We start from the raw sequence: 55,676 nt of genomic DNA, 5'->3' as shown, positions 1-55,676 counted from the left end.
GCAATGCGCCAGCACTTTGGCGAAATCGCCGGGCCGATCAACGCTGTCTTTGTTGGCGCCCAGATTCAGGCCGATCACAGCGTCTTTGGGGCGATGGGCCAGACGCTCTGCCATCACCTCCATGCCGTCGTTGTTAAAGCCAAAACGGTTGATCGCAGCCTTGTCTTCGGTCAGGCGAAACAGCCGGGGCTTGGGGTTGCCGGGCTGCGGTCGTGGCGTAACAGCACCCACTTCGATAAACCCAAAACCTGCGCGGGACAGAGGGGTCAGAACCTCGCCGTTCTTGTCAAACCCGGCGGCCAGACCAACAGGGTTCGGCAGATCCAGACCCGTAAGCTGCGTGCGCAGACGCGGCGATGTTATGGGGCCGGGTGCAGGTGCAAGCCCTGCCTTCAGCGCCTTGATTGACAACCCATGGGCGGTTTCGGGATCAAGCTTGTGCAGGGCAGCCAGTCCCAGTTTTTCGGTCAGTTTCATCCAAAGGCCTCACTGCCTTGTGCCGGCGCACAGCGGATCAGGCGCGAGGTCTCGACCGCAGCCTGCCGATGCACCACCGCTTTTTGGTATACAGGGTCGGTAACCATTTCCATGAATGCATGCGCCGTTGGATAATGCGCGACAAAGACCGCATCCCATGCCTCATCTTCGGGGCCGATCAGCATGGTCTCAAACCGGCCGCGCCAGAGTATGGATGCACCAAGCCGGGCGATGATCGGGGCGGTCTCGGACCCGTAATTGTGATAGGCTTGGGCACCTGTCAGACCGGTAGCCGCCAGTTCGTGCCCATCGGGGTAGGCCGCCTGGGCACGGAATTTGACCAGATTGAGCATCTCGATCGGATGGTCCCGGTCCAGTGCTTTTAACGCCTCAAACTGGGTGCGATCGGGATCGACATAAGCGGTCATGTCATCTCCTCGGGGAAGTGGTGAGACTGGCCGTCAAACGGCAAGGGGCGCGACCACGCCACATCCGACAGGCGGAATTGGCGATAAAGATGCGGGAACAAGGCCCCACCGCGCGAGACCTCCCATTTCAGGTCATCACCCATGGCTTCGGCATCGCAGGCCAAAAGGGTCAACCCTTCGATCCCGGCGAAATGTTTGGCCGCAGTTTCAGCGGCCTGTTTGGCGGTTGAGAAATGGACAAAGCCATCTGCCACATCAATCGGTGCGCCGGCCGACGCGCCCTGTGTCTGCAAAGTTGCCCACTCTTCAGCTCGGAAAATCTTGTAAATCAGCATGACGTGGTGATGCCTCGCGCGACGGGTAGAATCAAGCTGGATTTCCCCCTTTGACTCTTCCAGCCGTGCGGCGCACCATCGCGACAAATAACAACAGGGAGTTTGAATATGTTGACCCGTTTCCTGGCTTCAGCCGCGATACTTGGCCTGACCGCAGGGATGGCCGCGGCCGATTACAAGCTGACGATTCTGCACACCAACGATTTCCACGCGCGCTTTGAACCGATCAATAAATATGACAGCGGTTGCGACGCCGAAGACAACGCCGAGGGCAAGTGCTTTGGCGGGTCTGCGCGTCTGGTCACCGCCGTGAACGACGCGCGGGGACGGGCCGAAAACTCGATCCTCGTGGATGGGGGTGATCAGTTTCAGGGCTCGTTGTTTTATACCTATTACAAAGGCAAAGTCGCGGCCGAGTTCATGAACAAGCTGGGCTACAATGCGATGACCGTAGGAAACCACGAGTTTGACGACGGCCCCGAAGTGTTGCGCGGCTTTGTCGACACGGTGGATTTCCCGGTTCTGATGTCAAACGCGGATATCCGCGACGAAGAACTGTTGACCGACAAGATCAAGAAATCAACGATCATCGAAGTTGGCGGAGAAATGATCGGCCTGATCGGGCTGACACCGGAAGACACCCACGATCTGGCCTCACCCGGCCCGAACATCACCTTCTCGGACCCGGTTCCTGCAGTTCAGGCCGAGGTCGACAGGCTGACCGGCGAGGGCGTGAACAAGATCATCGTGCTGAGCCACTCGGGCTACGGGGTCGACCAGCGCGTGGCGCAGGAAACCACCGGCGTAGATGTCATCGTGGGCGGCCACTCGAACACTTATCTGTCGAACGTGTCCGACAAGGCGGCTGGGCCCTATCCAACCGTGGTTAACGGTGTTCAGATTGTTCAGGCCTATGCCTATGGCAAGTTCCTGGGTGAGCTGAACGTGACCTTTGACGATGACGGCAACGTGGTTGAGGCAGCGGGTGAGCCGCTGATCATGGACAACTCAGTGACCGAGGATCAGGCCGCGCTGGACCGTATCGCCGAACTGGCTGTGCCGCTGGACGAAATCCGCAACAAGGTGGTTGCCGACTCTGCTGATGCGATTGAAGGCGACCGCGCGGTCTGCCGCGTGCAGGAATGCCAGATGGGCAATCTGGTCGCCGATGCCATGCTGGCGCGGGTCGCCGATCAGGGCGTTCAGATCGCGATTGCGAACTCGGGCGGTCTGCGCGCCTCAATCGATCCGGGTGAGGTGACAATGGGCGAAGTTCTGACGGTGCTGCCGTTCCAGAACACCTTATCGACCTTTGAGATCAGCGGTCAGGGTGTCATCGACGCGCTGGAAAACGGTGTGAGCCAGGTCGAAGAGGTCAAAGGCCGCTTTCCCCAGGTCGCAGGCATGACCTTTGCCTGGGACGCGTCCGTTGCACCGAATGAGGGGCGCGTGTCCGACGTCATGGTCGCAAGCGGTGAAGGGTTCGTGCCGATTGATCCCGCGGCGACGTACCTGGTGGTCACGAACAACTATGTCCGAAATGGCGGAGATGGCTACAACATGTTCGAAGGCGATGACAAAAACGCCTATGACTTTGGTCCAGATCTGGCGGATGTGACGGCAGAGTATCTGGCGGAAAACGCCCCGTATCAGCCATACTTGGACGGCCGTATCAAGCAGAAGTAAACCTTTGGAAAAACGACTAAGGCCGCATCATTGGATGCGGCCTTTTTTGTGGCTTACATAGTCAATTCGTATTCCGGCCAAAGCGCTGGATCGAGACCATCCAGCAAAGGCCGAAGGTCGTCCGACACGCTTTGCCATCCACCGATGGACTTGGTTGAAATTTTGTTGCGCACCTGGTCGATACTGGCTGTTCGCACCTGTTTGGTGTTCTTCTCAGGGTGCATCATCGTTTCCGTCCACTCAATGTCGCAGAACGAGGCGACTTGCCGACTGTATGTCTCAGGGTCAGCCACCAGCCTTTCGTAAGGCACGGTTAGGATTTTGTCCCCAAACACGGCATCCCAATGTGCCATATAGCGACGGTACATATTCGCCGAATGGGCTATCGCCTGTAGGTTCGAGGCATAGCGCATCCCACCGGCCGGGAACCGCCTGATCCATTTGGACAACCCGACATCGCGCGGGTCACGCAGCATGTGGATGATTTTGGCATTTGGGAAGGCCGACAGCAGGAAGCCAACACGTTGATAGTTATGCGGCATCTTGTCGACAAACGCCTCACATCCTTCTGGGATAGGGGGCATCAGCTTGCGGAACTCTTGCGCGTATTCAACGGCTTCGGTTGTACCAAAAGCCTTGGAGCCTTTCTCAAACTCACGTGACAGATCAGCGCCCAGTGTAAGCTCACCGCACCCGGCGATATCGGGCACTGAACTCAGCATCATTTCCATCAGCGTCGTGCCGGATCGCGGCTGTCCGATCACGAAGATCGGAATCGGTGCCTCGCGTAGTTCTGAATTCGGGGGGGCTATTCCAATCGGGAACAGGCCGGTGATCTGATCCTGTTTTGATTCTTCCTCGGCAAAGTCGTAGGGGTTGCCTTCGTGCTGCACAGTGTTGGCGCGTGCAAACTGTGGCATGGATGCAGCCAACCCGTCCGTTTTCGAAATCAGATGAGCCTTGGCAAACTCAAGCTCTAGCCGGTCGTGTTCGCTGTTGGCGATTGCGGATTCGACGGCCTCCATCAGGTTTGGGATTTCTTCTGCGCTGGCCATTGTCGACATCTGCAGGAGGGCTGAAATGTGTTCAGGATAGGATTCAATTAACCCCTTTATGATGGCTTTGGATCCTGCCTTGTCACCGCTTTGATGCAGGCTGATGGCCTTCTGATAGGCGATCTTTTCATTTTCGGGTTCTAATGCATAAGCCCGGTCAATATCGCGCGCGTTGTCATCCACAAAACCAATACGTCCGTAAGCTTTTGCGCGTGTGGACAGAAGGTCGGCATTATCCGGGTCACCTTGAAGCTTTTTGGTTGTGTGTTCAACGATCGCACGCCAGTTGCTGCCCTTCAGATGGATTTCGTCCAGGACGCGGTTCAGTTCCTGGTTGTTGGGGAACTGTTCCAGCTTCTGTTCGGTGTATTCCAACGCTTTTGTGATCTGGTTGGTCTGCATAAGGGCATTCGCCAGATTCTCAACGAATTGCGGATCGTCCGGTTTCATCCGGGACGCTTCAACGAAATGCGGGATGGATTTCTTGTATTGCTTCATCTCGGTCAGAACAAAGCCCGAGATGGCATGGAAATCGGAATCCTTGGGATACTTCTTGGCTCCCAACTGGGCTTTTTTCAGCGCCTGATTAAGCTTGCCTGCTTCCAGTGCCGCCACCGCCTTGCTTTTTAGGGTTTTCGCTGTTTGATTTTGCATATGACCCGGGGACGTCCTGTGTCTGTATGAAACGATTACTTATGGTTCTTTACCCATGTGCGGACGGTTTGCAATAACCCTTCCCAATGACGCGATGGCGCAGCTGTTTTCTGCACGTCCGGCTAACACGCTGCCTTCGGTGCCAAATTTCAATGTTTGCCCGACCAATCAGGTTCATGTGGTGCGTGCCGGGGAATCCGGGCGTCAGCTGGATCCCTTGCGCTGGGGGTTTCTGCCGCATTGGTACAAAACTGAAAACGCAGGACCACTCTTGATCAATGCGCGGGCCGAAACCCTGGCGGAAAAGCCAGCCTTCCGTGCGGCTTGTCGCGCGCGGCGCTGCCTGATCGCAGCGACTGGGTTCTATGAATGGACCAAGACGGAAAAGGGCGACCGCTTGCCATGGTACATCCACCGCAAGGACGGCGCGCCGATTGCCTTTGCCGGGGTTTGGCAGGATTGGGGCACCGAGGATGCACGGCAAGGGACCTGTGCCATCGTGACGACCCCGGCCAATACTTACCTAAGCGCGATCCACCACCGCATGCCTCTGATCCTGGAGCCGGACGATTGGCCGCTCTGGCTAGGCGAGGTGGGCAAAGGGGCCGCAACCCTGATGCGGCCCGGTGTTGACGGTGTGCTGGACTATTACCGGGTTGATCCAGCAGTGAATTCGAACCGGGCCAGCGGGCCGGACCTGATCGAGCCAGCACTGACCTGACAGCGCGTCTTTTCATTCCCAACTGCGCGAGATAGACCATTGCCATGGTTCTGAAATTCACTGACCTGCCCAGCCTTTATGCGCATGATTACGACACGGTAATCGACGTGCGCAGCCCGGCGGAATATGCCGAAGATCATCTGCCCGGTGCCATCAACCTGCCGGTGCTCGACGACCAAGAGCGCGCTCGCGTGGGAACAATCTATGTTCAGCAAAGCCCGTTTCTGGCGCGAAAATTGGGTGCGGCGCTGGTGTTTCGCAACGCGGCCAATCACATCGAACAAAGCCTGTCGCATCACGAGGGCGGCTGGAAGCCAATGGTCTATTGCTGGCGCGGCGGTCAGAGATCGGGGTCTTTTACATGGATGCTGCAGCAGATCGGTTGGCGGGCAGAGGTGGTAGAGGGCGGCTATCGCACTTATCGTCGCCTGGTCAGCCAACATCTTTACCAAGACCCATTGCGCCACCGGTTGGTCGCGCTGGATGGCTATACTGGGACTGCCAAGACAGAGCTTTTGGTCCACCTGAAAACACGCGGCGTGCAGGTTCTTGACCTTGAAGGGCTGGCCAATCACCGTGGGTCGTTGCTGGGCGAGATGCCCGGCGGGCAACCCAGTCAAAAAGCGTTTGAATCCGCGCTGGCCGCTGCTCTGTGCAGGTGTGACACGGCGCGCCCCGTGGTGGTCGAGGCAGAGTCCTCGAAAATCGGCGGGTTGATTTTGCCGCCATCCGTGTGGGCGGCATTGCGCAGCGCGCCGCGTATTCAGATCAATGCTTCGGCCGACGCGCGAACAGCCTATCTGGTGACCGCCTACAACGACATCCTGTCAGACGCAGACCGTTTGCAAAACTGCCTGTCGCCGCTGCGGTCTCATCGGGGACATGAGGTGGTTGATGGTTGGCTTGAACTGATCGACGCCGGTGACAAACATGCGCTGACGCGGGCCTTGATGGAGCAGCACTATGACCCGGCCTATGCCAAGTCCAGCCGCGTGCGGCCGTCAAAGGTCCTTGCCCGGATTGATGCCTGTGCATTGGATAAGGCGGGGCTAAACGCTACCGCTGCACGTATCGAACGGGTTTTGGATCAGCTTTGAAGGCGCAGCCCCGGCACATCCGTCAGGCGACCAATCACCACCGCCGGATATCCCGCGTGTCGCAGGTCTTCGCATAGCCGCTGAGCTGTATCTCTGGCCACGGCTGCCAATAACCCTCCGGCGGTTTGAGGGTCGAACAGCAGATCAACCTTGTCACCCGATGGCAGGTCAGGGGCGATGGTGCGGTTGTCGTTGAATATTGTTGACCGGGTGCCTTTCGCACTCAGCTCTAACGCGCCTTGCATCAGCGGAATGGCACCCAGGTCCAGCTCGGCCCCGCAATCGGAAGCCTCGCATATGCCCAAAAGATGTCCTGCCAGACCAAAGCCGGTCACGTCGGTCATCGCATGGGCCCCAGCCAAAATGCCCGAGGCCACGCTCTGTGGGTGTACCATCTGGCGGAAAGCCTCGGCCACCCAGGCTCCGTTGGCCAGCCCCGCCATTTCTGCCGCCATCAGCACGCCGCTGCCCAGCGGTTTGGTCAGGATCAAAGCATCACCGACCCGGCCACCAGACAGGGCAATCGGGTCGTTCTCGCATAGGCCGGTCAGGGTGAAACCGATGGTCATCTCATCCCCCATCGAGCTGTGACCGCCGACGATTTCAGCCCCGGCCATGCGGATAACGTCGCTTGCGGTGGCCATAATCTCGGCCATGGTGCGGTGTTGTAGAGACGGTGACATACGCGGCAGAATAATTGTTGCAGTTGCCGCCTGCGGTTTGGCACCCATCGCCCAGATATCCCCAAGCGCATGAACCGCTGCAATACGCGTCATCAGGGCGGGATCATCAGTGAAGCTGCGCAAATGGTCCGAGGTCATCACCTGCCGCGCACCGCCGGTCATCAGCAGGGCGGCGTCGTCTCCGGGTAGGGGGGTAATGTCGGCGCGATCCGGCGCGGGCAGGCCTTGCAGTACAGATCGCAGCGCACCGCGCCCGACCTTGGCCCCACAGCCGCCGCACATGGGTTTGTCGCCCACCGCCTCGTGCAGGCCTGCGGCATGGTGGCGAGGCAAAGCCAGGCGCCCCATCTGCAGCAGGTCGCGGAACTTGTTCATAAAGCTCTGGTCGATATGGTTTTTCCAAGCCCACATCATACGCCCGCTGAACGAGGTGCCCAGCCGTTCAGCCAGCGCAGATTTGCCACCCAGTGAGATCAGCTTTAGGTAATCCTTCTGCGGCACATAGCGCCGCATCTTTCCGGCCCCCAGCGCGGCACGAAGGTTGTCGAACAGAACAGGGGCTTCGCGCACTGCATACACCCCGGCCTTTGGGCGTGGATTGTCGGACAAATGGGCGCAATCGCCAGCCGCAAAGATTGCCGGGTCACTGGACTGCAGAAACCCGTTCACCCGGATGTACCCGTCGTGCAGGTCCAATCCCGACCGAGCCATCCATTCATAGGGGCGAGCCCCTGCGGCTCCGGTGACAAAAGCGGCTGGGATGTCGCGGCCATCCTGCAGGGTGACGTGATCCGCAGCAATGTGCGCGATCTGGGCCTGTTCGATCAGTTCGACACCCAGGTCGGCCATGGCCTGACGGATGGTTGCGCCTGCCTTTTCGCTGGTTGCTGTCAGGGCCTGAGTGTTGTCGATCAGTGTCACCTGACCCGCTCGCTCCTTGGTGCGCAGGGCGTGGGCCATAGCCATGACCAGTTCCACCCCCGCAACACCCCCGCCGATCACCACAACCGAGGCAGCTTCGCTGCCGGCAAGGTATTCGGCCCATCGCGACGCGAACGTCCCCAGCGGTTTGGCAGGGACCGCATGATCCGCAAACCCCGGCATCGCGGGCATGTCCGAGGTGATCCCGACGTTGATCGAGGCCACATCGAAACCCACCGGCGGTCGGCCCGGTACATGAACCTCATGCTGGTCAGGATCGATCCCTTCCACCTTGCCAAGAATGACACGCGCACCGGCAAACCGGGCCAGCCGAACCAGATCGATGTCCAGCTCTGCCCTGTCATAGTGCCCCGCGACAAAGCCGGGCAACATGCCCGAATAAGGCGCGGTGGGGCCTGGGTTGATCACCGTAACCCGTGCGCCGGGCAGGGGGTCCATGCCCCATTTGCGCAGCATCAACGCGTGCGTGTGGCCGCCGCCAATCAGAACCAGATCACGGGTCAGGGGAAGCGGAGGCATATGCATGGGTTCTAGTTCGCTGTGTGGTCCGGGACGTCTTCGACCTGTTCGACCGCGTGAGTCGCCCAAAGCTCATCTTCGCCCGCATCCGGCAGATCGCTGGGTTTTTCATGGCGATGAATGTGCCATTTGGCAATGAACAGAGCTGTGATCGGCGCGGTCAGGAACAGGAACAGGGTGATTAGCAATTCGTGCAGCGACAGCTTACCCTCTAGCAGAACCGAATGGCAGATCGAGGCCAGCAAGACGCCGCCCACGCCCAGTGTTGTCGCCTTGGTGGGCGCGTGCAGGCGTGACATCGGATCTTTCAGTTTGATCATTCCATAAGATCCGACAAAGCCGAAAATACCCGAGACGATCAGAAAGAACGCAATCAGCAGTTCAACCAGAAATGTCATGCTGTCCCCTCACTCGATAATGTTGCCGCGCAGCATAAAGCGCGCATAGGCCACGGTTGAAACAAAGCCCAGCATGGCGATGATCATGGCGACCTCGAAAAAGATTTCAGTGCCCAGAGCAAGGCCATACAGGATCATCAATGCAATGGTGTTGATGACCATGGTGTCCAGCGCCAGAACGCGTGTACCTACACCGTCAGCGGTGATGATCCGCCACAGGCACATCATGATCGCAGCACCGAAACAGGCGAAGGCAAACCAGATCGCATAGTCGATCATTCGAAAATCTCCTTCAGGCGGCGTTCATAGCGGTTTTTTATCTCATCGCGCACTGCGTCGGGATCGGGTGCGTCCAGGCAATGGACCAGAAGATTGTGCCCTTGCGCCGACAGATCGCAGCTGACAGTGCCAGGGGTCATGGTGATGGTCCCGGCCAGAACCGTGATTGCTTCGGGCGTGCGCAGTTCGAGAGGAATGCTGATCCAGTTGGGCTGTCGGTCGGCATCGCGTTTGAACAGGATGATCCTGGCAACCGTGATGTTGGCCATCACGATATCCCACAGGACCACCAGCATGTATTCCACAATCATCGGCCAGTTGCGCAGTTTGGGGCGGTCGGGCCAATAGGGTTGGGTGATGAACGGGATGATGATGCCCAGGAAAAGGCCAAACACCAACGAATTCAAAGACGGCTTGTTTGCCATCAGCAGCCAGACGATTGTCAGCAGAAACGTCAGGTGGGGGTGCGGGAATATCCGGTGCAGCAGTCTCCTCATTCTTCGCCTCCCAAAACGGCAGAGATATAGTCCTCAGGTGTGAACAACTGCTCAGCCGTCAGGCTTGTATATTCCAGAGCCGGACCTGCAAACAAGGTTAGCATCACAAGGCCCAGAACCGCACCGAACACGGCCGTAAAGGCCAACCCGGGTTGCGGTTCCGGCGCAGGCAGGACCGCACCTTCCTCATCTTCACCAGAGATGTCTTCGGCGGCGAGCAAAGCGTCATGGCTTTTCCAGAAGATCAGCGACCCGGCGCGGGCCAACCCGACGATCGTGACGAATGACCCGATCAGAACCACAGCCCAGATCGCATTTGCATCCGGCGCGTCACGCGATGCATCCAGCACCAGCAGCTTGCCAATGAACCCCGACAGCGGTGGCATACCAGCCAGCGCAATGGCACCGACGAAGAACAGGGCCGAGATCAGCCCGCTTTGCGGCATTGGCGCTTTTGGCGCTATTGCACCGCCGCGCCGCTCCATCACCAGATCCGTGACCAGGAACATCAGAGCCGTAGCGAGGGTTGAGTGATAGATGTAGTACAATGCAGCGGATGTGGCTGTTTCCGTGAACAGCGATACCGCAACCAACAGCGTCCCCATCGAGGCGATAGCGCAAAAGGCCACCATGCGCGCGATATGCTTCGTACCCAGAATACCGATTGCCCCGATGGCCAGGGTCACGAGCGCGGCGGGTTGCAGCCATGTGCCAACAAGGCCCTGAGTGGCCTCGACCTCGGGGCCGAAGGTCAGTGTGTACATCCGCAGGATCGAATAGGCCCCTACCTTGGTCATGATGGCAAACAGCGCGGCCACAGGCAAAGGTGCATTGGCATAGCTGGCCGGCAGCCAGAAATGCAGAGGCAACACGGCAGCTTTGATGCAGAACACCAACAGCAACAGAACCGCGCCGACACGCAACAGGGCGGTGTCTTCGGCCGGCAGTTCCGCCACGCGCAGCGCCATGTCAGCCATGTTCAGCGTTCCGGTCACCGCATAGAGCGTGCCCAAAGCAAACAGAAACAGGGTCGAGCCCAGCAGGTTATAGGCCACGTACTGAACGCCTGCCTTCAGGCGCACAGACCCGCCCCCGTGGGTCATCAGACCGTAAGAGGCGATCAGCAGCACTTCGAAGAACACAAACAGGTTAAATGCGTCCCCGGTCAGAAAAGCGCCGCAGACCCCCATAAGCTGGAAATGAAACAGGGCGTGGAAATGCTTGCCCCGGTCATCCCAGCCGGACGCAATCGCATAAAGAACGATGGGCAAAGCCAGTAACGCGGTCAACAGCACCATCATCGCTGACAACCGATCCAGCACCAATACGATGCCAAAAGGTGCAGGCCAGTTGCCCAACTCATAAACCTGAATGTCACCGCCCGCGGCCTGCGCGGTGATGGTCAGCGCAATACCCAGCAGACTGATGACACCAGCGACCGAGAAGATGCGCTGTAGGTCCAGATGGTATCGCAGGACCATGATGATGAAAGGGGCCAGGATCGCGGGCAGGACGATCGGCGCAACGATCCAGTGGTTCATGCGTCTTCTCCTGTCGCGTCCACACTGTCGTGGGCTGACATGTCGATATGGTCATCTTTTGACGACAGATAAGCGGACAGCGCGATCATCACGATCACTGCCGTCATCCCAAAGGAAATTACGATGGCGGTCAGAACCAGCGCTTGCGGCAGCGGGTCGGTATAGGCCACTTCTTCGTACTTGTTCAGTACCGCGGGCGCATCCAGTGCCAGCCGTCCAGTGGCAAACAGGAACACATTGACCGCATAGGTGATCAGCGAAAGGCCCAGAATGACAGGGAATGTGCGGCGGCGCAGGATCAGGAAAATCCCGGCAGCGGTCATGATGCCTACGGCTGAGGCGACGAGCGCTTCCATCAGACCTGCTCCTTCTCTTGTTCTTCGTCCGGTGGCGTGTCCCGCAGTGGGTTGATATCCATTGGGAATTCCTGTGCCATACCAGGCTGCCAGGCAAACCGTGACAAGCTGTCCAATGCCAACATGACCGCACCAAGAACCGCGAGGAATACACCGGTGTCGAACAGGATCGCGGTGGCCCATTCGAACTCTTCCAGCGGTGGCCAGTGGATATAGCCAAAGTCACTGGTTAGGAACGGACGATCGTTGAACCAGGCCCCGATACCAGTCGCGGCCGCGATCAACACGCCCCAGCCGATAGTGCCGTGATAATAGAACCGCTGTCGTTCGATGGCCCAAGTATATCCGCTGGCCATGTATTGCATAAGGTAGGCGATGGCGACGATCAGACCGGCGATAAAGCCACCGCCGGGTTGGTTGTGGCCGCGGAAAAAGATATAGGCACCAACCATCAGGGCAATCGGCATCATCATGCGGGTTACAACCACCATCATCAGCGGGTGGGAATCCCCCGATTGTGGCCAATGCGGTTTGCGGTTCAGTAGGTAGCCACGCACGTTAGAGTTCAGAACAGCCTCGGTCAGGGCAAAGATCACAAGCGCGGCAATACCCAGGACGATGATCTCTCCGAAAGTATCAAAGCCCCGGAAATCAACCAGAATCACATTGACCACGTTGGTACCGCCGCCGCCTTTGTACGAGTTCGCCAGATGAAACTCTGAAATCGTCGGAAAAGCGAAGTCCCGCAACATCAGTGCATAAATCAATGCGCCCGAGCCGATGCCCGCCACGACGGAAATCCCCGCATCCCGCCAACGTCGTGCTGCGCTGCTGTCCCATGGTGTGTCCGTCGGCAGGAAGTTCAGCGACAGAAGCAGCAGGATCATCGTCACCACTTCGACCGAGATCTGGGTCAGGGCAAGGTCAGGAGCAGACAGGTAGTTGAACGCCATCGACACGATCAGGCCAACAACGCCGATCAGCACCAGCGAGAGCAGACGGTTGCGATGGAACCACATGATCGCCAGAGTCGCGCCCACAAGACAGATCCAACCGATAACCGGGATGATCTGCACGGGCAGCGGCGCGCGCGTTTCCGGGCCAATCACGCCGGTGGCAAAGGCGTAATATCCAAGCCCGACCGTGAAGGTGATCATGATGATCGCATAGCGGCTGATGACGCCGTTATGCAGCGTGTCCGTGATCCAGCGGCTGAACATTGTCAGCGTACGGATCACCGCATCAAAAATCGTTTTGGCTTCGGGGCGGGGAATGGCATTCCACAGCTGCTCTCCGCGACGGTGCTGGGACAGCAGGAACAGACCACCCAAAGTGGCCACGGCAGACATGTAAAGCGCAGGTGTAAAGCCGTGCCACAGTTTCAGCGAATAGTAAGGCAGCTTTTCACCGCCGATGACAGCGCTGGACACAACAGCAACCAACGGGCCAACGATGACCTTGGAATTCAGACCAATCAGCACAACCAGCACCACAAGGAACCCTGGCGCCAGCCACAACCCCACTGGCGGATCATGCGGATGGGTCGGATAATCTGCGCGTTGCGGACCAAAGAAAACATGGCTGACAAAGCGGAAAGAATAGGCCGCCGAGAACAGCGCCGCCAGCAACGCCAGGCCAGGTACCAGATAGTGTGAATGCAGCCATGTAGTGTGGACCGTTTCCTCAAGCATCATTTCCTTGGACAGGAACCCGTTCAGCGGGGGCAAACCAGCCATGGACAGCGCGGCAATCGTGCCGATGGTAAAGGTGATCGGCATCAGGTGGCGCAACCCACCCAGCCGTTTGATGTCACGCGTACCTGTTTCGTGATCCACGATCCCGGCGGTCATGAACAACGCGGCCTTGAAAGTGGCGTGGTTGATGATGTGGAAAATGGCGGCAACGGCGGCGATCTTGGTGCCAAAGCCCAGCAGCATCGTCACCAGACCCAGATGCGACACGGTTGAAAACGCCAACAGCGCCTTGAGGTCGTCTTTGAACAGCGCGATGCAGGCACCAATCAGCATTGTGACCAGCCCCGTGGTGGCCACGATATAGAACCACGCATCCGTCCCAGCCAGCACTGGCCACATCCGCGCCATAAGAAACAACCCGGCCTTCACCATCGTGGCCGAGTGCAGATAGGCCGAAACCGGGGTCGGAGCGGCCATTGCATGGGGTAGCCAGAAGTGGAACGGGAACTGCGCTGATTTGGTGAAACAGCCCAGCAGGATCAGGATCAGCGCCGGCAAGTAATAGGGCGAGGCCTGGATGAGCTCTTTGTTCTGCAGGATAGTGCTCAGGTCAAAAGAGCCCACGATATTGCCCAGAATCAGCATTCCCGCAATCATCGCCAGGCCACCGGATCCAGTTACGGCCAGCGCCATTCGCGCACCCTGACGACCCTCGGGCAGATGTTTCCAATAGCCAATCAAAAGGAATGAGCTTAGCGACGTAAGTTCCCAGAAAATAAGCAGAAGAAGAATGTTGTCTGACAGGACAATCCCGACCATCGCGCCCTGAAACAGCAACAGATATGTGTAGAACTGCCCCATCGGATCTTCGCGCGACAAGTAGAACCGGGCATACAAGATGATCAGCAGCCCGATCCCCAGGATCAACAGGGCAAACAGAAACCCAAGCCCGTCCAGCATGAAGTTCGCGTTCAGACCCAACGCAGGTATCCAGTCAAACCGCGCGGTTACAACCTCACCTCGCATGACCGAGGGGATATGGATCAACAACCCCATCAGCGCCAAAAACGTGGTCAGCCCCGCCGCCGAGGCCGCTGCGTTACGGCCTGCCCGGATCAGCAAGGCTGGAAAAACAGCGCCGAGAAAGGGAAGGGCCGCGATGAGGAATAGGGACAAGTGCGATACTCCGGTCTGAGCGGTCAAGGTAGTCCTGATTTTGTAAAGATAATTTTCAGACTGTCCAGCTATTGCAAGATTTTCGCTCTGCTCTGGCGCCAAGAAACACATGTTTTCTGAGTTGAGAAAAATGACGCGAACTTGATCTGTTGCTCTTAATTCGGCGCGGATTTACGGCAGGCGCTGTGGTAAACACATCCGCGTCAGATCAGGAGAGATCAAGTTGGCGGATAAGACGAACCGAACACGGCGGTGGGTTCTGTTGGGCGGTTGCGCGGTTGTGGCGGGTGGTTTTGCAATCCGAGAGTATCGGCTGATTCCACAGGACTATGCCGGCGGCCAGATCAGCGTCAGCGCCGCGCATAAACGGGCTGTGTCCGGCGATATACTGTTGGTGGATATCCGCACGCCACGTGAATGGCAGGCCACAGGTATAGGCGAAGCGGCGCATCCGCTGGACATGCGCCGCGATGATTTCGAACAGGCGCTGGCGCAACTGACAGAAGGACGTCTCGACGCCCCGGTGGCGTTGATCTGCGCCCGCGGTGTGCGCTCGGCCCGATTGAGCAATCGTTTGACCGAAGCCGGGTTCACAAACATTATCGACGTACCCGAAGGTATGTTGGGCTCGGCTGCAGGGCCGGGATGGGTGCGCGCCGGTTTACCGATTCAACGCAAGGAAGAGGGAACAGAATGATCCGTGAAATGACCCTGGCAACTGGCTTTGCGCTGGTCGGGCAGATGGGATTTGCCGATTGCGCCGATCAGGTTGGCCTGTGTGAAACGCCATCCGGAGGGTATCACATAGAACTGCCAGAGGATGAAAACCCGCCGTTGGTGGTGTTTCTGCACGGTTATGGCGGCAGTGGTACCGGGACGATGAACAATCGGGGAATGGTCGAACCGCTGCTGGCGCGTGGCTATGCCGTCATGGCACCCGAAGGTCTTGAGAGGCCCGACCGGGGCGGCACCAAAAGCTGGAATTTCTACCCGGGCTTTGGTGAACGGGATGAAACCGCCTTTCTGACCGAAGCCGTCCAGGATGCCGCCAGCAGATTCGGTATTGATCCGGAACGGACGGTGCTGGGCGGATTTTCAGCAGGGGCGTTCATGGTCTATTATTTGGCTTGCGCAGCACCCGAGACGTTTTCAGCCTACGTGCCGGTCTCAGGCGGGTTCTGGCGACCGCATCCCGAGGCCTGTGACGGCCCGGTGCGCCTGCTTCACACCCATGGCTGGACGGATAACGTTGTGCCACTGGAAGGGCGGCTACTGGGCGGCGGACGCTTTCATCAGGGCGACATCTTTGCCGGCCTGGAAATCTGGCGCGAAGCCAATGAATGTGTCGACACCAAACCAAGCGGGTTCAGCACTACAGACCAGTTCATGCGCCGCAGATGGACCACCTGTGCCGATGGCAGCGCGCTGGAGTTTGCGCTGTTCCCCGGTGGGCATAACGTGCCGCAGGGCTGGTCGGACATGATGGTGGATTGGTACGAAGGCCTGCCGGGTGGGTGATCACTCGGCAGGGGTCATGATGCCTTTGCCTTCGATCACGCGCTTCAACTCGTTCCGATGACGGCGGGCAGACCGTGTGATGGCGGGCTCGTGGAAATCTTCTTTCATGCCCACCATGCGCCGCGCAGCACCCGCCGAGACACCGCTGAGCGCGGAAAGCGGGATCGCCAATGCCAAACTGATGGCAATCGGGGCTAGCCAGACCGAAACCAGACCGGACAGAATCCCCGCGCTCAGGGCAATGCCGCTGACGGTTTCCAGCGTGTGACACAGGATCAGTGTACGTAGGCTGTAGCTGCCGCCATCCCGCGCTTGCGGGGACCATCCCTTTTGAACGCCCAGAGTGGTTCGGAACACGGCGATCATCTGCTGCACCATCAGGATCGGGGCGTACAAGATCGAAAGGATCACCTCGGCCAGGAACGAGGTCAGGAACTTGGACCCGCCACCGAAATCAGCATATCGCACGCCGCTGAGGGGCAGGGCCAGCACACCCAATACCTTGGGAGCCAGCAGCATTGCATACATCACCAATATGATCAGAACATGCCGGGTTTCCGACATCTCGGGCCATTGCGGGAACAGCGGGTTGTCGGGGCTGAAGTAATGCAGGACCGAGGCGTCCTCGCCCTGACCAATCAGCGCCCACATCACCAGCAGGGCAAACCACAGCGGCGACATCAGATAGCCGACCGCGCCGTGGAACATGTGGAACCGCGACACAGACCGGAACCCGGCCGAGCCCAACAGTTTCAGGTGTTGCAGGTTGCCCTGACACCAGCGGCGGTCGCGCAGCGCATGATCGATCAGAGTGGGCGGCGTTTCTTCGTAGGATCCGCGGATACGAGGCAGAAAACGCACGCCCCATCCGGCGCGACGCATCAGTCCGGCCTCGACGAAATCGTGGCTCATGATCAGTTTTTCCTGACCGTTAAACGCCCGCAGCTTGGGCAGGCCTGCGCAATTGGCGAAGGCACTGGTCCGAATTATAGCGTTGTGGCCCCAATAGTTGCCCTCTTGCCCGCACCAGCGCGCCAGTCCCTCGGCAAAGGCGATGCCGTAGACGCCGTTGGCAAATTGCTGCATCCGGGCAAATACCGACTGCGCGCCGATCAATTGTGGATAGCTTTGGATCAAGCCCGCGCCGGAATCGCGCGCCAGCGAATCCGTCAGGCGCAGGATGGCGCGACCGGTCATCAGGCTGTCGGCGTCCAGCACCAGCATCGCATCCCAATCTGCACCCCAGCGGCTAACCCAATCGGCGATATTGCCAACCTTGCGGTCTGTATTCTGTTCGCGGCGACGGTAATACAGCTCCAACCCAGGGTCGAGGGTAGTGCGCAGCGCCTCGACACTGGCTTGTTCCTGTGCCGCGATCTCGGGGTCACGGGTGTCGGACAGGATGAACATGGCATAGTGGTGTTGACCGCCGCGCGCCTGCAGATCTTCCAGCATCGAACGGGCATTGCCCAGCACGTTCCACGGCACCTCGTTGTAGACCGGCATCAACAAAGCTACGCGCAGCGGTTCGGGCCGGGTTTCGCGGATTGGCTTTTCCTGTCGCGACAGCGACACCATACCCAGGAGCACGGTGCAGACGGTGAAAGAAATCCAGAAGAAATTGAACGAGATCAGTGCCAGCAGGATCGCCTCGACCAGGTTGATCCCTTCGGCCCCGAACCAATCGCTCATGACCCAAAGCAGACCCAATGTGGCGGCCATGGCTGGCGAGAACGCCAGCGCCCGCCAGAACCCGGCCGAGGGACGCTTAGCATCCGGCACCTGCGCGTCACGGAAGCCTGCGCTGAAATCCTGCGCAGGCATGGCCAGAGGCGCCTCAGGGGGCATGATATGCAGATCGCGCGTCATGTGGTCCAACGGTAGAGCCAGACCTCAGAGGCCGGTTGCTTGTCTTTCAGCAGCTGGGCCCGCAGCTCGACATAGGTCCGGTCGCCAGGCTGGAAGGAAAACGCCAACCGCAGCCCGCCTGTGTCAGGGTTACGCTGCAGTACACCTTCGGACGTTTCAGCATGGGGGGAGTCGACAAAGATCGTCATCGCCTCGGGGTCGTCGAACAGCTCGCTGGCCTCAAAATCGATGATGGCCAAACGCCCTTCGCCAAATGTGTTTTCGCCCATCGCGGTGTTGATCACGCGAGGCATCGGCGTGCGCTGCGGCTCCTCTCCCCAGATTAGGCGGTAGGACAGATCAACTTGGCTGCCAGCCTTATAGGGTTCAGCCGGGCGCCAATAGGCAACGATGTTGTCATAGATTTCCTGATCAGCGGGAATTTCCACCAGCGTGACCGTGCCTTTGCCCCAATCGCCATTGGGTTCGACCCACAGGCCGGGGCGTTTGTGGTAGTTGGCCTCAAGATCCGCATAGTCCGAAAAGTCGCGCTTTCGCTGCATCAGACCAAAACCGCGCGGGTTCGTATCGACGAACGAAGAAATCTGTAATCGGGTCGGATTGGCCAGAGGCCGCCACAACACTTCGCCCGCGCCATTGCGGATCAACAGCCCGTCGCTGTCATGCACGGCTGGGCGGAAATCGTCAAACCGGCTGTGGTTGGTCTGATCAAACAGGAACATGGACGTTCCGGGCGCGATGCCCACATGGGTCAGCTCTTCACGCGGGAACAGCGTGGCCTCGATATCCATCACGCAATCGGCCCCGGCGGTGACATTGAACCGGTAGGCACCGGTCACGCTGGGGCTGTCCATCAGGGCGTGAACCACCATGTCGCGCTGTCCAAGAGCGGGACGTTCCAGCCAGAAACGGATGAATTCGGGAAATTCCTCACCATCCGGGTCGCCGGTTTTCAGGGCCAGACCGCGGGCAGACAGGCCGTAAACCTCGTGCAGGCCAATGGCACGGAAATAGCTGGCCCCTTGCCAGACGCAGAACTCATCGGTTTTGCCGGGGCGATGCATTTCAGTCCGCAGGCGCAAGCCGGAAAAGCCCAGCGTATCATCAATGGGCAGCTGCGGCACATCCTCGGATTTGTCGAACATCGCCAGGTCAAAGGCGACCGGTCTGGCCATTCCGTTTTCCACTGTCGACACTTTGACTGCGCGCGGGAAATACAGTCCTGGCGTAAAGAAATCGACGTTGAAGGGCGTCTCGCTCTCAAACCACAGGGCACGGTCCAGCCGGAACCGGATCGAGCGGTATTGCTGATACGTCAGGTCCTGCCATTCCTGCGGTACCATCTCGCGCTCAGCATAGGGTCGGCTGGCCAGATCTTTGGCCAGCGCGATGACATCGCTGCGGTCAAAGGGGGTTTCCCCTCCGGTGGCAAATGTGGCTGGCGCGAAAGCAAGCGCTGAAGTTGAAGCCAGAAATGCGCGACGTGTAAAATTCATTTCTGTGATTTCCAAGGTTGCGACTTAAACCAAGCGGCCAAATAGGCCACGCCGATGATCATGGCAAAGCCAATCATGTTAGCGACGAAGACACTGGCAACATCCCGCCCACTCAGGTCCAGTCCGACGCCGATAAGTCTTGCTGCTGCCATGGAAAAAACGAACACGGCCAGAGATTGCTGACCCACTTTCGAGATCACGGTCAACAGGGCTTGCCAGGTCCGTGCGGCTGCGCCTTGACCGGTTGCGATCAGGCGGTGACCATGCTCTCCTGCGACGACCCAACCCAGATACGCCAGCGACAGGAAGTGGAGATAGCGGAACAGGCCGAAATCGGTCTTGTCGCGGAATTCCTTGGTGACCGGCCAGACCTTGCGGATTTCATCGGCCAGATCGGGGGCGGCCGCGTTAATCCAGCTGAACACTTTCCAAGACCCGAAAGGCATCGAGAAAATCAGGAACAATGCTGCCGCCCAGATCAGCGCCTTGGACACTGGAGGTGCGGGAATCCAGCCGCGCATGAACGCAAAGCCGGTGAAAAACAGCAACTGCCAGCCAAATGGGTTAAAGAACCACTGGCGGTCTGACCAAGGCTCTGCCGGCAAAGCCAAAGCGCCGGTCTGTGCCACCAACCAGATCGCAACCGAAGCCATGGCAACCGCCCAGAACCCAATCCGCGACAGCCCCATGAACAGCGGCATCATCGCCAGAACCACCAGATACATCGGAAGGATGTCAAAGTAGTTCGGCACATAGGTCAGTGTGAACAGCCCAACGATTTGAGGCGCCGGGTTGTTGAAGAAATGCTGCAGGTTCAGCGACGAAATATATGTTTTCTCAAACAATCCCGTCTGATCCAACGCGGCCATGGACATGGCGACAAAGAAGAACAACGCGATGTGCGCCCAGTACACCTGCCAGATGCGATAGGCGACGCGGGCGGTGCCCATCCACCAGCCTTTGCGCAGGAACGCCCCGCCGAAGGCAATCGCCGACGCCATGCCCGAGCAGAACACGAAAATCTCGGTCGCGTCCGAGAATCCAAACCGCGCGGGAATCCACTTAGCCCATGGATCGTTCGGGATATGGGCGATCAGGATGATGAACATCGCGATGCCGCGATAGAAATCCAGGCGCGGGTCGCGCGTGCGGGCAGGGGCCGCCGCAGAGGCAGCCACTGGCGCAAAATCAGAAGCGGGCGAAACTGTCGCCATACGTATTCTGTCCTTCTTGGTCTTAGTTTTTGTTATTCAGCCGGGACGCTTTGTGCGTCTCCGTCGTCGCGGGCCGCGTCAATCAATGCGCGGCGCGCCAGAGCGTAATTGTCCTCGCCTCCGGCCCGTTTGGTGCGGCGGTCGTCAAGGATACGCTCGACAGCATCCAGACGGCCGGCGCGCAGGCCGGAATCAATTGTGATGCGCTCGAATACATCACGTTGGGCGTGGCTGCCACCTGCCAGTTGCATTCCGTCGCGTGCATTTGACAGAAAATCAAAGGCTTCGCCGTAAAGCCCGTCGCCAAAGGCCTCAAGCCCCTTGGCGGCTGCAATGCCCGGATCGGACATGCGGATCGGGGTGTCCCCCTGATTGCGCTGCGCGTCCTTCTGGATGCGTTTCAGCATCTGGCCGGTCGCATCATTGCGATTGTCACCAGTCAGCGCCAGAAGATAGTGCAAATCTGCGAAGATCAGGCAGCCATCCTCGGTCCGGGCGGCGCTGAGATCTGCCAGCTCTTCCCAGCGAGAACCTACGTTTACGCCTTCAAGTTCAAGCCGTGACAGCAGTGATGTTGCGTTCGAGATATCGCGATAGTCGTCGGTTTTGTCCTGACGGATGTGCTGATCGTACAGCTCGAACACTTGATCCACCTGGCCCAGATCCAGATGCATCAGCGCCTTGTGCCACCAGACGTGATAGCGGAAGTTGTTGCAATGCGCCCAGGCGTCCTCGCGACCCGCCAACCAGTCAAGACCCAGCTGCGCATTGCCGGTCATCTCATGCACATGCGCAACGGCGTGCAGGCCCCAGGCATCGTCCGACACCATCCACAGCGCCTGGCGACCGGCAATCTCGGCTTTTTCATATGCGCCAGTTTCTTCCAGCGCAAAGGAATGACATCCCAACAGATAGCCGCGCCCGGCATGATCGGGTTCATACGCAGGCATCACGCGTTCGATGGACCGCCGCATGCCTTGCGGATCGCCCAGAACAAAACGGGTGGCGTGGCTCAGCTTCATCGCCAGCGTGTCCTGCGGGTGGTTGCGTAGAATTTCTTCGAATTTCTGAATGGCCTGCGTTGGCAGGTCCGCCAGATACAGCCCCAGTGACTCGACATACATGCGTTCGCGATCAGATACCGGCTGCCGTTCCATCGCGGCGTTGGCTGTTGCCAGTGCCTCGACCGCGACTGGCATCATCTCGCGCCGTCCCAGCAGAACCATGAACAGACCTTTGACCGCGTGGCCCAAAGCAAAATCGGGCTCAAGCTCAAGCACGGTGCCCAGATGTTGCGGGGTTATTGCCGCATGCGCCATGAAGCCAAGCAGAACACCATCCCATGCCTCGACGCTTGCCGATTGGCTGAGAGTGTTCATCTGTCCGAAAACATCTTGTTTCATACGTGCAGTCCAATCCAATTGCGATTTTCTTCTCTATTCGACTTAGCAGAGACTCAGGTGGCGTCGTATCAGTATCGGCCCTGCTCTCGAATTGGTGAAAAGCTGTGTGTGGAAAAGGTGAAAAAAACCGCCGATTCAACGGCATGTTTCAGCAACATGCCGCCTAATGAGGCACTGTGTTTCAGTCGTCGAACGGGTTTTCAGCGCTTAAAACACCCTGAGTGTCAGCGCCGAACACAGGTGGCGCCGTGCGATATGTCACAGGTGTACGGGACAATTTTAGTGGATTCCCGATCAATTGCACCGCGCCCGGATCGGCCTGCATATCGATCTGCATCTCGCGGGCTGCGACTTGATCGGTGGCAAAAACCTGGTCCATCGTCTGCACCGGACCCACGGGGACTTTGCGCGCTTCAAGCTGAGCAATGACTGTTTGTGTCTGGTAAGATTGCACCGCCGGGCGCAGCACAGCATTCAGGGCATCGCGATGTTCCAACCGGGCCGGGTTGGTGGCAAAGCGTGCATCATCGGCCAGTTCAGGCAGATCGATGAAATCGCAGAGCCGCCGGAACTGGCTGTCATTGCCAACAGCCAGAATGACGTGGCCATCGGCAGTTTCATAGACGTCGTAGGGGACGATGTTTGGGTGCCCGTTGCCGCGCCGCTGGGGCACATCGCCTGAGGTCAGATAGTTCACACCCTCATTGATCAGCCAAGCCACTTGGGAATCGACCAATGCCAGATCGATCTGCTGGCCTTCGCCCGTCTGATCGCGGTGTCGCAGGGCAGCCAGAATACCGACTGTGGCGTACATCCCGCACATGACGTCCGAGATGCCCACGCCTACCTTCATTGGTGCGCCCTCGGGATCACCGGTCAGTGACATGATTCCGCCATAGCCTTGCGCCATCAGATCATAACCGGGCTTGGACGCATTTGGTCCAGTCTGGCCATAGCCCGAGATCGAGCAATAGACGAGGCCGGGCAAGTCCGGTGACAGGCTTGCGTAATCCAGCCCGTATTTCGCCAGCCCGCCGGGTTTGAAATTCTCGATCAGGATGTCTGCGTGGCCGGCCAGCCGTTTGATTTCAGCCTGCCCATCCGGCCTGGTGATGTCGATCGCCACAGATTTTTTGTTTCTGTTGGCCGCCATGAAGTATGCGCTCAGGTCCGAGCGGTTGCCCTCGGCATCCTCGACATACGGTGGCCCCCATTGGCGGGTGTCGTCGCCACCCGTGGCGGGGTTTTCGATCTTGATGACGCTGGCGCCCAGATCGCCCAACAACTGCGTGCAGGTCGGCCCTGCCAGAATGCGGGACAGGTCCAGAACCTTGACGCCCTTCAGCGGTCCTTCAGATACGGCCATCATATCCCCCACGGTCAATTTCGGCAGCAATGACGGTGAAACTGTCGGCTTTGACGGCGGCGTCCAGTGCTGCGCGCAGTTCAGCCCGGTTGCGTACAGTATGCCCATTACCACCAAAGGCCCGGCCCATGGCGGCAAAGTCGTGGCGGTCGAAATCCACGCCTGTATTGCCCATCTGACGCTGGCGCTGCTTCAACTCGATCAGAGCAAGGCTGGCGTCGACAAAGACCAGAAAGATCGGGTTTCCACCCATCTCGGCCGCAGTTGACAGCTCTCCGGCGACCATCAGGAACCCGGCATCGCCCGAAAAGCTGATCACCGGGCGCTTGGGCTCAACCAGTTTCAGGCCGATGGCCATCGGCACGGCACAGCCCATTGTACACAAGGCCGAGGATTGGATCAGCCCGCGTTCCTCGGAGCATTCCCACATCTGGCTCAGCAGGATGCGATGCGCGCCGCTGTCAGCTGTGGCCAGCGTTTCCGGCGGCAGTGCAGCGCGGGTTTCGGCGATCACTGCGGCTGGCCCCCAATCGTCATCCGTCGGGAAGGCCTGCGCCAAAGCATCCTTGACCAGTTGCGGCTCCCCTCTCGGCCATGTCGCGCGGGCCGGGTTACCTTTGGCGATTGCCTCCAACGTGGCGCCGGTATGCGCCACCAAATTCAACCCGGCCTGATGCATGTAATGGTCGTTAACCACCGCCGAAATGTCTATGACGCGCGTTTCTTCAGGATCCCAGATCTCGCGCCAGCCCGGACGCATTTCGATGGGGTCATAGCCCAGACACACCACCAGATCTGCCTGCTCGACCAGCGGTACCAGATGCTTGTCGGCCAGCGGGGACAGGCCCGCACCACCCAGGCACAAGGGGTGACCCTCGGGGACGACACCCTTTGCCTTGTAGGTGGTGACAAACGGAATGTTGAAATGTTCCAGAAACGCCTGCACCACATTGCGCGAGTCGTCATACAGGACATCCAGACCGACAATGGCGATGGGGCGTTCCGCCTCGGCCACCCAACGGCGGGCCTTTTCCACGCAATTGCCTTCGGGTGCCACGGCGGCGATCTTGGCACGCCGACGGCGCTTGACGCCAGAAACGCGCGTATCCGCAACCGAGATCGGCACATCGATATGCACGGGACCGGGGCGGGGTTGGTTGGCCAGTGACACAGCTTTGTCGGCAATAATGTCTGCACCCTGCGCAGTCAGGGTGAATGTCCCCTTGGTGATTGATTGGTAGACTTGCGCGTGATCCATGACCTGATGGGTATAGGTCAACGCCTCATCCGCATCTACACAGCCAGTCAGCACGATCATCGGAACCCGGTCCTGAAACGCGTTGGCGACCACGTTGATGCCGTTCATCGCGCCGGGGCCCAGCGTGGCCACCAGAATCGCAGGCGCGCCGTCGCGGTGATGAACGGCTTCGGCCATGAATCCGGCTGCGTTCTCGTGTTTGGTCAGATGAAAGGTGATACCGGCCTGTTCCAGCGCATCAACCAGGGTCAGCACCTCGCCCCCTGGCATGCCAAAGGCGTGGCGGCACCCAGCCTCATACAATCGTTGGGCCAAGAGGTCAGCCGCGCGGGGGGACAGGTCCTGCATCAGGTATGCTCCGAAGTTTTTGTTGTACAGGAGATTGCGGAGGACGCGGTCAGAGGCAAGCTGGTTCACGTCAGTGTGACTATTTGACTGCAGATTCCGCCACTGTCTGGAACTTTGTGTCAAGATCAGCGGCAATATCCCTCAGGGGCTCTCCGCCCTCGTACACATAGGGTGCAAAGACAAAGCTGGGGGTTTTGTAAGACAGTGTGGCGCTGCCGTCATCATTTTCGGTCACGTAAAACCGGATCGGCGCTTCGATCATCGCATCGACCGAGGTTTCCAGCACGCGCACGGCAAAATCGTTGTTAAAGACCCCGATCACCAGATTGCCTGGAATGGTGATGCCCCGCGCGGCGGCAGCTTTGGTGGGGCCAGCCTGCGTGACCACAATCAGACCGTTTTCCTTTACGGCCGCTTTGGTATCCGCGACAAGCTGGTCATAGCTTTTGTCCGTAGAGTAGACCGCCCATCCCGACAGCGGCTCGTCCGCCCATAGGGGCAGGGCCAGAAAGCAGAGCATAGCCCACAAGGCGCGCATAACAGTGTCTCCTGTTTTATGTCGGACCAATTGATGGCAGAAAACGAGGCACGGCGCACTCACAAACACGTGCGTATTCAGGATTGCGCCGACCGTCATAAAACCGCAGAAACGTGCGGACGTCAGGATATGAGGCCGTTTGTGGACAAGTTACGCCTATCAATCTGCAGCAGTTGCGCGGGCGCGCGTGACCACGCGGCCGAGGCACAGGCTGTGCAAACCACACTCACCCAAGCCGGGCTTGAGGAACGGGTTGAGTTTGCCACACATGCCTGTTTCAGCAGTTGCGCCGAACCGACTGCACTGGCGCTGCAAAGTGCGGGGCGTGCGTCGTATGTGTTTTCCGGGATCAATGTGGTTGCAGACGCCGGGGACATCGCCAAGACCTGTCAGACCTATCTGGACAGTCCCAAGGGCTGGATCGAAGACGCCCGGCCTTGCGGGCGGCTTCGGATGTGTTTGCGTACGCGAATTCCAGCGCTTTAGTCGACCTGAACGGTGACCACCGCGCGGACAGGCACATTGTCGACGGTCAACGGGCTGTGACTGTTAGCGTTCAATGAAACTTCGACCTCGACCGCGCCTTTGGGTAAGGCTGGAATATGCATCCAGTTGCCGTAAAGTCGGCCAAGTTTTTCACCGTTGATGTAGACGTGCGCATGACCTTCGCCGTCTTTTTCTGCCGCCGACGCGCTTTCCGGAGCGAACCGGAAATTCTGCGGCATCACGTGCAGGTTCCAACCGGCCATAGGATCTGGAATCACTGCAATCGCAACGCTGGGCGCATCCGCACCTGCAGGCAGGTTCACAGGGGTCGAGTGGTCATGTGCCATCGCTTCGGCCTGTACGCCGCCGTGGTGGGATGGGTCGCCATGGTCGTGGCCATCAAAAGTTACGCCATTGGCGGCGGCCAGAACAAATCCGGCCCCGCCGCCGAACACCAGTCCGATGGCAAAAAGGGCAAGTGAGCGTGCCATTTTATTTCCTTGAAAACAAAAAGAAACGCGCCGGGGAATGCCCGGCGCGCGTTTTTCTAAATCAGGCCGTCGCCGCAGCGCGCTTGCCTTCGGTTTGCCAGAAATACCCGGCAAAAGCGCCAACCAGAACCCAGGCAACCAGGCCGATGCCAAAGGCGCGGGCCGCAAACAGGGCGCCGATTTCGGTTGGGACAGGGCCGGTGAATACGTCCGGCTCGGGCGCGCCGATCAGGTGCGGGGCCATCAGCAGGGCAGCTGCGATCAAATAGCTGATCAGATTGCCGCCAAAGGCTATCAGCCACAGCGCCACAAGCGCCGCCGCAACAGTGGCAAACCACCAGACCTGTCGGGCATAGACGTCAGCCGCGGCAACGCCCGGCACTTCGGGTGCCAAAGTGAAGCCGGGTGCCAGATGGAACGCGACAAATCCCGCCAGGCCCCACAATACACCGGTTCGGCCATCAATCGTGTGACCTTGTCCTTCAGCCACCGACATCAGCGCAACCATCACCAGCGCGTAACCGGTATAAGTCAGCATGGTAAAGATGACGCTCAGCGCGTCGCGGGTCAATTCTGAGAACATGCCCGGCAGTTCGGGATGGGCGGACACCGCCTCTGCTCCGAAATGCACCAGCTCTCCGGATTCGTACAGTTCCGCGTGCAGTAAGACAGGTTGCACAAAGACCAACTGCAGCAAGGCGGCAATCAGCCCTGCTGCAGCACCAGCGAACAACGCGCTGGTCAGAATACGACTGAACATGGTCTTAGTGGCAGGGGAAGCCGGTTGCGTGACGCACGTCATGTGCGGCGTCATGCAGCGCTGCGGCTTGAACGTGACCCGTCAGCGTGATGAGGCCCAGACCCAAAACCACTGCGAACATGACCGGAAAAAAGCCTGTGCGCGCGGCGGATGCTGTTTTTGTTTGTGTTGCCATTACTAGTTCTCCTCTGCCGTCGCACCCGACGGCTGGTGTTACGATTCACGCCTGGCAGGTCTCCTGGCTTGCGGGTCGATGCCTCTGTTCGCCTTCCCCCTGAAAACAGGAGTGGCTGGTTGAACAGGAGCTCTCCGCTTACAGTCGCGGGGGCGGCTCTGGACTTGACTGAACGGGCAGTCGCACCAAATTCCCTCTTAGCATCCGGATGTCTCCGGCGGGACCAGACGTCTCCATTTAGCCGCTATGCCTGCAAGGGCGCAATCGTCATTTGCGACCTTTCAGGTCAGATCACGCGCTTTTTCAGCAAATAGATATCCATGATCCAGCCATGATCCGTACGCGCCCGCGCCCGGGTTTCCAGAATCTGCACGGACACGTCGGCCAAAGGTCCGCTGATCAGCAGTTCTTCTTTCATGCCCACGTAAGCGCCCCACCAGATGTCATAATCCTGCATTTCAAGGTTTTGAAAAGCGCATTCTCCATCCAGCATCACCGCTGCTGTTGTGGCATCTGGTGGCCAGCCCTCATCCCGAATGCGCCGTCCGGTTGTCACGACATAGGGCGCGCCCAGATCATTAATCGGAATCGCATGTGCTGCCGTCAGTGCCTGTAGGGCGGTGATGCCGGGAATCACCTGCGTCTGCGGTTTGGGGGTTAGCCGTGCGGCGATTCGCAGCGAACTGTCGTACAAAGACGGATCGCCCCAGATCAACAGGGCCACATTGCGCGCTTGCGGATGAGCCGAGATCGCTTTCTGCCAGCGCAAGGCAATCGCGTCGTGCCAGTCGTCCACCCCGCGCAGATACCCGTCGTCGACGCGCCGCTTGGGTATGTCAAAATAGGCAATCAGTGGCGGCGTGTCGGTGACCTGAGTGATAATCTCTTCCCGCAGCCCGACAAGATCGGCTTTGTTCTCGCCTTTTCGAGGGATCAGGATCAGGTCCGCGGTCCGAATGGCCCGCGCACCCTGATAAGTCAAATGGTTGGGGTTGCCGGTGCCAATGCCGATCAAGGTCAGGTCAAACATTGCCGACCTCAGCCAGCGGGCCATAAAGGATCAGCGCCGGGGCAGTTCCGATCTCGGTCTCTAATTGTGCGGACAACGCACCAACGGTTGCACGGTGCAGTTTCTGATCCGGGGTCGAAACGGATTCAGCCATCATTGCCTGAGTATCCAAGGGCAAGCCATGCGCATGCAGCGCTTTCACCAGCAAAGGGAAAGTTCGCTTGCCCATGAATACAACTGTTGTGGCATCAGGATCGGCCAAAGCGGGCAGGTTCAGGTCTTCGGGCAGTTTGCCGCTGACGTCATGGCCAGTCACAAACTGAACCCGCCGGGCGGTCAACCGTCGGGTCAGTGGAATGCCCGCCGCTGCAGCCGCTGCCACAGCCGAAGGGATGCCGGGTATGATCTCATAGTCGATCTCGGCCGCGCGCAGCGCCGTCAGCTCTTCCTCTAGCCGCCCGAATAACCCGCCATCGCCGGACTTCAACCGCACGACGCGGGCGCCGGTTTTGGCATAGTCCACCAGCAACTGGCTAACGTGATTCTGTTTGGGCGAGGGGCGCCCGGCGCGTTTGCCGACGCCCACCAGGTCGGCGTCGTCACGCGCATGGCTCAGGATCGGGCCGCTGCTGAGGTCGTCGAACAGCACAGCATCCGCCTTCTGCATCCGGTCCACCGCTTTCAACGTCAACAACTCGGGGTCTCCGGGGCCCGAGCCGACGAACGAGACAAAGCCACTCATGCCGAGGCCTCCGCGATCAGGTGAAAGAAGGTGCCGGTCACATGGCCGCGTACGGACCCGGTCTGTGGCCCTTCTGCGCCTTCGGCGTCAAACACCCGCGCCAGCGCAGCGTCAGGCTGATCGAGGATCGAGGAATAGTGGAACTCATGCCCACGCAAACCAGACCCCGTCGAAAACCCGGGCATCGGCGCCAGCAGTTCCGCCCGACGGTATCCAAGGTTGAACTTGCGTTTTTCGTATGAGGTCACCAGCCCCAGCAGCCCGGCCATTTCATGTCGAACGCCGTCCTTGTCGACCAGCGCCTGGCCAAGCGCCATATACCCACCGCATTCACCATGCACCGGCTTGGTTTCTGCGTGTTTGCGTAACCCGCCCAAAAAGGTTCCGGCCGCAGCCAATGTACCTGCATGCAATTCAGGATATCCGCCGGGCAGCCACACCAGATCGGCATCTGGTGCGGGGGCTTCGTTCGCCAAGGGCGAAAAGGGCAGAATTTCAGCCCCAGCGGCCCGCCAGCCTTTCAGCAAATGCGGATAGGTGAACGAAAACGCCGCATCCCTAGCCAGCGCGATCCGCTGGGCAGGCGGGCGCGGCAGCGCGGCTGACGATGGCCCACTGGGGCCTGAGGAAGCCGCCTTTTTGATTGCCTCCAAATCCACGTGTTCCCGCAGAAAGGCTGCATAACCGACAATCGCACTTTCCAGATCGGGGTGCTCGACCGCCTGGATCAGGCCCAGATGCCGCTCGGGCAAAGTCAGATCACCACGACGTGGCAGCACACCCAGCACCGGCATACCTGCACGTTCCATGCCCAGCCGCGTCAACCTCTCATGCCGAGGGCTGGCGCAGCGGTTCAGTATCACGCCCGCAAAGGGCAAGTCCGGATTGTACATCCGAAACCCCAGCGCCGTGGCTGCCGCAGACTGCGCCTGGCCACCCACATCCAGCACCAGCACCACAGGCCAACCCATGCGCTGCGCGGTTTCAGCGCTGGAGCCATGGCCCAATTCTCCGGGTTTGGCGACGCCATCAAACAGACCCATTGAGCCCTCGGCGACCACAATATCGGCCCCATCCGCCTGAGCGGAAATCGCACTCAGCAGCGGGTCGCCCATCGCCCAGCTGTCCAGATTGAACGAAGCCCGCCCAGCCGCAGCCCGGTGAAAGGCCGGATCGATGTAGTCAGGGCCGCTCTTGAACGGTTGCACAGTCAGCCCGTCTTCGGCCAGCGCGCGCAGCAGGCCTAGCATGACGGTGGTTTTACCGGTGCCCGAAGAGGGCGCGGATATCAGCACACCCGGAGGGTTGGTCATCGCTTCATTCATTCTCGGGGCTCCAACTTGACCACGGGCTATCTGTGCTTTGCGGGCGGTAGCGGCGGTCGTAATCTTTGGAATACAAACAGCTTTCGTCGAACCCTTCTCCGGCCAGCGCCGGGCCGACCAAGATCAGAGCGGTGCGCGAGATGCTCTCGTCCAGCGCGTCCTTCAGGGTATTCAAAGTGGCGCGGATGATCCGCTCGTCCGGCCAGCTGGCCCGGTAGACAACGGCCACAGGGCTATCCGCGCCATAGGCGGGGACCAGATCGGCGATGACCGTGTCCAAATTGCCGATCGACAGGTGGATGGCGAGGGTCGCGCCGGTGCGCGCGAAGTTTTTCAGCGTTTCGCCCTCGGGCATCGAGGACGCGCGCCCCGGCGTTCTGGTCAGAACCACCGATTGCGCCAGTCCCGGCAAGGTCAGTTCCGTGCCCAATGCAGCAGCGGCGGCCGCAAAAGACGGCACGCCCGGCGTGACACTGACAGGAATCCCCATCTCTTTCAGTCGTCGGATCTGTTCACCCATGGCCGACCAGACGGACAGGTCACCGGAGTGCAGCCGCGCCACGTCCTGACCGGCCTGATGTGCAGCGTCGATCTCGGCCATGATCTGGTTCAGGTCCATTGGTGCGGTGTTGACGATCTTTGCGCCCTCGGGGCAGTGGCTCAGAATTTCTTCGGGCACCAGCGATCCAGCATAGAGGCACACGCGACAAGACGCGATGATATCGCGCCCGCGCAAGGTCAGAAGGTCGGCGGCACCCGGTCCGGCGCCGATGAAGTGAACGGTCATGTTTGTCCTCCGATGGCGACGGCGCAAGTGGCAAGCCGGTCGTCCGAGATGTGTCTGGGTGAGGTCAGCCGCGCACCCGGACCACCCAGAGCACCGGCGGCGGCAAGAGCGGATGCCTCAGCCACGCTGCCGGTGCCATAAGTGGCGCGGCTGCGGGCCGAGCAGGTGAGGGTGCGTTGCCCCGCCAGATCGGCGGGGGCGACGAAATGTAAGGGTAAGGCGATGGTCTGGACGAATGCCGCAAGGGCGGCGTGGCCTTCTTTGTCGGCGACGGTCGCAATCGCGTCGACCCGCCTGTCGGTACTGGCGCGCTCAAAGGCCATACGCAGGCTGTCAACGGTTGCCGCTGACGAAAATCCCAGGCCCGCGACGATCATAGGGTCACGCTCCACTGCACTACGGGGTAGGCGGATTTCCAGCCGCGCCTTGGGCCAAGGGCCGAGGCCTGCGCCAGTTCAATGCGCAGCAGCTCTCCGCCAAGCGTTTCGTGCCAGTGCGCCAGCAAGGCTTCGCTCTCCAAAGTCACCGCGTTGGCGATCAGACGCGTGCCCGCTGGCAGGGAAGTTTGCAGCCATTCCAGCAACGCGGTGCTTAGCCCGCCGCCGATGAAAACCACATCGGGCAGAGCCAGGCCGGTCAACGCATCGGGGGCCGTGCCATGCACCACGTTCAGCCGATCCTGACCCAGCATATCCGCGTTGCGGCGAATACGCTCGGCCCGGTCGGCGCGGGGCTCGATTGAGGTGGCGGTCAAGGTCGGATCGCACATCAGCCATTCGATGCTGATGGACCCAGTTCCACCCCCGATATCCCACAAGTGCTCATCCCGTTGCGGGGCCAGCGCTGACAGGGTTAATGCACGAACTGGACGTTTAGTGATCTGGCCGTCGGTCTCAAAAATCTCATCCGGTTTACCCGAGGCCTTGGGGAACGCGGCGCCGTGGCCTGCGACCTCAAGCCCGACGCAGACCGGGTGGTCGAAGCCGCCCAGCAACGCCTCGGTCAGCGACACATTGCGCGACCGTTCACGGGCGCCGCCAAGCGCCTCCATCACATGCAGGCGGGTGTCAGCAAAGCCGGTTTCGGTCAGGTAGGTGGCCAGCTCGGCCACCGCCGCGCCGTTGCGCAGCAGCAAGATTGCGCGCAGCCCGGGGGCCAGATGCGGGCGCAACCGTGTCAGCGGGGCCGCGTGCAGGCCAAAGGTCTGGGTGGCCTCCAGCGGCCAACCCAGCCGCGCGGCGGCTAGCGAAAAGGTGGATTGGCCGGGCAGGGCGGCCCATTCCCCGGCATCGAAATTGCGTGCGATCACCGACCCCGCGCCGAACCAGAATGGATCACCCGAAGCCAAAACCACAGTCGGACGGCCACGAAATCCGGTCAGAATGGGCAGGCCATCGGCAAAAGGCACAGGCCATTCGATCCGCTGTCCGGTGCTGTCGGGGATCAGAGATAGGTGCCGCGGTGGGCCCATAATGATCTCGGCCCGCTCAAGCACTTGACGACTTGCGGGCGGCAGGCCATCCAGTCCATCTTCGCCCAAGCCCAGAACGGTCAGCCACGGAGCATCAGACATGACCAACCTCCTGATCCTTGGCGGTACGACCGAAGCCAACGCACTGGCCAAAGCTGTGGCCCAGCTGGGTATCCCGGCGACCTATTCCTATGCGGGACGGGTGGAAAACCCGCGCCCGCAACCGTTGCCGATGCGTGTCGGTGGATTTGGTGGGGCTGCCGGGCTTGCGCGCTATCTGTCCGATTCCGCGGTTACTCATGTCATTGATGCCACCCATCCTTTTGCCGCGCAGATGAGCGGCAATGCGGTCGCGGCATGTGCCGAGACAGGCGTGCCGTTGGCCGCGCTGACCCGCCCGGAATGGGCCGCACAGGACGGCGATCGCTGGCAGCACGTACCCGACATCGCCGCCGCTGTTGCCGCGCTGTCGGGTCCGGCGCAGCGTGTTTTTCTGGCCGTCGGTCGGATGCATCTTGAGGATTTCGCGGCCCAACCCCAGCACCGCTACTTGCTGCGGTTGGTGGATGAGCCGGACATGCTGCCGCTGCCGAATTGCGATGTGGTTGTGTCGCGCGGGCCGTTCACATTTGAAGAGGATCTGGCACTGACAATACGCCATGAGACCCAATTGGTCGTGTCCAAGAACGCAGGTGGCACCGGCGCACGGGCCAAGCTTGACGCGGCGCGGGTGCAGGGCGTGCCGGTGCTGATGATTGACCGTCCGACCCTGCCAAAGCGGGTTGAATTTTCGGGCGTGACGCAGGTTCTGGACTGGCTGACTCATCCTTGATCCCCGGCTTCGGTGAACCTCGGAGTGTAGACTATTGGGGCCGCATTGCGCTCGATCACGCGGGTCAGGGATGATCCCACGATGACCACCGTTTGCATGTCGGCCATGTCCGGCGTTGCCTCGGCCAATGTGGATATCCGGATCGCCTCATCCGGGCGTGATACCGCGCGGGCGAACAGGATCAGGCGTTCGGGTTCGCATTCCTCACGCAGGATTTCCAGCGTTTTTACAAAGCCTTCCGGACGGGACTTTGACCGTGGATTGTAGAATGCCATGGCGAAATCCCCCTGCGCCGCCAGACGCAGACGTTTTTCGATCAAAGACCAAGGTTTGAGATTGTCGCTGAGGTTGATGGCACAGAAATCATGTCCCAATGGCGCCCCCGCGCGCGCCGAAGCCGCCAGCATTGCCGTAATGCCCGGCAGCACGTCGATGGGGATGTCGCGCCATTCCGGGGGGCCGTTTTCCAACGCCTCAAACACCGCAGCTGCCATGGCAAAGACGCCCGGATCACCCGAAGAGACCACGACCACACGTTTGCCTTCGGCCGCCATTTGCAGCGCATGTTGTGAGCGGTCAATCTCAACCCGGTTGTCGCTGGCATGCAGGGTCAGACCGGGGCGTTCCGCCACACGCGCAACGTAAGGGATATAGCCGACCACATCCGTTGCCTCGGCCAAGACTGCTGAGACCTGCGATGTCACAAGTTCCTCACTGCCAGGGCCCAGCCCCGCGATTTTGACCCAGCCGCTCATGGTCGTCGGCCTTGACCGTGCACGATGATGATCGAGAAATAAGGGGTCACTTTCTCACAGGCCTCGGACAGTTTCGTTACCGTCTGGTTTGGCATCTGGGCGAATTCCACGATCCACGCCCGGTCAAAGAGACCGGCGGTTTTCAGCGCCCGCTTTACCTTGTCGATATTGCGTCCGATTTTCATCACCACCAGCGCATCTGTTTGCGCCATGCGTCGCGACAGATCGTCCTCGGGCAACGTGCCGACCAGCACAGTCAACACGTCGTCGCCCCAGGTGATCGGGTCTCCGGTCGCGGTCCAGGCACCGGACATGCCGGTGATCGCGGGAACCACTTCGATATCAGATTTTCCGCGCAACCGACTGTAAAGGTGCATAAAAGACCCATAGAAGAACGGGTCACCTTCGCACAAAACCACAATGTCCTCGCCTTGTTCGGACAAGGTTTTCAAATGCGCAGCACAGTCTTCGTAAAACGCCGAGAGCAGCTCATTGTAACGCGGGTCGGTCAATGGGATTTCCGTGGTCACGGGGTATTCCATTGGGAACTCAATGGCACCTTCGGGGATCATGCCATTGACGATCTTGCGCGCTTGACCGCTGCGCCCCGGCTTGCGGAAAAAGGCGACGTGGCGGGCATTGCGCAACAGACGATCTGCCCGAACGCTCATCAGGTCCGGGTCGCCGGGGCCGAGGCCCACGCCGTATATTGTACCGACGCTCATTCCGCGCGGCTCGCAATGGCGTTGACGGCGGCGACCGTGATGGCGCTGCCGCCCAGACGGCCCTGTACGATGCACGATGGCACCGGCTGCGCCTGCCATAGCGCGTCCTTGGATTCGACCGCGCCGACAAAACCCACCGGGCAGCCGATGATGGCAGCAGGGCGCGGGCAGTCAGGGTCTTCCAGCATATTCAACAAATGGAACAGTGCAGTTGGCGCGTTGCCGATGGCGACCAGCGCGCCCTCCAGATGTGGACGCCACAGTTCCAGCGCGGCAGCGGACCGGGTATTGCCCATCTTCGCGGCCAGCGGGCGCACACGTTCGTCGTGCAACGGGCAGATCACCTCGTTATCGGCGGGCAGGCGGAACCGGGTCACGCCTTCGCTGACCATGCGTGCGTCACACAAGATCGGCGCGCCATTTTCCAACGCGGTACGCGCCGCGGCGACAAATCCGGGTGAGAAATGCACGAACTCTTCCAGCCCGACCATTCCTGCGGCGTGGATCATCCGGACAGCGACCTGTTCCTCATCGGGGTCGAAGCGGGTCAGATCGGCCTCGGACCGGATGGTGGCAAAGCTCTGTTTGTAAATCGCCGCGCCATCGGTTTCGTATTCATAAGGCATCAGGTCAGGTCCATGGTCATAAGTGTTTCGAGGGTCAGGCTGCGCTGGCAGGGCTCATCCCCTGCGCAGCCATGTTTGACAAGATCAAACCGCCCGTCATTGCCAACCAAAGTGAAATCTGCGGCGCGCATCCGGGCACATCCCTTGGAACACCCTGACACATGCAGGCTGCCGGAAACGCGTCGGGCCAAAGCGCGGGCGATGTCGCGGGTTTCAACTTGCGCCTGCGGGCAGAGCGGCGCCCCGGGGCAGGCGTCGGTGGTCATCAGCGGGTCGGTGCCATCTGTGACAAAACCCGGGGCAGGTATCGCCGCCCCGCCTTCCAGCAGGATCAACCGCCATGGGGTGACGCGCAGGGCAACGGCGTTACCGCTCTTAATCAGGTCACGAAGCTGGTGTGCAGGTAATTGTCCGAATGCCGCGCCATAAAGCGTGCCAAGATCGCAGGGCCCGGGTTGCAGCGGGCTGCCAATCGCACTCAGTGCAGCACCTTGCCACTTTTGCGGTAGATCCCCAAGGGCAACCACCCGCGCCATGCGGCGCGATTCAGGTGTGTATCTGTCGGCAAACCAACGTGCCAGCATGATCAGCTCGTCGATGGCATCACCCTCGGTCACGTGCAGCCCGGTGTCCGCCCCATCGGCGCGCAAAATCAGCCTGTCGGCTCTGGCTTCCAGCCGGATATCGGCCGAATCCTTTGCCAACAGGCGTTCTGGGCCTGTGTCTATGGCAAAACCAAACTTGGCGGGCAGGGTGGGTAACTCTGCCAGTCGGTCGATCAGGTGCTGCGTCAGGCGCGCGGTCAGATCGCCCGCTTGATACAGAGGAGAGACCAGAATGTTACGCCGCACTTCGATGCCCGGATCGGCGTCCAGCAGGTTCAGGGCGGCCAGTTCCGTCAAAAGTGTCTGATGATCAGCTTCTTTGACCCCGCGCAATTGAAGATTGGCCCGGTTGGTCAGATCGATGGTACCATTGCCAAACCGTTGGGCCAGATCGCAAAGCCCCAAGACCTGACTGACTTCAAGTCGCGCCAGTCGCGGCCTTACCCGAACAACCAGCCCATCGCCCGACATCATCGGACGGTGGGCGCCGGGGCACCATCCCTGAACGATTGGCTTGGCCAAAGGCACGCTCATCTCAACCCCTCCAGATCGGCCCGGATTGAGTTCCGGCGCGTGGTCCACAGCCCCGCCTCCAAAAGCGCGCGAAAGCGGTCCTGCATGGCCTGATGCGCTTGCGGGTTGCTCTCTTGCAGGAAGGCGTCGACCTGCGGATCGCCCAGCGTCGCGTCGTGGTACAGGTCGAACAGATGCGACGCGACGGTGCCGGACAAATGCGCAAAGCTCGCCATATGATCCAGCGTCGCGGCAATTTCTGCGGCCCCGCGAAACCCGTGCCGCTGCATGCCCGCAATCCAGCCGGGGTTGGTGGCCCGCGCGTGAACAACGCGGCTGATCTCTTCGGGCAGGGTGCGCGCGCGCGGGTTCTCCGGGTTGGTATTGTCTAGATGATACAGCTGGGCGGTGCCGCCGGTAACCTTCTTGGCGGCTGCAAAACCAGCCTCATGCGTGGCGTAGTCATTGGCCAGCAGCAGGTCGGTTTCGGTCAGGTCCTGCAGGTGCACAAAGCTGTCGGCATTGGCGACACGCCGGGTGATGCCGTCCCGGTCCTGCGCGATATGCTCACCCTCCAATGCGAAAGAGCTGGCCTCCAGCCATGCTTCTCCGGCCTGCGTGCGGGCTTCATCGGTGTAGGTTTCCGAGAGGTGGGTCATGTTCAGACCATAGCTGCCGGGTGCAGGGCCAAAGACCCGAGCCGCGGGGGCCTGACCCGCGTAGGGGTTCCAATCCTGGGCCTCATCCCGCGCCGACAGCGCCCGTACCGCCTGACCGTAAAGCGCCGACAGCGTCGGAAACACATCGCGGAACAGGCCCGAGACGCGCAGGGTCACATCCAGACGCGGACGGTTGAGGTCGGTGATGGGCAGCACTTCGATGCCAGAAACCCGCTCGGACCCTTTGTCCCAGACCGGTTTGACACCCAGCAGGTGCAGCGCCATGGCGAATTCCTCGCCTGCGGTGCGCATGGTGGCCGAGCCCCAGAGATCGACAATCAGCCCCTTGGGGTAATCGCCTTCTTCCTGCAGGTGACGCCGGACCAGTTCTTCGGCCAGTTTCACACCTTGGGTATAGGCGGCGCGGGTCGGGACCGAACGTGGATCGGTGGTGTAGAGGTTCCGCCCCGTCGGTAGCACATCCGACCGCCCGCGATAGGGGGAACCTGAGGGGCCAGCCTCAATCCGTTTGCCCGCCAACGCGTCGATCAGGGCGCTGCGTTCGGCATGGGCCGAGGGGGCGGCGTCGAAATTGCCCGTCACTTTGGGCGCGCGGCCGAAGATATGCAGCCCATCGCCGAACTGGCTTTCCTTGATGTCACAGACAAAACGGTCGATACGTGTGATCGCCTCGGTGCTACAGGTGGCCTGATCCAGACCCAGATCATTTTCCAGCCCGATGGCCTGCGCCTCATCCCGGATATCGGATTGCAGTCGGTCGCGCCGTTTGGGATCCAACCCGTCCGCATTGGAAAACTCGTCCAGCAGCGATTCCAACCGTACCATCCGATCCGGTGTGCCGCTTTCTTTCATAGGGGGCGGGATATGTCCCAATGTGACCGCCCCGATCCGGCGCTTGGCCTGCGCGGCTTCGCCTGGATCGTTGACGATAAAGGGGTAGATCACCGGAAGATCGCGGATCAACACCTCGGGCCAGCATTCCTGGGACAGGGCGACCGATTTTCCGGGCAGCCATTCCAGCGTGCCGTGCGCCCCGATGTGGATCAAAGCGTCCGCGCCCAGACCCTGACGCAGCCACAGGTAAAACGCGACATAGCCGTGGCGCGGGGTGCGCGACAGGTCGTGATATTCGTCTTCCCGCAGTTCCGGCGTACCGCGTTCGGGTTGCAGCGCCACCAACGCCTTACCACGCCGCAGGGCAGTGAAGTGAAACGCGCCACCAGCGAAGGACGGGTCGTTCTCGGGTCCGCCCCAGACGGTTTGCAGATCTGCGCGCAGGGATTCCGGAACGTCTGCCAGCGCCGACAGATAGTCCTTTAGAGGCCAGGTTAGCCGAGCGCCCAGCAGTGTGTCAGTTATTGGTTCGGCGGGCGCGGTCTTATAGCCTTCGGTTTGCAGATCGGACAGCATCGCCTCGGCTGACGCCAGCGCATCCAGGCCGACCGCATGGGCCATCTGCCAATTCTTGCCCGGATATGTGGATAAGATCAGCGCCGGGATCTGATCTGCCTTTGGCTTATCGTTCAGGTTCAGCCAGCCGCTTACGCGGTCTATGATCGCCTCGATCCGTTCCGGCTCGGCCCGGTGGGCAAAGCGCGAATACTCCAGATATGGGTCGCGTTTGCCCGGTTCTTTGAACGAGGCGATACCCGCCGAAATCCTCCCGTCCACTTCGGGCAGCACCACGTGCATGGCGAGATCGGCAGGGGATAGGCCCCGTTCCGCCTCGGCCCAGGCCTTACGGCGTGCCGTGGATAGCGCGACCTGGAACACAGGGACATTGGCGGCGTCCAGAGGAGAGGTGCCCGACGCGCCTTTGCCCGAGAACGAGGTGGCGTTGATGATCGCCGAAGGGGCCAGCGCGACGATTTGTTCGCGCAGCCACGCAGCGGCGTTAGGCGCTTTCAGCGAAGGCGCGAATACCCCGACCGCGTCAAACCCACGGGCACGCAAGCCGTGGACCAGCGCCGCGACTGGCGCGGTATCCGCCGAGGTCAGGTAAGCCCGGTAGAACGTCACAACAATGCGTTTCGCGTCGCCGGTAAAGGCTTTGTCGACCGGGATGACCCCACGATCCGGGCACCATGCTCCGCATTCGGGGATTGTTTTGGCCCCCATGACCGGTCCGGCATAAAGCCCCGCCGCCAGAGCCATCTGTGCCAGAGCAGCCTGCGCTGCAACTTCGCCGCCGGTGTCACACAAATGCGCCAGACGCCGAAGGGTCGAGACGGGCAGGGTGGAATACTCGTCCAGCCGCGTGTCTTCACGCCCGTCGGCGGGCAGGACTGCCAAAGCGATGCCTTTGCTCTGCGCCAGCGCCAGCGCCTGCTGCAACCCGTAAGCCCAGTAGGGCACGCCGCCGATCAGACGGATCAGGATGCCTTTGGCGCCCTCCAGCGTCTGTTCGACATAGGTGTCGACGGACAGCGGATGTTTCAGCGCGGTCAGATTGGCCAGCCGCATCGTCGGCATCCGTCCCTCGGACCCACCACCGCGATGCCAGCCTGCCGCGAAAGCGCCTAGGTCGCTGTCCGAGAACGACAACACCACCAAATCCGCTGGGCTCTGGCCCAGGTCGGTTGGGGTCTCGGTCTCTTCTAACCCGTGGCTTTCGCGGAAGACGACGTGCATTTTTATTCGGCGGCCTCTGCTACACCCACGAGGATATCGCGGATTGCGGCCTCTTTGATGTCGTCATGTTCCGCAATGACCACCAGCCGCGAACGGCGCTCTTCACCCGCTTCCCACGGACGGTCGTACTGGTGACGCACGCGGGCACCGACGGCCTGCACCAGCAGGCGCATCGGCTTGCCCTGAATGGCAGCATAGCCTTTGACCCGCAGGATGTTCAACTCATTGGCCAGACGTTCGATCCGGGCGACCAGCTCGGCTGGATCAACCTGTTCCGGCAATTCGACAATGATGCTTTCGAAATCATCATGCTCGTGATCGTGATGGCCGTCGTGATGGCTGGGACGTGCGTCCATGTCATCTTCGGCAGCGGATTCCAGCCCCAGAACCACACGTACGTCCACTGCGCCTTCGGCGACTTCGACCACGGGCAGGGAGCGCGGAGCCTCTGCCGCAATGATCGCTTTGGCCTTCGCCACACCCTCTGGACCGGCCAGATCGGGCTTGGTCAGCAGAATGATGTCAGCGCAAGAGATTTGATCCTCGAACACCTCGGACAAAGGCGTTTCATGGTTGATCGAATCGTCGGCCAGGCGCTGGGCGTCAACTGCCGCGACATTGGGTGCAAAGCGGCCAGCGGCGACTGCTTCGGCATCGGCCAGCGCGATCACGCCATCAACGGTTATTTTTGAGCGGATATCAGGCCAGTCAAACGCTTTCAGCAGTGGTTTGGGCAGGGCAAGACCCGAGGTTTCGATCAGGATGTGATCGGGCCGCGGCTCCAGTGCCATCAGCGCCTCGATGGTAGGGATGAAGTCATCAGCCACGGTGCAGCAGATACAGCCATTGGCCAGCTCCATGATGTTTTCCGCCGGGCAATCGGGGATGGCACAGGATTTCAGGATGTCGCCATCGACCCCAACGTCACCGAACTCATTAACCACAATGGCCAGCCGCTTGCCTTGTGGGTTTTGCATCAGGTGGCGGACAAGTGTGGTTTTTCCTGCGCCCAGAAAACCGGTGATCACGGTGACGGGAAGTTTCTCAAGAGTACTCATTTCAGGGCTCCAATCGGGGGAATACGGGCCGCACAGTTTTTGCGGAAATGTTCAGGACGCTCGCGCCATTTCACCAAACCGTCTTCGGCAGCCAAGTATTTGGTTGCACCATCGACAATCGTTTCGACGTGCTCGGTTTCGGTCAGGTTTTCGTAGACAAAGGTCCAGCGTGTTGGCCCACCGCGCAGGACGATGGAACAGCCCTGATCGCAATTCGAAAGGCACTCAACCGGCTTCAGGGTCACGCCATCCGGCAGGCCTGCCTGTTCCAGTGCTTTGTGCAGCAAGGCGCCGGGTCGCTGCGCGTCGTCCTCGACAGGCAGTCCGCGACGACACGTGGTGCAAACCAGCAATTCAACTGGTGTGGTCTCGGTCATGTCTCTCATCCCCCCAATTCCTCTTTGTGGGGGACGGGGTTTCATGCGGGCCACGCGATTGCACATGGACCCGACACCGGAACACCCCGTCCGGTTTCATCTTCGGGTGTTGGCAGGTCTCCCGGCTTGCGGATGTCAGAGGCGGTCCTCTGGCAGATGTCCCGCCTTCCCGGCCTGTCAGGCCAGTGGCTTTGGGCACCCTCTCCGGTCACGGTCGCGGGGGCGGCTGCGTTTGACGGTTGTCCCGCTGACGCATTCCCTTTTCATCCATCGCAAGATGGACACCAACGCAAGGGACATGCGGCACGGGCAGGGGGCTTGTCAAGCATGAGAGATGGGTAGATTTCTGCGAGGTCAGAAAAGCGACCAGCAAAGGTCAGCCAGCGGCATTTGTTGCCAGCCACACGGTGTTTTCAAGTATATTTTGAAGCGAGGTTCATCGGAAACCACCGTGTTTCCTTCAGTTGTCCATCGGCAGCGACTAGTGGTCATTTCGTTAAGAGTTGCCGACGAGCTTTGTTTCGCGCTGGATAGCTCTTTCTGGCGTGCTCACCTCAGCTCGTTCGTGGTCTGAACCAGTATTCCTGAAAGCGACTCAGGCGGGGGTATGCGCCTAAACGACGAAACCTATGAGGTGGCGCGCAAGTCATGGGTCAAGAATGAGCAGGGTGAAAAAGTGCTGGTGGACAAGCTGCGCAAGGTACGTCCGTGGTTTTTTGAACAGGACGGCGGCTGGTACGTGCAGTGCAAATACGGAAATAAGGCGCTGACGATTGGCAATGGAAACTCTGTTTTCGTGAAAGCGCTGAAAGATATTGCTGGCGCACTGAACGCGTTGAAGGCGGCGACAGACGCTGGTGAACTGGACGAGGCGATTGCAAAGGCAACACAGCGTCGAAAGGCGAAGTAAGACGTTTTGGTTGGCGCAGCAGCGGTTGCGTCAACTACCCATTCAATATCCGCAGTAGTGTATCGCCCTTTATCAAGTCGTCATTCTTTGCCGCCAGCGCCTTCATCGCAATCTCTTCTGTCACCACGTAATTCTGTCGTTCAACGCCCAAAGCCGCCAGCAGCCCAGCTTCATCTAGTTTGCCCGCTGTAAGCATATTGAACGCTGTAGCCACCACGCCCCCGCCGTTTGCTGCCGCTTCCTTCTTCTGGATTTTTCGCATGTCGCGCCCACTGTGCATTTTTGCGTTAAGCAATGGGCTGTATTTGCTGTAGTGCTTGTCCAACATTGCCGTGCTGTTACCCATTTGTTTGCTCAGGGCATGTGTGCTGATGCCGCGCTTCAAATCCCGCGTCGCATAGTAGTGCCGCAAGCTGTACAGGGTGCGGGATTTGCCATCAGCGCCAATTTTCAAACCCAAGTCATCCAGCAGCGCATTAAATGCGCGGTTTAAGCTCGCGATGTTTGCAACTGCGCCCAAGCGGGTCGTGAACACATGCTCGTTGCATTTGGCTGCGATGAGCAGAGCGAAGCTGTCGTAGCTGAGAGCGGGGTTCAGCGTACTTTGTCTGTCCAAGTAGCCTTCCACTGTGTCTCGCGCCACTGCGCTTCTCTTTCGCGTTTTCCCGTCTACGTTCACCACCAAATAGCGTTCACCGCCATTCTCCTGCCATTCAATGTTCCGCCAACGTAGCCGCAAAGCCTCTGTGCCGTGACGCACGCCAGTGTTTGCAAGAAACAGCACGTAGTTGCGTAGCACTTCGCGCGTTGCCGCTGCCTTTTTGTCTTTGGTCTTTTTGTGCCAACTGCGCAGCGCGGTATAAATCTTCTTGTACTCTGCGTCCGTGAAGCTGCCTCTGCTTTCGCTTTTGACGCCTTTGTTTAGCAGGGTGGGGCGCATAGATTTTACGATCCAGCCGTGCAGTTCTGCTTCATCCAGTACTCTGTTCAGTGCAGCGTTGTGATTATTGATGCCGCTTTGTGAGAACGGCTTTTTATTCGTCTCAGTACGCCACGCGTCAAACGCCGTCAGCGCAGCCAAATCTATCTTCGCTACATCCGTGTCGCCAAAGTACGGGATGAGCCAAATGCGCAATGCTGAGAAGTAATCTTTGTAAGCTTGCTTGCCGCCACCCTCATCAAGTTCGCGCTGCATGCGCGCCATCGCGTATTCAGCAACATGCTTGAATTTGCGGGTTTGAGCGGGGAGGTGATTTTTGATGCGCGCTTTGGTTTCGTGGTACAGCTCAATCGCGCGTACTTTTGCTTCCTCTAAGTCGTCTGTCTTTGTGCTTTTCACAACACGTTTGCCGTTGTCCAAAGTCAGCCGCACGTACCAATTTTCGCTGCCCTGGCGCTTATCCAGCTTCAGTTTTTTGTGCACATCTATCGTTGTAACGCCGTAACTCATCGCGTGCTGTTTCGCCTAGTTGCCTGTTTTTTCTCAGTATACGGCAAAAGGCCTCAAATTGCATTCGAATCTGCACGCGGACTGTGTACGAATTGTGCACGAAAATTGCGAGACTACATCTTGTGTTGGTGGGCTTAAGATTGGCGTATTTTACAAGATGTTGTGGAGGCGAGTACCGGAATCGAACCGGTGTACACGGATTTGCAATCCGCTGCGTCACCACTCCGCCAACTCGCCTTTTCAAGTAAAATCAAATACTTGCCGTGGTGTGACAGGCGTTTTAGCACCTTTCGTTAGGGGCGTCCAGTAGGTCGGCTGCAAAAAGCGGTTGTCGGCTTGTATCGATCGGATTTGCGCCCCTCAAAGTTCCGGCAGTCTGAGGAAACTTTCGCTGCCAGGGCCGTTGCCGGTATCGTCGGAATATGGCACAAGCCAATCAACCTTGGGATAAGAACGAGCGATCAAATGACAGATTTCGCAACCCGGCGCCGCACGATGGTGGACACGCAGATCCGACCCTCTGATGTCACCAAATTTCCCATCATCGACGCGATGCTGGCCGTCAAGCGTGAGAATTTTGTTCCCGACGGGCAACGCGAAGCCGCTTATGCCGAAGGGGTGATCGAGCTTGGCGACGGACGATGCATGTTAGAGCCGCGGACTCTGGCCAAGATTCTGGACGTGCTGAACATCTCCAATGACGAGGTTGTTTTGGACATCGCTCCGGCCCTTGGATACTCGACCGCTGTGGCTGCGCGCATGGCACAGCTGGTGGTTGCGGTAGAGGAAGACGAAGGCCTGGCCGCCGAGGCGCAGACGATTCTGATGGAGGCGGATGCCGACAATGCAATCGTGCACACAGGTCCGTTGGAACAAGGGGCGACCGAACATGGACCTTATGATGTCATCATGATTCAGGGCGGAGTAGAACAGGTGCCGGATGCTCTCATCGCTCAGTTGAAAGATCACGGGCGTATCGCCTGTCTTTTCGTGGAAGGGCGGCTTGGCACGGTTCGGATCGGACACAAAACCGGTGGCCGGATGACTTGGCGTCACGCGTTCAATGCTAATGCACCGATTTTGAAGGAATTTTCCGCAGAGTGTGCATTTTCGCTATAATTGCACCCTGTATTTTTCTGCCGCCTTGATTAGTTGAAAACAAACACGCAAACTGTTCGCAGGGCAGCGTAATTTTGGTTTGAGAAGGATTTTGTTATGCGTTCACGGACGGGGGCGAATCTGATTAAGGCCGTTGCATTGACAGCGGGTATAGCGCTCAGTGCATTTCCAGGGCGTGCGGTTTGGGCCGACAACCTGACCGATGCGTTTATCGGAGCATATAATACTAGCGGATTGCTGGAACAAAACCGCGCCCTGTTGCGTGCGGCGGATGAAGATGTTGCGATTGCCTTGTCGGCGTTGAGACCAATCATAAACTGGACAGCGCGGATAAGTCAGAGCCACAACCGACCCACCGTAAGTGGCGTCGCTACTTTGAATCAGCCATCAGATTTTTTTACTGGGCTCACGTTGAGCCAACTGGTCTACGACGGCGGCTTTTCGGTACTGGGCAAACAATCTGCGCAGGAAACGGTTTTGGCCACGCGGCAGACGTTGCTTGATATTGAACAGCAGGTCCTGTTCCGAGGGCTGGGTGCATATCTGGGCGTTTTGCTGCAAGAGGAAACCGTACAGATTCGGATGAACAACGTAGAGGTGTCGGCAGAAGAACTCCGGGCGTCACAGGACCGTTTCGATGTGGGCGAGGTGACCCGCACTGACGTGGCACTGTCGCAAGCGCAGCTGGCAAGCTCGCAAGCGGATCTGGCGGTTGCACGCGGTAACCTGAGCATTGCGCAGGCGGAATATGTCAACGCCGTAGGCAAAGCGCCCGGGCGTACAGCCGGTCAGCCGCGTCTGCCGAACCTGCCGCGATCCGAGAGTGAGGCCGTTGGCCTCGCGCAGCGCAACCACCCGGCTATTCAGTCAGCACAGCACCAGGTGCGAGCGCTGGATTTGGTCGTGCAACAGCAGCGTGCCAATCTGGGTCCGAATGTCGGCCTGAGCGCTGATGCGGGCATCACCGAAAGCTATGATAACGATGACAGTCTAGAGGATGCATCGGTTTCGCTGACGTTCACCCAGCCGATCTATGCCGGTGGTCGACTGGCCGCCAGCGTCCGCCGGGCCATGGCAACGCGGGACGCGTCTCGTGCCAACTTGCTGAACGTGCAAAAGAACATCACCCAAGGGGTCGCAGACGCTTATGCAGCCTTTCAGGCGGCTTCGGCCAGCCTTCGGGCATCGACCGAACGGGTCCGCGCCTCGCAGGTTGCGTTTGACGGTATCCGGGAAGAAGCAACCTTGGGCGCGCGGACCACTCTGGACGTGCTGAACGCGCAGCAGGATTTGCTGGATGCGCAATTGGCAGAGGTTGCATCGCGAACGGAACGGTCGCGGGCGGCGTATCAGTTGCTGCAGGCGCAGGGTTTGCTGACGGCTGAGCGTCTTGGTCTTGCGGTTCAGATCTATGATCCGACCCTGTACTACAATTTGGTCAAGAAAGCGCCAGCACAGGTCAGCAGACAAAGCAAAGACCTGGATCGCGTGCTCAAAGCGTTGCGGCGCGACTAAGAACCAATACTACCTGTTGTGAGGAACGGCTTGTTTGGCTACACTCATCCCCAAGGATAGAGCGGTAGAGAACAATGACGGAAAAAGTCTTAAACGCAGGAATCGAGGACGTGTTGTCCTCGATTAAACGTCTGGTTAGCGAAGAAGACCGGAAAGTTCCGGGCCTGATGGGATCTTCTATGAGTCGCAAGCCCGGCAGGCTGGTTCTGACGGATGCATTGCGGGTCAGCGACTCCGCCGATGAGACCAAGCCCGAGCAGCAGAAATCCGCGTACAAAGCCGAAGATTCGGTCAAGCCGATGCTTCTGCGGGCATGTGACATCGTCAAACACGCCGAGCCCGCGCCCGAGCAGCAAGCAAAGACCGAAGTGGATGGCGCACTGGTCGATAGCCTTAGCTTCAAGATCGAAGCGTTGGAGGCCGCAATTGCCCGGACAGAGGATCAATGGGAACCCGATGGCGATAGTGATGATGCCTATTCCGGTACCCCGACCAAATCGCTGAACTGGAACGCCGAAGACGAGTTTGTCGAAGCCCAGAACGCTAAGGCAGCAATAACCGAAGCCAAGCAGCCCAAGTCTTCTACAACTGCAACCTTTATCCGGGACCGCGACACCTCGGCCGCTGCGCCTGTTCAGGTTAGCGAAGCCGTGGAACCGCAAATATCTCTGTCCATGGATGAGGATGCTTTGCGCGCGTTGATCGCAGAGGTGGTTCGAGAAGAGCTGCAAGGCGTATTGGGTGAGCGCATCACCCGCAATGTCCGTAAAATGGTACGGCGCGAGATCTACCGGGCCCTCGCAGAACAAAAAGCAGACTAACTGTTAAGGCCTTTTCGGCGGCGTGGCTGCTGCCAGAATGCGATCCAAATCCATATGCTGTTCCAGATGGTCGGCCAGCGCATCCAGCGTGTCTTCGACTCCGTCCTCATAGGCCAGATTTGATGCGGTCCCAAGCTGTTCCAGATAGCTGGAGCGGAATGCGTCGGACGAAAAGATACCGTGCAGATAGCTGCCGCGGATGCGGCCCGTACTGTTCGCGGCACCCTCGGGTCGGCCTTCGATTTCCAGCCAGGCACGGCTGCAATCCGGGCCTTCTGTCCGGCCCATATGGATTTCATAACCTGTGACGGGCTCGTTGGCTGGAACGGTGTGTGCGGTACGTAAAGTGACCTGCTTTTCGCCTGCCATAACAGTGTCCACCTCCAGCAGCCCTAGTCCGTCGACAGTGCCTGGACGACCATCAACGCCATCCGGATCCGCGATGGTTCTTCCCAGCATCTGGTAGCCGCCGCACAGGCCCAATACATGCCCACCGCGCCGCACATGCGCGTAAAGGTCGATATCCCAACCTTGCGCCCGGAAGTAAGCCAGGTCACCGATGGTGGATTTGCTGCCAGGCAGCAGCACAAGGTCCGCGTCACCAGGCAGAGGGCGGCCTGCGGGCACGATCTCGACCGTCACGCAAGGCTCAGCCGAGAGGGGGTCGAGGTCGTCGAAATTAGCCATCCGTTCCAGTTGCGGCACGACAACTTTGCAGGCACCCCCGCTGTGGGACCGAATGTCCATCATGTCTTCGGCAGGCAGCTTCCAGGCGTCCTGGAACCACGGCACAACCCCCATGCAGGGCCAGCCCGTGCGCGCGGCGATGTCATCACGGCCGTCGTCGAACAGCGATACATCGCCTTTGAACCGGTTTACGGCAAAGCCCTTGATCGTCGCCAGATCAACATCATCAAGCACCGCCTGCGTGCCTACGATCTGTGCGATGACCCCACCGCGGTGTATATCGCCAACCAGCACCACGGGAACCCCGGCGGCACAGGCGAAACCCATATTGGCAATGTCGCCCTGACGCAGGTTTGTTTCGGCCGGGCTGCCGGCACCTTCGATCAGAACCAGATCGGCGTCTTCACAAAGCCGGTCAAAGCTTTCCAACGCGGCACCCAACAGCTTGGATTTGTCCTTGCGGTAATCGCCCGCTTTCATCGTACCTGCACGCTGACCCTGAACGATGATCTGAGCGCCGGTGTCAGTCTCAGGTTTCAACAGAATGGGGTTCATATCCGTATGCGTCGGCCGCTTGGCAGCTAGCGCCTGCAGCGCCTGCGCACGCCCGATCTCGCCGCCGTTTTCCGTCACGGCAGCGTTGTTCGACATGTTCTGCGGTTTGAATGGGGCCACCCTCAGACCGCGGCGCGTAAAGGCGCGCGCCAGTCCGGCGACCAAAACCGATTTTCCGACATTGCTGCCGGTGCCCTGAATCATGATGGCGCGAACCATGGCCGTCTCCTATACGATAGGGCGCAGATGACCTGATTTGAGGCAAAAGGAAAAGCCCCCGATGAACACACCTGCCCATCTTTTGCTTGGGGCTGCCGCGTTTGCGCGTCCGGCACGAGGGCGCATCCTGTGGGCGGCGGTGCTGGGGTCGTTGTTACCTGACCTGTCGCTTTATGTGCTGGCGGGCGTATCGCTTTATGTGTTGGGGATTCCGGCGCAGGTTGTGTTTAACCAACTCTATTTCTCGGAAGCCTGGCAGACGGTCTTTGCCATCGACAACTCGATCATCCTTTGGGGGGTGGCATTGGTCGTAGGGGTCTGGCGCGGATGGCAGGTGCTGACAGTGGCGGCGTCAGCAGGATTGCTGCATCTGGCTATGGATTTTCTGCTGCATGCTGGCGACGGGCGTCCGCAGTTCTGGCCGATCACGGATTGGGTTTTTCACAGCCCTGTCAGCTATTGGGACAGTGCGCATCATGCACTTTGGGTCGCTCCGGTATCGCTTGCGGTTTGCGCGGGCGCATTTGCGGTGCTGTGGCAGCGGGGGCTGTCAGTGTCCGGCAAATTGTTCTTTGCCGCGCTTCTGGCGGCAGAGCTTTGGGTTGCGCGCCAGTGGTTCTTGTTCTTTTGAGAGGTCCAAAAGAAAAACGCGCCCCGGGTTAGGGTGCGCGCTTTTTCTTTCAGAAATCGCCGTGGATCAGGCGGCTTCAGCCTGCTGAGCGGCATTGCGGCGCTCGCTTTCTTCACGCGACAGCGCAACCGAGGTGCGCACGCCACGGCCAACGAACTCCATCAGTCCGCCGACAACCCGTTCGTTGGGGTCGATGCCAGCACAGGACAGCACCTCGCGACCATCGCGCGAGCGGGCCCAGCGGGCGATTTGTTCGGGACCATTGCCGTATTTTTTGTCATCGGCGATAGCATCATCAAGTGCAGCCAAGACAACGGCTGCGAATAGTTTGCGTGCACGATTGCCTTGCTCGTTGTTAAAGGCAGTGCCGTCAACGAAATCTCTCATCTCGTCTTCCTTGTTGTTCTTGCTCTTGCATTTTCGGCGTGACGGTTCTTATGACCTATTGAACGCGATTCGGATACACTTTAAATGCATAGCTACGTTGCGTCAGTCGCATAGCTCGCTGCGCGTGCAGCACTAGGTGTCGTTGTCTTGTCAGGTATGGTCCCGCCAGATATAGGGGCGGGAACTGATGCATCAACCGTTTGTGAAGGATTTATGTCATGCCCAAGATAAATGGGAACGAAATTCGCCCCGGCAATGTGCTTGAACATAATAGCGGGCTGTGGGCGGCTGTTAAGGTGGATCACGTAAAGCCCGGTAAAGGCGGTGCTTTTGCGCAGGTTGAACTGCGCAATCTGCGCAACGGTTCTAAGCTGAACGAGCGATTCCGGTCCGCGGACAAGGTCGAACGTGTGCGCCTTGAGCAGAAAGATCAGCAGTTCCTGTACGAATCTGACGGCATGTTGGTGTTCATGGATACCGAGACCTATGAGCAGATCGAACTGCCCGCAGACCTGCTTGGAGAGCGCCGACCGTTTCTGCAGGACGGCATGACCATCCTGGTTGAGTTCTATGAAAGCGAAGCGCTTAACGCCACGTTACCCCAGAAAGTGACCTGCAAGATCGTCGAGACAGAGCCAGTGGTCAAAGGTCAGACCGCTGCGAACTCGTTCAAACCGGCGGTTCTGGACAATGGCGTCAAGGTCATGGTGCCGCCGTTTGTTGGTCAGGATGAGATGATCGTCGTGAATACCGAAACCATGGATTACTCCGAACGCGCCTGATCCTGCGCTTCGGGACTCATTTGGCAAACCGCGCGGTCAGCCCGTGCGGTTTTTCATTTTAGGCTGTTGATGCGGCGATAGCGCTCGGGGTTGGGACCGAACAGTTCCAACATCAGTTCGTATTTGATGCGGTTGGCACTGACCTGTCGATAGAAGGCGATCAAAAAGGCCGTGGGCCCCTGGATACGGCTGAGACCGCTAGTGGCGGCCACCACGGTGCCGACATCGGTTCTGCCCTGCAGGACCAGCCAGCCGCCCAGCATCAGAATGCCGACTGTACCCGCGCCGTTGATCACACTCAGCGTGAACTTGGCGGACAGTTTCCACAGAAACATCCGGCGGCGGGTCTCAAATATCTCATCAAACTGAGTTTCGATATCGCGCGCCACGGCATTGATATCCTCGGCCGTCAGCCTGTCGGTGGCGCTGCGCAGAATGCGAACACGCTCGGCCACAAAGACATTTACTTTGCGCTGCGACATCAGCACGATGATGATTTGCGGAACGATCATGGAAAAGGCGATCAGGCCCAGCCCAGGCTGGGTCGATGAGATATAACCGATCACACTGATCAGCGTGCCAATCTGCACCACCGGATCCGAAAAAGCACCCCCGGCGAATTTGCCCAGCTCTTCCGCCTCGGCCGAGATGGCGGTGGTCATCGTGCCCTTGCGCACCGTTTCCCCCGTTTCGCCCAAATCCGCTGAGCGTACCAGCAGGCGTTGCCGGATCAGCCGGATCATGTCCTCGCCCAGTGTGCCCGCCCGGAAGCCCAGCACCCATTTCAGCGCGAGGCTCAGAAGGATGACGGCCAGCATTCCTGCACCCAGCAGGATCAGCCGCTCGGTACCCGCATCGCCCGAGGTGAGGTGGTTAATGATATCGCGCTGAAACTCCAGCGGGACCGCCGCCAGCCCTGCGATGGCAATCGACAGGATAATCAGGATGATCTGTCGCCCGGCACTGGCGCGCCAGATCGCTTTGTAGAGCTTAAGCATATATCCACCCGGTTCCTTGAGGTGCGGCCAGTGTGGCAGCGACCGGGTGCATCTTCAAATGTTACAATATGATGGGGGCGATCAGCCGCGTCGGTTCGGCAACAACTCAGGTCTGCAGGGTCACTGTGGCCTCAGCGGCCTGCATATCCCCTTTGGCGCGGTCCAAACGCAGATAGGCAATCCCCAAGCCGTTCGACTGGGTAAACAACGTGCCCGCAGCTTTGCCGCCTGCAATGATCTCGGTTCCGACCGGGGCCGCGCCTGCAACCTGAACGCTGCGCAGACCTTTGCGCAGCTCGGTCTTGTGCTTCATCCGCGCGGTGACCTCCTGACCGACATAGCAGCCTTTTTTGAAATCAAGGCCATTGAGCAACTCAAACCCCGACTCAAGGATGTAGCTGTCGGTGGTCAGCTCGATACCGGTTTCCGGGATGCAGTGCTTAACGCGGATTGCATCCCAATCGGTCCCGTCATCGCCCTGTGTCGCGGTAGAGTAAGCCCGCCACCCCATATCCTGGTGGCGCGGATCGGGCAGGGCGCCTTCGGGTGCGGGGCCGGTGCCGCGTTGCAGGTTCAGACCGCTTTCTTCGATCGTAACAGCCGCGCGCAGCTTGTACATGTTCAGCCGTTTGGCCAACCCGTCTGCCAAGTCTTCGGCGACATCCAGTAAAACGGCGTCACCATCGCGTTTCAAAAAGAAATCCGCCAGATACTTGCCCTGAGGGGTCAGAATGGCGGCATAGACCAGCCCGGTGTCCAGTTTGCCAATATCGTTGGTCACCAACCCCTGCAGGAAGCTGTCGGTCTCCGGTCCACTCAGACGTAGGATGCGGCGATTGGGCATGGGGTGGTCCTCGTCTTTTCTGTTGGACCCGTGATATAGGAGTTCCCGCCGCCATGACCAGAGGGTATCCGACGTGCCTGCACCGATCAGCATCGTAATCCCGACCCTGAATGCAGAAGACGTCCTGCCGGCGAGCCTGCATGCACTGATGGAGGGGCTGCATTCCGGCCTGATCCGCGAATTGATCATAAGTGACGGTGGATCGACAGATCTGACCGCTCAAATCGCTGATGAGGCCGGGGCCGAGATCGTGACAGGCCCCGCTTCGCGCGGGGGGCAATTGCAGCGCGGATGTGAGGCTGCCAAAGCGGACTGGCTGTTGATCCTGCACGCTGACACGGTTCTGCAGGACGGGTGGAGCAAGGTGGTGTCAGATCATCTGCCCATTGGCAAACCGGCCACTTTTCGGCTGGCATTCCGTGCACACGGGTTTGGGCCAACCTGGGTCGCGGGCTGGGCCAATCTGCGCAGCCGGGTGTTCGGGCTGCCTTATGGCGATCAGGGCCTTCTGGTCCCGCGCCAAACCTATCTGAAGGCCGGCGGTTATCCGGATCAGCCGTTGATGGAAGATGTGGCCCTTGTACGCGCTTTGCCTGCCATCACGCTGCTGAACACGCGCGCGGTTACGAGTGCGGACCGCTATGAGAGGGTGGGTTGGGTGCGACGTGGGGTTCGGAATCTGTGGACTCTGACGCGGTACTTTCTGGGGGCCGATCCAGAGCGGCTGGCGCGGGCGTACCGGCGGTAAGGGTTGTGCGCAGCTCGACCACGGATTTACCCAGCCGGAAAGGGGCGGCAAAGCTGACCAGACACAAGGCGATGATCTGCAGCACCAGAATATGCGCGTTGTCCTGAAGGTATTCCCACTCGTCTTTTAGTTTGCCGACCTGATCGACCAAATCATCATAGCTTTGGGCGAGAATTAGGTAATCTCCGGCAATTGCGGGGACTTTGCGGCGCATGTTGTCGATGGCGGCCTGGGTTTCGTCGTCCAATGTCGTAAAGACCAGAAACTGATCGATATCAAAGGCCTGCGCCTTGGCGGCCATGGCCCGCATATCGTCCTTTTCTTCCTTTGCCTGTTGACCGAACAGAAAATGCAGCCCCTGCAGTGGAGCGACCTCATCGGTTACGGCGATGAACAAAGGCAGGTCGGCATTGCTGGCGGTCGAGGCCGACAGGAACTCAACCTTTTCGCACAGCACGGCGGTGTCGGGGTCAAAAGCCGGATCGCAAAACCGCAGCCGGAATCGCGCGGCGTCGCGGTCAAAGGCCAGCGTTGCGGCATAGGCCACGTCGATCTGCCGGTCTAGTCGCGAACTGTCCGAGGTATAAAGTCCGGCCAGAACCGCTACCAGCGCACCGATCCCGCCCAGCACGACCCAGACCAGGTCGGCCAGTTTCCACGCCCGGTGACCCGCCGGTTTGCGAAACAGAAAGGCAGTGCCAAACGCCCCGATCAGAAAGAACAGGATCAGCAGCGGCAGTTGGTTTTCGGTCACAAACGTCATGACACCAAAGTGACCCTACGCCTGGGCGCTGGCAACACTCCTCACGGGCAGTTGTAGGTTTTGATAGGAAAAAGCCGTTAAGAGCCCGAGCTTTGGCCGAATTTCCGAAACAGTTTGGTGCGATCGAAGGCCTGTTCCAGTTCATCGGTGCGCTCTTTGACCGAATCCCAAAGCCGTTCCTGAACTTCGGCGATGATGCATTCCATCAGTGTCAAAAGGGCCGCCATCGAATCCCAGGCGGATGGAACCGCGATGCGCGCGGCAAAGGTGTGTTTGGCCAGCCGGTGGATGGGCGAGCGCCACTGATCGGTGAACAACACGATCTCGGCCTCGCGTTCATGGCAGAGCTGGCCGATCAGCAGGGTCGAGTTTTCATAGCGCCGCACATCCAGTGCAATCAGCACGTCATCCTTGCGCACATCCAGCAGGTCATGGGTCCAGGACGCCGCAAAAGGCAGCAGCCGAACATCCGGGCGGATCATTTGCAGGTGCAGGTAAAGATATTGGGCCAGTGTGCCGGTGATCCGGCCTCCGGTGATGAAAATACGCCGGTTGGGGTCACATAACAGGTTGCAAAGGCTGTCAAATTCCGTCGGATCAACCTCATCAATCGTGCGTTTCTGATTGGCCAGTGTCTGCTGGGAATACCGGTTCAGGATGTGTTCTTCGGGAAGGTCGTTCTGCCACAGGTCACGCTTGGCCTCGGGACCCGAGATCATCTCTTTGACCTCGCCCCGCAGGGCAGCCTGAAACTGCGGATAGCCGTCGAAGCCGGTTTTTTGCAGCATCCGGGCCACAGTTGTTGTCGAAACTGATGCTGTACCGGCAAGCTCGGTAATGCTGCCAAGGCCCGCCATGGGGTAATCATCCAGCAGGACACCCAGCAGTTGCCGTTCAGATGGGGTCATTTTGTCGCGATGAGCCGTCAGCCTGTCCGTTACCCGCACCGAAGGGTCCTCCTGCACTTGTTTTTGGCGCTTTGTTAATAATTTTCCAGCGCGATTGGGTCTGTTAAAAATTATACAGGAAAATTATTGACAGGTGAATGCAGTGTGTGGAATTTTTTCCACAAACCTCTTTCTAGGAATCGCAGGGCATCACTTTGGACTTTGGAACGGTTGTTCATACGGATACGGCGAGTGGCGCGCCCTTGGCGTTGCTGGTCTGCGAACATGCGTCCAAACGCGTGCCCGCGTCTCTCGGGGACATGGGATTGTCGGCCGAGGCATTGGACAGCCACATCGCCTGGGACCCGGGCGCGTTGGCGGTAGCACAGCAAATGACTGCACAGATGTCGGCGTCCCTGGTTTATGGTGGTGTGTCGCGGCTGGTTTATGACTGTAATCGCCCGCCCGAGGCCGCAGGCGCGATGCCGACCAAAAGCGAAGATTTCGACATCCCGGCCAACGTGGCGATGTCGCCGGAAGAGCGTCAGAGTCGGATCGACAATATCTACACCGTCTTCAGCCGCGAATTGTCCGATCAGATCAAGCAGAGCCGCAGCTCGCTTGATCTGATGGTGACGATCCACAGTTTTACGCCGGTCTATCATGGCAAGCCGCGATCGGTTGAGTTGGGCCTTTTACATGGCCGCGATGACCGGTTTGCGCAGGCAATGATGACCACGTTGCCGTCTGACCCACCGTTTGTG

At 59.4% G+C, this 55,676-nt stretch carries 55 protein-coding genes, 1 tRNA gene and 2 riboswitches (2 of these 58 running past the window's edge); of the genes, 15 read left to right on the top strand and 41 right to left on the bottom strand.

Annotated features, from left to right (window positions below):
• The 3 genes in view from RUM8411_RS02525 to RUM8411_RS02515 are tightly spaced (each overlapping or abutting the next) and all read right to left on the bottom strand, a layout consistent with a single transcriptional unit that may run on beyond the window.
• Positions 1–477 carry the 5' portion of a quinone-dependent dihydroorotate dehydrogenase gene (locus RUM8411_RS02525; protein WP_085821032.1) on the bottom strand. The gene continues 582 nt to the left of window position 1, outside the view, so the window shows 477 of its 1,059 coding nt (coding positions 1–477); its start codon is at positions 475–477; the stop codon falls past the left edge of the window.
• On the bottom strand, positions 474–905 hold the full coding sequence (locus RUM8411_RS02520) for a DUF1330 domain-containing protein (RefSeq protein ID WP_085821031.1): 432 nt from the start codon (positions 903–905) through the stop codon (positions 474–476). The genes RUM8411_RS02525 and RUM8411_RS02520 overlap by 4 nt, the downstream gene beginning before the upstream one ends.
• On the bottom strand, positions 902–1,240 hold the full coding sequence (locus tag RUM8411_RS02515) for a DUF952 domain-containing protein (RefSeq protein ID WP_085821030.1): 339 nt from the start codon (positions 1,238–1,240) through the stop codon (positions 902–904). Before RUM8411_RS02515 ends, RUM8411_RS02520 begins: the two co-directional genes overlap by 4 nt.
• 108 nt (positions 1,241–1,348) lie before the next feature.
• Here RUM8411_RS02515 and RUM8411_RS02510 point away from each other — a divergent pair, with 108 nt between their 5' ends.
• On the top strand, positions 1,349–2,926 hold the full coding sequence (locus RUM8411_RS02510; RefSeq protein ID WP_085821029.1) for a bifunctional metallophosphatase/5'-nucleotidase: 1,578 nt from the start codon (positions 1,349–1,351) through the stop codon (positions 2,924–2,926).
• A gap of 53 nt (positions 2,927–2,979) precedes the next feature.
• On the opposite strand, the gene RUM8411_RS02505 is transcribed toward RUM8411_RS02510, so the two are convergent.
• The gene (locus RUM8411_RS02505; protein WP_085821028.1) at positions 2,980–4,635 is read right to left on the bottom strand and encodes a tetratricopeptide repeat-containing sulfotransferase family protein; all 1,656 of its coding nucleotides are present in this window, start codon (positions 4,633–4,635) and stop codon (positions 2,980–2,982) included.
• 55 nt (positions 4,636–4,690) lie between these two features.
• On the opposite strand from RUM8411_RS02505, the gene RUM8411_RS02500 reads away from it, so the two are divergent.
• Together RUM8411_RS02500 and mnmH are read left to right on the top strand one after the other, a co-directional pair.
• Entirely contained in the window at positions 4,691–5,356 is a 666-nt protein-coding gene (locus RUM8411_RS02500; RefSeq protein WP_085821027.1) for an SOS response-associated peptidase, read from the top strand.
• Between the two features lie 44 nt (positions 5,357–5,400).
• Positions 5,401–6,453, top strand: a complete 1,053-nt coding sequence (gene mnmH / locus RUM8411_RS02495) for a tRNA 2-selenouridine(34) synthase MnmH (protein WP_085821026.1) — start codon at positions 5,401–5,403, stop codon at positions 6,451–6,453.
• Here the strand turns inward: mnmH and selD are convergent.
• Genes selD through RUM8411_RS02460 form a run of 7 tightly spaced genes read right to left on the bottom strand, consistent with a single transcriptional unit; the run spans position 6,444 to position 14,538 of the window.
• Entirely contained in the window at positions 6,444–8,603 is a 2,160-nt protein-coding gene (gene selD / locus RUM8411_RS02490; RefSeq protein WP_085821025.1) for a selenide, water dikinase SelD, read from the bottom strand. The two genes, mnmH and selD, sit on opposite strands and share 10 nt — an antisense overlap.
• A gap of 5 nt (positions 8,604–8,608) precedes the next feature.
• On the bottom strand, positions 8,609–8,995 hold the full coding sequence (locus RUM8411_RS02485) for a Na+/H+ antiporter subunit G (protein ID WP_085821024.1): 387 nt from the start codon (positions 8,993–8,995) through the stop codon (positions 8,609–8,611).
• A gap of 9 nt (positions 8,996–9,004) precedes the next feature.
• Complete coding sequence (locus RUM8411_RS02480) at positions 9,005–9,274, bottom strand: K+/H+ antiporter subunit F (protein WP_085821023.1); 270 nt, start codon at positions 9,272–9,274, stop codon at positions 9,005–9,007.
• Positions 9,271–9,771: a Na+/H+ antiporter subunit E gene (locus RUM8411_RS02475; RefSeq protein ID WP_085821022.1), complete on the bottom strand. Its 501-nt coding sequence runs from the start codon at positions 9,769–9,771 to the stop codon at positions 9,271–9,273. The genes RUM8411_RS02480 and RUM8411_RS02475 overlap by 4 nt, the downstream gene beginning before the upstream one ends.
• The gene (locus RUM8411_RS02470) at positions 9,768–11,312 is read right to left on the bottom strand and encodes a monovalent cation/H+ antiporter subunit D (RefSeq protein ID WP_085821021.1); all 1,545 of its coding nucleotides are present in this window, start codon (positions 11,310–11,312) and stop codon (positions 9,768–9,770) included. The genes RUM8411_RS02475 and RUM8411_RS02470 overlap by 4 nt, the downstream gene beginning before the upstream one ends.
• The gene (locus tag RUM8411_RS02465; protein WP_085821020.1) at positions 11,309–11,668 is read right to left on the bottom strand and encodes a Na+/H+ antiporter subunit C; all 360 of its coding nucleotides are present in this window, start codon (positions 11,666–11,668) and stop codon (positions 11,309–11,311) included. Before RUM8411_RS02465 ends, RUM8411_RS02470 begins: the two co-directional genes overlap by 4 nt.
• The gene (locus RUM8411_RS02460; RefSeq protein WP_085821105.1) at positions 11,668–14,538 is read right to left on the bottom strand and encodes a monovalent cation/H+ antiporter subunit A; all 2,871 of its coding nucleotides are present in this window, start codon (positions 14,536–14,538) and stop codon (positions 11,668–11,670) included. The genes RUM8411_RS02465 and RUM8411_RS02460 overlap by 1 nt, the downstream gene beginning before the upstream one ends.
• Before the next feature lie 223 nt (positions 14,539–14,761).
• Here RUM8411_RS02460 and RUM8411_RS02455 point away from each other — a divergent pair, with 223 nt between their 5' ends.
• A complete protein-coding gene (locus tag RUM8411_RS02455; RefSeq protein WP_085821019.1) occupies positions 14,762–15,235 on the top strand; it encodes a rhodanese-like domain-containing protein in 474 nt (157 codons plus the stop codon).
• Entirely contained in the window at positions 15,232–16,056 is an 825-nt protein-coding gene (locus RUM8411_RS02450; RefSeq protein WP_085821018.1) for a CE1 family esterase, read from the top strand. The genes RUM8411_RS02455 and RUM8411_RS02450 overlap by 4 nt, the downstream gene beginning before the upstream one ends.
• Here the strand turns inward: RUM8411_RS02450 and mdoH are convergent, their stop codons facing one another.
• The 7 genes from mdoH to RUM8411_RS02415 all read right to left on the bottom strand — a co-directional run bounded on the left by mdoH (position 16,057) and on the right by RUM8411_RS02415 (position 25,548).
• Positions 16,057–17,925 (bottom strand): glucans biosynthesis glucosyltransferase MdoH, encoded by a 1,869-nt coding sequence (gene mdoH, locus RUM8411_RS02445; RefSeq protein WP_085821017.1) that lies wholly within the window; start codon positions 17,923–17,925, stop codon positions 16,057–16,059.
• Positions 17,922–19,421: an OpgD/OpgG family glucan biosynthesis protein gene (locus RUM8411_RS02440; RefSeq protein WP_085821016.1), complete on the bottom strand. Its 1,500-nt coding sequence runs from the start codon at positions 19,419–19,421 to the stop codon at positions 17,922–17,924. Before RUM8411_RS02440 ends, mdoH begins: the two co-directional genes overlap by 4 nt.
• Positions 19,418–20,635: an OpgC family protein gene (locus RUM8411_RS02435; RefSeq protein ID WP_085821015.1), complete on the bottom strand. Its 1,218-nt coding sequence runs from the start codon at positions 20,633–20,635 to the stop codon at positions 19,418–19,420. The genes RUM8411_RS02440 and RUM8411_RS02435 overlap by 4 nt, the downstream gene beginning before the upstream one ends.
• A 32-nt stretch (positions 20,636–20,667) precedes the next feature.
• Entirely contained in the window at positions 20,668–22,038 is a 1,371-nt protein-coding gene (locus RUM8411_RS02430; RefSeq protein WP_085821014.1) for a tetratricopeptide repeat protein, read from the bottom strand.
• 181 nt (positions 22,039–22,219) lie between these two features.
• Positions 22,220–23,404, bottom strand: coding sequence for a CaiB/BaiF CoA transferase family protein (locus tag RUM8411_RS02425; RefSeq protein WP_085821104.1), 1,185 nt, complete (start codon positions 23,402–23,404; stop codon positions 22,220–22,222).
• A complete protein-coding gene (locus tag RUM8411_RS02420; RefSeq protein ID WP_085821013.1) occupies positions 23,391–25,010 on the bottom strand; it encodes a thiamine pyrophosphate-binding protein in 1,620 nt (539 codons plus the stop codon). The genes RUM8411_RS02425 and RUM8411_RS02420 overlap by 14 nt, the downstream gene beginning before the upstream one ends.
• 79 nt (positions 25,011–25,089) lie before the next feature.
• Positions 25,090–25,548, bottom strand: coding sequence for a DUF302 domain-containing protein (locus RUM8411_RS02415; protein WP_085821012.1), 459 nt, complete (start codon positions 25,546–25,548; stop codon positions 25,090–25,092).
• A gap of 33 nt (positions 25,549–25,581) precedes the next feature.
• Between RUM8411_RS02415 and RUM8411_RS02410 the strand changes: the two genes are divergently transcribed.
• Positions 25,582–26,034, top strand: coding sequence for a DUF1636 family protein (locus RUM8411_RS02410; RefSeq protein WP_234995112.1), 453 nt, complete (start codon positions 25,582–25,584; stop codon positions 26,032–26,034).
• Here the strand turns inward: RUM8411_RS02410 and RUM8411_RS02405 are convergent.
• The 9 genes from RUM8411_RS02405 to cbiE form a co-directional block, all read right to left on the bottom strand.
• A complete protein-coding gene (locus RUM8411_RS02405) occupies positions 26,031–26,525 on the bottom strand; it encodes a hypothetical protein (RefSeq protein WP_085821011.1) in 495 nt (164 codons plus the stop codon). The two genes, RUM8411_RS02410 and RUM8411_RS02405, sit on opposite strands and share 4 nt — an antisense overlap.
• Before the next feature lie 61 nt (positions 26,526–26,586).
• Positions 26,587–27,285: a CbtA family protein gene (locus RUM8411_RS02400; protein ID WP_085821010.1), complete on the bottom strand. Its 699-nt coding sequence runs from the start codon at positions 27,283–27,285 to the stop codon at positions 26,587–26,589.
• A gap of 4 nt (positions 27,286–27,289) precedes the next feature.
• Positions 27,290–27,460 (bottom strand): CbtB domain-containing protein, encoded by a 171-nt coding sequence (locus tag RUM8411_RS02395; RefSeq protein ID WP_085821009.1) that lies wholly within the window; start codon positions 27,458–27,460, stop codon positions 27,290–27,292.
• Between the two features lie 36 nt (positions 27,461–27,496).
• Positions 27,497–27,703: riboswitch (cobalamin riboswitch) on the bottom strand.
• A 43-nt stretch (positions 27,704–27,746) separates the two neighbouring features.
• Positions 27,747–28,490: a precorrin-6A synthase (deacetylating) gene (gene cobF, locus RUM8411_RS02390; protein ID WP_085821008.1), complete on the bottom strand. Its 744-nt coding sequence runs from the start codon at positions 28,488–28,490 to the stop codon at positions 27,747–27,749.
• On the bottom strand, positions 28,483–29,211 hold the full coding sequence (gene cobA / locus RUM8411_RS02385) for a uroporphyrinogen-III C-methyltransferase (protein WP_085821007.1): 729 nt from the start codon (positions 29,209–29,211) through the stop codon (positions 28,483–28,485). Before cobA ends, cobF begins: the two co-directional genes overlap by 8 nt.
• The gene (locus RUM8411_RS02380; RefSeq protein WP_085821006.1) at positions 29,208–30,536 is read right to left on the bottom strand and encodes a cobyrinic acid a,c-diamide synthase CobB; all 1,329 of its coding nucleotides are present in this window, start codon (positions 30,534–30,536) and stop codon (positions 29,208–29,210) included. Before RUM8411_RS02380 ends, cobA begins: the two co-directional genes overlap by 4 nt.
• Positions 30,529–31,323 (bottom strand): precorrin-4 C(11)-methyltransferase, encoded by a 795-nt coding sequence (gene cobM, locus RUM8411_RS02375; protein ID WP_085821005.1) that lies wholly within the window; start codon positions 31,321–31,323, stop codon positions 30,529–30,531. The genes RUM8411_RS02380 and cobM overlap by 8 nt, the downstream gene beginning before the upstream one ends.
• Positions 31,320–31,700: a cobalamin biosynthesis protein gene (locus RUM8411_RS02370; RefSeq protein ID WP_085821004.1), complete on the bottom strand. Its 381-nt coding sequence runs from the start codon at positions 31,698–31,700 to the stop codon at positions 31,320–31,322. The genes cobM and RUM8411_RS02370 overlap by 4 nt, the downstream gene beginning before the upstream one ends.
• Entirely contained in the window at positions 31,697–32,896 is a 1,200-nt protein-coding gene (gene cbiE / locus RUM8411_RS02365; RefSeq protein WP_085821003.1) for a precorrin-6y C5,15-methyltransferase (decarboxylating) subunit CbiE, read from the bottom strand. The genes RUM8411_RS02370 and cbiE overlap by 4 nt, the downstream gene beginning before the upstream one ends.
• Here cbiE and RUM8411_RS02360 point away from each other — a divergent pair.
• Entirely contained in the window at positions 32,895–33,626 is a 732-nt protein-coding gene (locus tag RUM8411_RS02360) for a cobalt-precorrin-6A reductase (protein ID WP_085821002.1), read from the top strand. The genes cbiE and RUM8411_RS02360 overlap by 2 nt on opposite strands.
• Here RUM8411_RS02360 and cobJ read toward each other — a convergent pair.
• Genes cobJ through RUM8411_RS02325 form a run of 7 tightly spaced genes read right to left on the bottom strand, consistent with a single transcriptional unit; the run spans position 33,617 to position 41,596 of the window.
• Positions 33,617–34,381 (bottom strand): precorrin-3B C(17)-methyltransferase, encoded by a 765-nt coding sequence (cobJ, locus tag RUM8411_RS02355; RefSeq protein WP_085821001.1) that lies wholly within the window; start codon positions 34,379–34,381, stop codon positions 33,617–33,619. The two genes, RUM8411_RS02360 and cobJ, sit on opposite strands and share 10 nt — an antisense overlap.
• Positions 34,378–35,106: a precorrin-2 C(20)-methyltransferase gene (locus RUM8411_RS02350; protein WP_085821000.1), complete on the bottom strand. Its 729-nt coding sequence runs from the start codon at positions 35,104–35,106 to the stop codon at positions 34,378–34,380. The genes cobJ and RUM8411_RS02350 overlap by 4 nt, the downstream gene beginning before the upstream one ends.
• Positions 35,103–35,732: a precorrin-8X methylmutase gene (locus RUM8411_RS02345; RefSeq protein ID WP_085820999.1), complete on the bottom strand. Its 630-nt coding sequence runs from the start codon at positions 35,730–35,732 to the stop codon at positions 35,103–35,105. Before RUM8411_RS02345 ends, RUM8411_RS02350 begins: the two co-directional genes overlap by 4 nt.
• Entirely contained in the window at positions 35,732–36,871 is a 1,140-nt protein-coding gene (locus RUM8411_RS02340; protein WP_085820998.1) for a ferredoxin-like domain-containing protein, read from the bottom strand. The genes RUM8411_RS02345 and RUM8411_RS02340 overlap by 1 nt, the downstream gene beginning before the upstream one ends.
• Entirely contained in the window at positions 36,868–40,161 is a 3,294-nt protein-coding gene (gene cobN, locus RUM8411_RS02335; protein ID WP_085820997.1) for a cobaltochelatase subunit CobN, read from the bottom strand. Before cobN ends, RUM8411_RS02340 begins: the two co-directional genes overlap by 4 nt.
• Positions 40,162–40,163: 2 nt before the next feature.
• On the bottom strand, positions 40,164–41,219 hold the full coding sequence (gene cobW / locus RUM8411_RS02330; protein WP_085820996.1) for a cobalamin biosynthesis protein CobW: 1,056 nt from the start codon (positions 41,217–41,219) through the stop codon (positions 40,164–40,166).
• A complete protein-coding gene (locus RUM8411_RS02325) occupies positions 41,216–41,596 on the bottom strand; it encodes a DUF1636 family protein (protein WP_085820995.1) in 381 nt (126 codons plus the stop codon). Before RUM8411_RS02325 ends, cobW begins: the two co-directional genes overlap by 4 nt.
• Before the next feature lie 94 nt (positions 41,597–41,690).
• Positions 41,691–41,900, bottom strand: a riboswitch (cobalamin riboswitch).
• A 303-nt stretch (positions 41,901–42,203) separates the two neighbouring features.
• Between RUM8411_RS02325 and RUM8411_RS02320 the strand changes: the two genes are divergently transcribed.
• Positions 42,204–42,506, top strand: a complete 303-nt coding sequence (locus RUM8411_RS02320; RefSeq protein ID WP_234995111.1) for a hypothetical protein — start codon at positions 42,204–42,206, stop codon at positions 42,504–42,506.
• Positions 42,507–42,540: 34 nt separating this feature from the next.
• Here RUM8411_RS02320 and RUM8411_RS02315 read toward each other — a convergent pair whose 3' ends face one another.
• Together RUM8411_RS02315 and RUM8411_RS02310 are read right to left on the bottom strand one after the other, a co-directional pair.
• Positions 42,541–43,956 (bottom strand): tyrosine-type recombinase/integrase, encoded by a 1,416-nt coding sequence (locus tag RUM8411_RS02315; protein ID WP_085820994.1) that lies wholly within the window; start codon positions 43,954–43,956, stop codon positions 42,541–42,543.
• Between the two features lie 163 nt (positions 43,957–44,119).
• Positions 44,120–44,193, bottom strand: a tRNA-Cys gene (locus RUM8411_RS02310).
• Positions 44,194–44,421: 228 nt separating this feature from the next.
• On the opposite strand from RUM8411_RS02310, the gene RUM8411_RS02305 reads away from it, so the two are divergent.
• The 3 genes from RUM8411_RS02305 (at position 44,422) to RUM8411_RS02295 (ending at position 47,411) form a co-directional block, all read left to right on the top strand.
• Positions 44,422–45,075 (top strand): protein-L-isoaspartate O-methyltransferase family protein, encoded by a 654-nt coding sequence (locus tag RUM8411_RS02305; protein ID WP_085820993.1) that lies wholly within the window; start codon positions 44,422–44,424, stop codon positions 45,073–45,075.
• A 96-nt stretch (positions 45,076–45,171) separates the two neighbouring features.
• A complete protein-coding gene (locus RUM8411_RS02300) occupies positions 45,172–46,590 on the top strand; it encodes a TolC family outer membrane protein (RefSeq protein WP_085820992.1) in 1,419 nt (472 codons plus the stop codon).
• A 74-nt stretch (positions 46,591–46,664) separates the two neighbouring features.
• Positions 46,665–47,411, top strand: coding sequence for a hypothetical protein (locus tag RUM8411_RS02295; RefSeq protein WP_085820991.1), 747 nt, complete (start codon positions 46,665–46,667; stop codon positions 47,409–47,411).
• Positions 47,412–47,414: 3 nt separating this feature from the next.
• Here RUM8411_RS02295 and RUM8411_RS02290 read toward each other — a convergent pair whose 3' ends face one another.
• The gene (locus RUM8411_RS02290; protein ID WP_085820990.1) at positions 47,415–48,872 is read right to left on the bottom strand and encodes a cobyric acid synthase; all 1,458 of its coding nucleotides are present in this window, start codon (positions 48,870–48,872) and stop codon (positions 47,415–47,417) included.
• A gap of 61 nt (positions 48,873–48,933) precedes the next feature.
• Here RUM8411_RS02290 and RUM8411_RS02285 point away from each other — a divergent pair, with 61 nt between their 5' ends.
• Positions 48,934–49,503, top strand: a complete 570-nt coding sequence (locus RUM8411_RS02285) for a cobalamin biosynthesis protein CobQ (protein ID WP_085820989.1) — start codon at positions 48,934–48,936, stop codon at positions 49,501–49,503.
• Positions 49,504–49,569: 66 nt separating this feature from the next.
• Here RUM8411_RS02285 and RUM8411_RS02280 read toward each other — a convergent pair whose 3' ends face one another.
• Positions 49,570–49,890 (bottom strand): DUF6280 family protein, encoded by a 321-nt coding sequence (locus RUM8411_RS02280; protein ID WP_008757056.1) that lies wholly within the window; start codon positions 49,888–49,890, stop codon positions 49,570–49,572.
• A gap of 218 nt (positions 49,891–50,108) precedes the next feature.
• On the opposite strand from RUM8411_RS02280, the gene efp reads away from it, so the two are divergent.
• Positions 50,109–50,672 carry an elongation factor P gene (gene efp, locus RUM8411_RS02275; protein ID WP_085820988.1) on the top strand — a complete coding sequence of 188 codons (564 nt, stop codon included), beginning with the start codon at positions 50,109–50,111 and terminating at the stop codon, positions 50,670–50,672.
• Positions 50,673–50,725: 53 nt separating this feature from the next.
• Here the strand turns inward: efp and RUM8411_RS02270 are convergent, their stop codons facing one another.
• Both RUM8411_RS02270 and ygfZ read right to left on the bottom strand, forming a co-directional pair.
• Positions 50,726–51,670 (bottom strand): ABC transporter transmembrane domain-containing protein, encoded by a 945-nt coding sequence (locus tag RUM8411_RS02270; protein WP_085820987.1) that lies wholly within the window; start codon positions 51,668–51,670, stop codon positions 50,726–50,728.
• A 106-nt stretch (positions 51,671–51,776) separates the two neighbouring features.
• Positions 51,777–52,514 (bottom strand): CAF17-like 4Fe-4S cluster assembly/insertion protein YgfZ, encoded by a 738-nt coding sequence (ygfZ, locus tag RUM8411_RS02265; RefSeq protein ID WP_085821101.1) that lies wholly within the window; start codon positions 52,512–52,514, stop codon positions 51,777–51,779.
• Positions 52,515–52,587: 73 nt separating this feature from the next.
• Between ygfZ and RUM8411_RS02260 the strand changes: the two genes are divergently transcribed.
• Positions 52,588–53,262, top strand: a complete 675-nt coding sequence (locus RUM8411_RS02260) for a TIGR04283 family arsenosugar biosynthesis glycosyltransferase (RefSeq protein WP_085820986.1) — start codon at positions 52,588–52,590, stop codon at positions 53,260–53,262.
• A gap of 840 nt (positions 53,263–54,102) precedes the next feature.
• On the opposite strand, the gene RUM8411_RS02250 is transcribed toward RUM8411_RS02260, so the two are convergent.
• A complete protein-coding gene (locus RUM8411_RS02250) occupies positions 54,103–54,972 on the bottom strand; it encodes a MurR/RpiR family transcriptional regulator (protein WP_085821100.1) in 870 nt (289 codons plus the stop codon).
• A 155-nt stretch (positions 54,973–55,127) separates the two neighbouring features.
• Between RUM8411_RS02250 and RUM8411_RS02245 the strand changes: the two genes are divergently transcribed.
• Positions 55,128–55,676, top strand: the 5' portion of a protein-coding gene (locus tag RUM8411_RS02245; RefSeq protein WP_234995110.1) for an N-formylglutamate amidohydrolase. 207 nt of this gene lie beyond the right edge of the window; the window shows 549 of its 756 coding nt (coding positions 1–549); the start codon lies at positions 55,128–55,130; its stop codon lies off the right edge, out of view.

The organism is Ruegeria meonggei (genome assembly GCF_900172215.1).
In the GTDB taxonomy this organism is placed as follows: Bacteria; Pseudomonadota; Alphaproteobacteria; order Rhodobacterales; family Rhodobacteraceae; genus Ruegeria; species Ruegeria meonggei.
Note: the sequence above shows the minus strand (reverse complement) of the source record. Positions and strands in the feature narration are given on the sequence as shown.

Excerpts from the sequence above, each read along its gene's own strand:
- RUM8411_RS02520 (WP_085821031.1), bottom strand. The coding sequence starts at position 905 with ATGACCGCTTATGTCGATCCCGATCGCACCCAGTTTGAGGCGTTAAAA.
- RUM8411_RS02515 (WP_085821030.1), bottom strand. The coding sequence starts at position 1,240 with ATGCTGATTTACAAGATTTTCCGAGCTGAAGAGTGGGCAACTTTGCAG.
- RUM8411_RS02510 (WP_085821029.1), top strand. The coding sequence starts at position 1,349 with ATGTTGACCCGTTTCCTGGCTTCAGCCGCGATACTTGGCCTGACCGCA.
- RUM8411_RS02505 (WP_085821028.1), bottom strand. The coding sequence starts at position 4,635 with ATGCAAAATCAAACAGCGAAAACCCTAAAAAGCAAGGCGGTGGCGGCA.
- RUM8411_RS02500 (WP_085821027.1), top strand. The coding sequence starts at position 4,691 with ATGTGCGGACGGTTTGCAATAACCCTTCCCAATGACGCGATGGCGCAG.
- mnmH (WP_085821026.1), top strand. The coding sequence starts at position 5,401 with ATGGTTCTGAAATTCACTGACCTGCCCAGCCTTTATGCGCATGATTAC.
- selD (WP_085821025.1), bottom strand. The coding sequence starts at position 8,603 with ATGCATATGCCTCCGCTTCCCCTGACCCGTGATCTGGTTCTGATTGGC.
- RUM8411_RS02485 (WP_085821024.1), bottom strand. The coding sequence starts at position 8,995 with ATGACATTTCTGGTTGAACTGCTGATTGCGTTCTTTCTGATCGTCTCG.
- RUM8411_RS02480 (WP_085821023.1), bottom strand. The coding sequence starts at position 9,274 with ATGATCGACTATGCGATCTGGTTTGCCTTCGCCTGTTTCGGTGCTGCG.
- RUM8411_RS02475 (WP_085821022.1), bottom strand. The coding sequence starts at position 9,771 with ATGAGGAGACTGCTGCACCGGATATTCCCGCACCCCCACCTGACGTTT.
- RUM8411_RS02470 (WP_085821021.1), bottom strand. The coding sequence starts at position 11,312 with ATGAACCACTGGATCGTTGCGCCGATCGTCCTGCCCGCGATCCTGGCC.
- RUM8411_RS02465 (WP_085821020.1), bottom strand. The coding sequence starts at position 11,668 with ATGGAAGCGCTCGTCGCCTCAGCCGTAGGCATCATGACCGCTGCCGGG.
- RUM8411_RS02450 (WP_085821018.1), top strand. The coding sequence starts at position 15,232 with ATGATCCGTGAAATGACCCTGGCAACTGGCTTTGCGCTGGTCGGGCAG.
- mdoH (WP_085821017.1), bottom strand. The coding sequence starts at position 17,925 with ATGACGCGCGATCTGCATATCATGCCCCCTGAGGCGCCTCTGGCCATG.
- RUM8411_RS02440 (WP_085821016.1), bottom strand. The coding sequence starts at position 19,421 with ATGAATTTTACACGTCGCGCATTTCTGGCTTCAACTTCAGCGCTTGCT.
- RUM8411_RS02435 (WP_085821015.1), bottom strand. The coding sequence starts at position 20,635 with ATGGCGACAGTTTCGCCCGCTTCTGATTTTGCGCCAGTGGCTGCCTCT.
- RUM8411_RS02430 (WP_085821014.1), bottom strand. The coding sequence starts at position 22,038 with ATGAAACAAGATGTTTTCGGACAGATGAACACTCTCAGCCAATCGGCA.
- RUM8411_RS02425 (WP_085821104.1), bottom strand. The coding sequence starts at position 23,404 with ATGGCCGTATCTGAAGGACCGCTGAAGGGCGTCAAGGTTCTGGACCTG.
- RUM8411_RS02420 (WP_085821013.1), bottom strand. The coding sequence starts at position 25,010 with ATGCAGGACCTGTCCCCCCGCGCGGCTGACCTCTTGGCCCAACGATTG.
- RUM8411_RS02415 (WP_085821012.1), bottom strand. The coding sequence starts at position 25,548 with ATGCGCGCCTTGTGGGCTATGCTCTGCTTTCTGGCCCTGCCCCTATGG.
- RUM8411_RS02410 (WP_234995112.1), top strand. The coding sequence starts at position 25,582 with ATGGCAGAAAACGAGGCACGGCGCACTCACAAACACGTGCGTATTCAG.
- RUM8411_RS02405 (WP_085821011.1), bottom strand. The coding sequence starts at position 26,525 with ATGGCACGCTCACTTGCCCTTTTTGCCATCGGACTGGTGTTCGGCGGC.
- RUM8411_RS02400 (WP_085821010.1), bottom strand. The coding sequence starts at position 27,285 with ATGTTCAGTCGTATTCTGACCAGCGCGTTGTTCGCTGGTGCTGCAGCA.
- RUM8411_RS02395 (WP_085821009.1), bottom strand. The coding sequence starts at position 27,460 with ATGGCAACACAAACAAAAACAGCATCCGCCGCGCGCACAGGCTTTTTT.
- cobF (WP_085821008.1), bottom strand. The coding sequence starts at position 28,490 with ATGTTTGACCTGACCTTGATCGGCATTGGCACCGGCAACCCCAACCAT.
- cobA (WP_085821007.1), bottom strand. The coding sequence starts at position 29,211 with ATGAGTGGCTTTGTCTCGTTCGTCGGCTCGGGCCCCGGAGACCCCGAG.
- RUM8411_RS02380 (WP_085821006.1), bottom strand. The coding sequence starts at position 30,536 with ATGAATGAAGCGATGACCAACCCTCCGGGTGTGCTGATATCCGCGCCC.
- cobM (WP_085821005.1), bottom strand. The coding sequence starts at position 31,323 with ATGACCGTTCACTTCATCGGCGCCGGACCGGGTGCCGCCGACCTTCTG.
- RUM8411_RS02370 (WP_085821004.1), bottom strand. The coding sequence starts at position 31,700 with ATGATCGTCGCGGGCCTGGGATTTTCGTCAGCGGCAACCGTTGACAGC.
- RUM8411_RS02360 (WP_085821002.1), top strand. The coding sequence starts at position 32,895 with ATGACCAACCTCCTGATCCTTGGCGGTACGACCGAAGCCAACGCACTG.
- cbiE (WP_085821003.1), bottom strand. The coding sequence starts at position 32,896 with ATGTCTGATGCTCCGTGGCTGACCGTTCTGGGCTTGGGCGAAGATGGA.
- cobJ (WP_085821001.1), bottom strand. The coding sequence starts at position 34,381 with ATGAGCGGCTGGGTCAAAATCGCGGGGCTGGGCCCTGGCAGTGAGGAA.
- RUM8411_RS02350 (WP_085821000.1), bottom strand. The coding sequence starts at position 35,106 with ATGAGCGTCGGTACAATATACGGCGTGGGCCTCGGCCCCGGCGACCCG.
- RUM8411_RS02345 (WP_085820999.1), bottom strand. The coding sequence starts at position 35,732 with ATGCCTTATGAATACGAAACCGATGGCGCGGCGATTTACAAACAGAGC.
- RUM8411_RS02340 (WP_085820998.1), bottom strand. The coding sequence starts at position 36,871 with ATGAGCGTGCCTTTGGCCAAGCCAATCGTTCAGGGATGGTGCCCCGGC.
- cobN (WP_085820997.1), bottom strand. The coding sequence starts at position 40,161 with ATGCACGTCGTCTTCCGCGAAAGCCACGGGTTAGAAGAGACCGAGACC.
- cobW (WP_085820996.1), bottom strand. The coding sequence starts at position 41,219 with ATGAGTACTCTTGAGAAACTTCCCGTCACCGTGATCACCGGTTTTCTG.
- RUM8411_RS02325 (WP_085820995.1), bottom strand. The coding sequence starts at position 41,596 with ATGACCGAGACCACACCAGTTGAATTGCTGGTTTGCACCACGTGTCGT.
- RUM8411_RS02320 (WP_234995111.1), top strand. The coding sequence starts at position 42,204 with ATGCGCCTAAACGACGAAACCTATGAGGTGGCGCGCAAGTCATGGGTC.
- RUM8411_RS02315 (WP_085820994.1), bottom strand. The coding sequence starts at position 43,956 with ATGAGTTACGGCGTTACAACGATAGATGTGCACAAAAAACTGAAGCTG.
- RUM8411_RS02305 (WP_085820993.1), top strand. The coding sequence starts at position 44,422 with ATGACAGATTTCGCAACCCGGCGCCGCACGATGGTGGACACGCAGATC.
- RUM8411_RS02300 (WP_085820992.1), top strand. The coding sequence starts at position 45,172 with ATGCGTTCACGGACGGGGGCGAATCTGATTAAGGCCGTTGCATTGACA.
- RUM8411_RS02295 (WP_085820991.1), top strand. The coding sequence starts at position 46,665 with ATGACGGAAAAAGTCTTAAACGCAGGAATCGAGGACGTGTTGTCCTCG.
- RUM8411_RS02290 (WP_085820990.1), bottom strand. The coding sequence starts at position 48,872 with ATGGTTCGCGCCATCATGATTCAGGGCACCGGCAGCAATGTCGGAAAA.
- RUM8411_RS02285 (WP_085820989.1), top strand. The coding sequence starts at position 48,934 with ATGAACACACCTGCCCATCTTTTGCTTGGGGCTGCCGCGTTTGCGCGT.
- RUM8411_RS02280 (WP_008757056.1), bottom strand. The coding sequence starts at position 49,890 with ATGAGAGATTTCGTTGACGGCACTGCCTTTAACAACGAGCAAGGCAAT.
- efp (WP_085820988.1), top strand. The coding sequence starts at position 50,109 with ATGCCCAAGATAAATGGGAACGAAATTCGCCCCGGCAATGTGCTTGAA.
- RUM8411_RS02270 (WP_085820987.1), bottom strand. The coding sequence starts at position 51,670 with ATGCTTAAGCTCTACAAAGCGATCTGGCGCGCCAGTGCCGGGCGACAG.
- ygfZ (WP_085821101.1), bottom strand. The coding sequence starts at position 52,514 with ATGCCCAATCGCCGCATCCTACGTCTGAGTGGACCGGAGACCGACAGC.